Source organism: Rhodoflexus caldus, from assembly GCF_021206925.1.
Taxonomy (GTDB): Bacteria; Bacteroidota; Bacteroidia; order Cytophagales; family Thermoflexibacteraceae; genus Rhodoflexus; species Rhodoflexus caldus.
In genome coordinates, this window is sequence record NZ_JAJPRF010000005.1 from 57,672 (window position 1) to 115,342 (window position 57,671).

Consider the following 57,671-nt stretch of genomic DNA (forward strand, 5'->3'; position numbering starts at 1 on the left):
CACCCCAATATTGATAAACTCTACCGCATTACGCAGGAAATTAACCAAAGCGGTGTAGGTGAACATTCGGCCAGTGTGCCTTTTCCTTTGGGGCCTACTTTGGCTGCCGACTATCCGGAAAAAATAAAAACTTTTGTTCGCCTGTTCAATTTTCAATCTCCGTCACTTTCCGTCAGCTACGACGAACGTAAATTTAACGAACAGCGGTTTTTCTTTGCCGACAGCAGTTTTTTGCAGGTGTTCGGCTTCACCCTGTCGGAAGGAGATGCGGCAACCGCATTGCGTGAGTCTAACAGCGTAATTTTGACAGAGGCCGCCGCCCGCCGCTATTTCGGCAAAGAAAATGCGCTTGGGCGCAAACTACTGTTTCAGGGCAGCATCCCGCTGGAAGTTACGGGGGTTGTAGCCGAAAGCCCACGCCGTTCGCATATTGATTTTGACTTTATCGCTTCGTTTACCACCTTAGACCAGATGAGTGTGAGCTCATTCCGCGACAACTGGGTGTGGAATCCCTGCTGGACGTATGTGGTACTGCAACCCAATGTTAAGGAAAGTGATGCAGCCGCTTTGTTTGGCGATTTGATAGACAATTATTTCCCCGAAAGTATTGCCGCCAATGTCCGCCTACATCTGCAACCGGTATCGGCCATTCACCTGACCTCCAATCTGGACTATGAAATCAGTGCCAACGGAGATATTCGCTATGTCTATATTTTCGGAGGAATGGCTGTATTTATTCTGCTGATTTCGGTGATTAATTTTACCAACATCAGCACAGCCATGGCATCGGCACGTGTGCGTTCGGTCATGGTGATTAAAGCGATAGGGGCTTCCCGCAGTGAGCTGTTCTGGTTCTACCTGACCGAATCGGCAATTATCGGCGGCTTTGCCGTCATTGCAGGCTTTATTTTGGTAGAAATTATTTCTCCTTTTCTGACCGACCTTTCCGGCAATCCGTTGCAAGGCTCTGTTTTGAGCGAACAAAACATGCTCATCGGCATTTTGGGGGCAGGTATTCTGTCGGGTTTTTTGGCCGGTATCTATCCTGCCTATTACCTCTCGTCTTTTGAAATCGGCAACCTGTATCACGGACGCTTGCTCAAAGTGCGCAGCGGCAGGCGTTTCCGAAGCATATTGGTTGTTGTGCAGTTCAGTATTTCCCTTCTTCTTTTTATTACTACCATTGTGAGCAGCAGGCAGTTAGAGTTTTTGCGCAATGCCAAACTGGGCTTTGACCAAGAACAGATTGTGGTTGTGCCGGTTGCCAACAGCCGCATCGCACAGGTATTTCCCGAATTTAAGGAGAAGTTGTTGAATGCGCCTGCCATTGCTTCGGTAACTGCCATGGAAGAAGTATTGGGCAAAAGTTACCAAACGCACGAGTTCTACAACGAAGAAAAAGGCAGCAGTTTTTACCCTTCCATTATTGTCAGCCACGACTTTATCCGCACTTTCAACATTGAAATCATTGAAGGCCGCGATTTTATTTCGCGCAGCGGCAAGCCACAGGGCTACGACAGCGACTTTGGCGTGGTGGAGGATATGTTTGGTTACTTTGATGAAGATGAGCGGAATGCGGTCATCATCAACGAAGCGATGGTGGAATATATGGGCTGGGGAAGCCCGATAAACGCCATCGGCAAAACCCTGAGCCGCCGAACGGGCAATGAAAAAGTAATCGGCGTGGTAAAAAATTTCCACTTTTCATCGTTGCATAAGCACGTAGCCCCGTTTGTGATTGATTTGGCAGGTGAAAATATCAACCGAAACTACATCAAATATGTGGCGGTGAAAATCAAGCCCGACCAAATTAGTCAGGGTATAGAGGCCATCGGAACGGCATGGACGGCACTCAATCCTTTGCAGGCATTTGATTATTTTTTCCTCAAAGAAAAGTTAGACAAACTCTACATTAAGGAGCAACAGTTGAAGCAAATCAGCATTTGGTTTACTGCCATTGCCGTTCTGCTGGCCTGTATGGGACTTTTTGGTTTGTCCTCGTTTGTGGTGGAGCAGCAACGCCGCGAAATCGGCATCCGCAAAGCTATTGGCGCATATGATTACCAGTTGGTAGCTTATCTGGGTATGCGGTTCCTGTGGATGATTCTGTTGAGCATAGCTGTTACACTTCCCGTGAGCTACTTCCTGATGCGTCAATGGCTGTCTTCTTTCCCTTACCACATTGAACTTTCCCCCGACATCTTCCTGATATCGGGAGGTATCATTTTGATAGTCAGTGCAATAGCCATTGCTTACCACACCATTCGTGCGGCGCGGTTTACGCCGATGGAAACCATTGTACGGACGTGGTAAGGTTTAAATATCGCCCAACTGCGGACGGAGCAGCAATTCCTCTACAACGGTATAGCGGGAAAGTTGCCACGCACCTACAACGGCTTTGCCGATATCTGCGGCAGGCATAAAGCGCGATTCGGGCAAGTCCACACCTGCCCAACTGTCGGTAAGGGTTGCCCCCGGCAGAATAGCCGTTACACGCACGTTGTGAGGTTTCATTTCTTCGCGTAGCACTTTGGTCATGCCCAGCAGCGCAAATTTGGAGATGCAATAGCTGCCGCCGTTGGTATAAGGAATGATACTTGCCGTGGAGCAAATATTGAAAATATGGCCGTCCTTACGGGTCATCATGGCGGGCAACAGGGCACGCGTAAGATGGTAGGCACTGTAAAGGTTGGTTTCTATTTGCTGCTCCAATACGCCTTCTGCTTCATTGTGGATTTGCCCGGGCGTAAAAACGCCTGTATTATTAACCAATACATCAATAGGCTGTTGCAGGCTGTTGATAAAATCGGCAAAAGCTGCCACCGATGCCCGCTGCGAAAGGTCGGCAGCAAACGTATGTACCTGTACACCATATTGCTTGCCAATAGCATCGGCTGTTGCCTGCAAAGTAGCCTGATTGCGTGCACAGAGAATCAGCCGAAAGCCAATGGCGGCAAACTGCTCTGCAATGGCCTTGCCGATGCCTCGGCTGCTGCCTGTAATAACTGCGATGGGTTGCAACATTAGTTGAGTGGTTAAAAGTGATTCAGTAGTTAAGTAAGTGAGCAATTTAAAACGACCTTTCAAATTTATCGCAAAGCCCACTGAGTATTACGCAAAGAGCACTAAGTGTTTTTATGATAAATTTTTTCTTTGTGTACACTGCGGTTAAACCTTTGCGCACTCTGCGGTAAAAAAGAACGCGTTAATTGGCTCACCTGCTTACTTGCGCCAAGTAAACAATCGGGCTTATCTGCTGTTCATCAGGTCTTCTATTTCCTCGGCCAAAATCGGAATGTGTGCCATCAGGTCTATATTGCCGTTTTCGGTGATGAGGATGTCGTTTTCCAGACGGATACCGATGCCTTCTTCGGGGATATAAATGCCCGGCTCACAGGTAAATACCATACCCGGCTCAAATACGTGGTAGCGGCTGCCGTAGTCGTGTACATCCAGTCCCAAATGATGGGAAGTGCCGTGCATAAAGTACTTTTTGTACAGCGGATTGTCCGGGTCTTGTCTGGCGACTTCGTGTTTGTCCAACAGTCCAAGCCCAATTAGCTCTGACTCCATTACCTTACCTACTTCTTTGTGGTAATCTATCCAGTTATTACCTGTAACGAGCATAGCCTTGGCTTCCAGCATGACGCGATAAACCGCATTATAAATAGCTTTCTGGCGCTGGGTAAATTTGCCACTGACAGGAAGCACGCGTGTCAGGTCGGCGTTGTAGTTAGCATATTGCGCCGCCACATCCAGCAGTAGCACATCGCCTGCATGACACTGACGGTTGTTTTCTATGTAGTGGAGCACGCAGGCATTGACTCCCGAAGCAATAATGGGCGTGTAGGCAAAACCATTGGAGCGGTTGCGGATAAATTCATGAATAAGTTCGGCTTCAACTTCGTACTCCCAAACACCCGGGCGCACAAAACCCAGCAGGCGGCGGAAGCCTTTGGCCGTAATATCAATGGCCTTTTGTATTTGCTCCACCTCCCAAACAGACTTTACAGCCCGCAGGCGGTGCATAATGGGCTGCAAGCGCTCATATTTGTGCAAGGGGTATTTTTCCTTGCAGTAACGAATAAAACGGTCGTCGCGGGTTTGAACTTCGCTGCTGTTGCGCAGATGTTCGTTCGTATTCAGGTAGAGGTACTCTGCTTCAAAAACCAACCCGTTGAAAATATTGGCGAATTGGTGCGTCCAATAAACGGTTTGAATGCCCGACAGTTGGCGTGCTTCCTCTTTGGTGAGTTTATGCCCCTCCCAAATAGCAATGTGCTCGTTGGTTTCGCGCAGAAACAAAATTTCGCGGTGCTTTGCTTCCTTAGCATCGGGGAAGATAAGTAAAATGGTTTCTTCTTGGTCTATACCGCAGAGGTAGAACAAATCACTTTGTTGCTTAAAGCCCATTGTGCCGTCGGCATTGGTAGGCATAATATCATTGGCATTGAACACTGCCAGCCCGCCCGGTTTGAGGTGGCGACGGAATTTGTCACGATTATGAATAAACAAATCGGAGGGTATCGGTTCGTAACGCATAGTTTCGTTTGGGAAGATAAATGGGCAACAAGTCTATGCAATTTGGTACATTTGCACAAATAAATAGCTATGCCTACCATCTTTACACGCATCATCAACGGTGAAATACCTTGTCATAAAATTGCGGAAAATGAGCAATTTATTGCCTTTCTGGATATCCGCCCCGTAGCGGAAGGGCATACATTGGTTGTGCCTAAGAAAGAGATTGACTATATTTTTGACCACGACGACCAAACCTTGGCAGACATGATGGTTTTTGCCAAAACGGTTGCCAAAGCCATAGAAAAAGCTATCCCTTGCCTGCGCGTAGGTTTAGCTGTCATTGGTTTGGAAGTGCCTCATACCCATTTGCATTTGATTCCGCTGCATCAGGCGCACATTGATTTCCGCCACCCGATACAGCAAAGCCCCGAACAGTTGGCAGCAACTGCGCAAAAAATAGTAGCACAACTATGAAAAGCGATGAGCCGGATACTATTAAGCGCATCGTCATATTCGGGCCGGAATGTAGCGGTAAAACCACACTGGCACGCCAACTGGCAGCCCATTTCGGAACAAGTTGGTCGCCAGAATACACCAGACCGTACCTGACTTATAAAAACGATATTGAACATCGCTGGCAGCGCGGTTTCATCTCTGTGTATGACGATGTAGAGCCCATGGCCATCGGGCAAATAGCCGTTGAAGACCATGCAGTGGCTTGTGCTGCCAATGGGCTGGTTTTTCACGATACCAACCTGCTGACCAATCTGGTGTATGCAGAGTACTATTTCGGGCAAACTCCCGAATGGCTGCCGCTGATGGTAAACAACCGTGCTTACGACGGCTATCTGTTGATGGAGCCTAATTTGCCTTGGTATGCCGATGGCCTCCGTGACCGTCCGATGCAGCGCAATTTATTGCTTGAAATATTCAAAAATGCGCTCCATTTGCACGAATGCAAGTATGCGCAAATCTCCGCAACAGGTGAAGGCCGCCTGCAACAGGCACTCGAGGTACTTAGCCAATGGGGTATCAGCCCGCCAGCAAAGCCCTGAATTGCTCCCGATTGAATTGCCAAACATCGTCGGGCGGTTCGGGGCTGTAAAACGATGTCTGCCGAATGCGTTGCAGTAATATTTCCGCATCTACTCGCTGAAAATCAACAACTAAGGCCGCATTGTACGGATGAGCTACCGATTCCCACAAGGGATTGGCAGGCATCAGAAACGGCAAGCGGAAGGCCATGTATTCGTATATCTTCGTTGGCATACAGCGTTCGGTGCTGCGATTGGGTAGATAACTTATAACGGCCAAATCGGCATGGGGAAGCGCATCTATAATCAATTGATGGTTAAGCGGTTGAGTACTTACCTGCCATTCAATAAAAGGGCAGTCTGCTATCATTTTTTCCAGTTCCTGCCGATAGGTTGCGTCGCTGCATGAGCCGATGACCAACAGGGAAATTTTGTGATTGACCCGATGCATTTTTTTAGCCAGTTCAATGGCCAAATGTGTGCCATACGCCCGTGAAACCGTGCCTGTGTAAATCAGGCGAAGCCTGCCTTCTGGTAATAGCTTGTTTCCTTTGATAAACCTGACGGGTTTTGAAAACCCGTCAGGTTTTAATTTGCTTGAAGGCGGATGAAGAGGCGCAAATTTATTGGGCACAAAGTCGTAGTTATGCCGCACAAAAGGTAACTCGGCGGCATAGCTTTGCTCAGCCAGCCAATAGCGATTGATGCGTAAACTGCTCACCGTTTCAACCGTTCGGACGGCTGCCGCAAGCACGTGTTTGGTCAGCCCCCGGTAGTACCCCTGATGCAGAATATTAAGGCGATAGTTCTCCCGCACGTCATAAATCAGGCGGCAGTTGCGAAACAGGGAGTAGAAGACCGCAAAAGGCAGTAAATCAGGGCTTTGTACAATCAGTACATCGGGTTTGATTTGCCGCAATTGCCTGTAAAAAATAAGTGATGCCCGCAAGCGCTGCATGAAACGGCGCGGAAAAAAATCATACGGCAAAAAATGAATATTAGGTATTTTCGGCAAAGGGGAAAGGCTGGGCGCACCAACCATAAATACCTCAAAATCAGGAGCTAATGAAAGCGCAAACCGCTCGAAACCACGCACATCGTCCACGGGTTTCAGTAAAGAGGCTATCAGTACTTTACGGGGCATTGTATGAAAAAACCTGTCAGCTTTTCAAAACTGACAGGTTTCGGTGTATGATGGAATGATTAGTTCAAAACGGTTGCTACATCGTGGTAAGGCAAGCCCCAGTCGTCGGCTACGTTTTTGTAAACTACTTTCCCTTGTACCACATTCAGCCCCAGCATCAATTCGCGGTTGTCCAAACAAGCTTTTTTCCAGCCTTTGTCGGCCAGTTGGGTAACATAAGGCAGCGTAGCATTGGTCAGACCCAGCGTAGAAGTATAAGGCACCGCACCCGGCATGTTGGCTACGCAATAGTGTACCACATCGTCAATAATGTACGTAGGGTTTTCGTGGGTAGTGGCACGGGTAGTTTCAAAGCAACCACCTTGGTCTACCGCTACGTCCACCATTACCGTACCCGGACGCATCAGTTTCAGCATGTCGCGCGTGATGAGTTTTGGAGCTTTTGCCCCCGGAATCAGTACCGCACCAATAATCAGGTCGGTGTGAGGCAGTTCCTGCATGATGTTGTAACGGCTCGACATCATCGTGTTTACGTTGGCAGGCATAATATCGTCCAAAGCACGCAGGCGAGGCAGGCTTACGTCCATAATGGTAACATGTGCGCCCAAACCGGCCGCCATCTTAGCCGCCTGTGTACCTACAATGCCACCGCCCAGAATCAACACTTTGGCAGGTTTTACGCCGGGGATGCCGCCCAACAAAATGCCGCGTCCTTTAATCGGCTTCTCGAGGTATTTCGCACCTTGCTGAATAGACATGCGTCCGGCAACTTCCGACATAGGAATGAGCAATGGCAAACTGCGGTCGGCTTTTTCAACGGTTTCGTAGGCGCAGCAAACCGCACCGCTGCGAATCATGGCATGGGTCAGTTCTTCGGAAGAGGCAAAGTGAAAATATGTAAACAGCAACTGGTCTTTGCGAATCAGGTTGTATTCGGCTTCAATCGGTTCTTTTACCTTTACAATCATTTCGGCAATGCCGTACACTTCCTCAATGGTTGGCAAAATTTTGGCACCTGCCGCTACGTATTCTTCATCTTCAAAACCGCTGCCTATGCCGGCAGTGCTTTGTACGTACACCTGATGGCCGCGTTCGGTCAGTTCTGCCGTACCTGCGGGCGTAAGAGCTACACGGTTTTCGTTATTTTTGATTTCTTTTGGGACACCAATAATCATTTTGTTGCTTATTTGATTGAGGCAACAAAGGTACTAAACAGAACGAAGTTTTTATACCTGATTTCTTATGAGCTACAACCCTGCCAATGAAGCCCACTGGATTGAGCAATACCGCGCGTTTGCTGCGCTCTACGAAGTTGAAAAGTTTGACGAGTTGGTCAATCTGTACAACGTTTACGACCTCACCTGTTTCCTGCCTGCCAATCCCACGGCGGAAGACAAGCAAATCCTCAATCAACTCATTGGGGTTACGGCCGAATCGGGTTATATGGACTATCAACGCTCCAATAACACCTTTGAACTGATTATGCAGTGGCAAGAGCGGCGCGGCAACTACGACAGCCACGCAATTTCGTTCCATCGGTAAGCGGTTGAGCAAAACAAACGCATACATTATATATCTTTACAGCTATGATACCGGAAACCATTACTTCGCCTTTTCAGGTAGATGAAAAAGGCTACTACGGGCAATTTGGCGGGGCGTACATCCCCGAATTGCTTTATCCGAACATTGCGGAACTGGCAGAGAATTACCTCCGCTACATCCAATCGCCTGATTTTCAGGAAGAATTTAACAATTTACTGCGCGACTACGTGGGCAGACCGACCCCATTGTATTTTGCTTCGCGTCTGTCCGAAAAATACAATACTCGTGTCTATCTGAAACGAGAAGATTTGTGCCATACAGGTGCTCATAAGATTAACAATACCATCGGGCAAATTTTGCTGGCCAAACGATTGGGCAAACGCAAAATCGTAGCCGAAACGGGCGCAGGGCAGCACGGAGTAGCCACCGCCACCGTTTGCGCACTGATGGGGCTGGACTGCATCGTTTACATGGGTGCGGTTGATATTGAACGCCAAGCCCCCAACGTTGCCCGTATGCGTATGCTGGGTGCGGAAGTTCGGGCGGCCATGAGCGGCAGCCGCACACTGAAAGATGCTACCAACGAGGCTATGCGCCACTGGATTAACAACCCGACCGACACGCACTACATCATAGGTTCTGTTGTGGGGCCACACCCCTACCCTGACATGGTAGCGCGTTTTCAATCGGTTATCAGTACAGAAATCCGCAGGCAGTTGGCAGAAAAAACGGGCAGCGAATTGCCCGATTACGTACTGGCTTGTGTAGGCGGAGGCAGCAATGCCGCAGGTGCTTTCTATCATTTTATGGATGAACCTTCCGTAAAACTCATTGCGTTGGAAGCAGCAGGCAAAGGAGTAAACAGCGGCCATTCGGCTGCCACTACTGCCTTGGGCAAACCGGGTATTTTGCACGGCAGCAAGTCGCTGCTCATGCAAAGCCCTGACGGACAGGTAATTGAGCCTTATTCTATTTCCGCAGGTTTGGACTATCCGGGTATCGGGCCTCTCCACGCACACCTGTTTACAACAGGCAGAGCCACCTTCGTGCCCGTTACCGACGAAGAAGCAATGGAAGCAGGTTTGCTTTGCAGCCGATTGGAGGGCATTATTCCTGCCATTGAAACGGCACACGCCTTGGCTTATTTGGAAAAACTAAACGCCGCACCCGACGAAACGGTAATTATCTGCCTTTCGGGAAGAGGCGACAAAGACCTGCAAACCTACATCAACTGGTTTGGCGACAGATTAAAAAAATGACATTGCCCCCATCGGCAGCGTGCAAACACGCTTGCAATTCGGGATTGGTCATTGCAAACATTTCGGAAACTCTGCCGAGTATGCCTCATTGATATACTTGGGATATTATCACACAGCCCGATGCTTTCTGAACAGTATCGGGCTGTATTTTCCGTATGATTATACACAAACCTGAGAGGGCTTAGGGTTTCATCAGGTTTAAATGCTTGTTTTTCACCGATTTATGTCAAACATTTTTCGCAAAATAGTTGCGCTTTTGTATAAACCAATCAATTTTGTAAGCTGCAATAAGCCGTTATCCTAATCCTTATGCTATTAGAAGTTGCCTATCAATTGCCCCATAAGCACCTCATTGACTTTACCTTACACATACCAACAAAAGAGGCAGCGGTACTGCGCCTGCAATTACCCGCTTGGCGGCCGGGACGCTACGAGCTGCAAAATTTTGCCCGAAACATACAGCACATCTATGCGGTATCGGACTCGGGCAAACCGCTGAATCTAAAGCGAATTGCACGCAACACGTGGGAAGTGGCAACCGAAGGCGCAAAAGAGATAACGCTGCACTATAACTACTTTGCCAAACAGTTAGACGCAGGCGGCAGTTGGTTAGACGAGCGGCTGCTTTACATCAACTGGATTAACTGCACATTTTACGTTGAAGGGCGTATCAACGAGCCTTATGAAGTGCACCTGCACCTGCCCGAGGACTACCGCATCAGTTGCGGGATGGCAATGCCTGCACCGCACCGCTTGCACGCTGCCGATTTCTACGAATTGGTAGATTCTCCGTTGCTTGCTTCGGCACATTTGCAGCATCGCAGCTACTGCGTGGAAGGTTGCAACGCCGATTTCCACATTTGGCTGTACGGCGATTGCCTACCCAATTGGGATAAAATAATCACTGATTTTCAAGGATTTACAAGGCCACAAGTGGCGCTTTTCGGCGATTTCCCCGCATCGGATTTCCATTTTCAGTTCATTATTGCCCCTTGGCAGGTTTATCATGGCGTAGAGCACCGCAACTCTACCGTCATAGTGCTTGGCCCCGATGCCGATTTTGAGGAACAGTATTTTTATGACAATATTTTAGGCATTGCTTCGCACGAATTGTTCCACTTCTGGAATGTCATTCGCATTCGCCCGAAAGAACTGACCCCCTATGACCTGACAAAAGAAGTCTATTTTCCCACAGGCTTCGTGATAGAAGGGCTGACGACATTCTACGGCGATTGGATGCTCTACAAGGGCGGCGTATGGAGTTTTGAACGCTACTTGGAAGAACTCAATGCTCAATTGAAAAAATATGCCGGAAATTTCGGCAGAAAAACCATGTCGCTGACAGCTGCAAGCTATGACCTTTGGACAGACGGCTACTCGGCGGGCATTCCGCACCGCAAGGTGTCTATTTACAACGAAGGAGCGCTGGCGGCGATGCTATTGCACCTGTGGCTGCTGGACTGTACGCAGGGCGAGCGTTCGTTGCATGATGTGATGCAACTGCTCTGGAAACGCTACGGCACTAACAGCGGCGGCTACACGCTTGCCGACTATAAACAGTTGGTTGCAGAGGTGGCCTCCCGGCCAATGGATGATTATTTTGACCGATACATTGAAGGAACGGATGATATAGCCGAGGCCATCGGCCGATTGGCACACCGCATCTACTGCGAAGCGGAAACCGTACCTGCCACCCACAGTTGGGAACGACGCTTTGGTATGGAACTGCAAAAACAGGGCAACTATGTACTCATCACGCACATCATCCCCGGTTCACCTGCCGACAAGGTCGTTTCAGTAAAGGATAAAATCCTGTCTGTCAATGATTTAGTTATTCAAGATTTGGCAGAAACTGCCCTTATTATGGAGCACTTCCCGATGGTCAAACTGACGGTCAATCGCGATGAGCGCATCCATCAGGTCATGCTGGAAGCAGACGGAGCGCAATATTTTACGCGCACCAAATTGCGCCTGTTGCCTGCTTAAAGTTACCGGTTTATACAAAGGCCGCTCACAGGAAAGTTTCCTTTTCCGATGAGCGACCGATTGATAATTTCGTGTCGTGTTAAATCCGCAAATCTGCTTTATCAGCCTCCAATCCCCAACGAACTTTCAATACACACATGCAAATTCATTTTGGTAAATGAATCCGAAATACCTCGCTAGGCTTTTACTGCACAACTAACCTCACGGTCTGCACATCGCCTGATTTAAGCATGATTTGCACCAGATAAACACCGGTACTCATGTTGGCAGGCACGTAAGCGTCTTGCTCTACGGCGGCAGTTTGCGGAACACTCTGATAAATCAATTGCCCAAGCAGGTTGTACACTGCAATATGGCTGATTTTATTAACCGCCTCATTTACAAAGAAGCCATTGCCTTTGGTAAGCGGGTTAGGATATGCTTGCAACTCTTTCTGCCAATCATCAAACGTAACCACCACAATTTTTGAGTACTCAAAAGTGCCGTCTTTATCCACCATTTTCAGGCGATAATAATTGACGCGTGCAGGCTCTGTGTCTATCCACTCATAAGCAGCACCATTCTCACCTTTGCCATTGACTTTTGCCAGTTCAAAGAAGGTGTTGCCGTCGCGGCTCTTTTCCAGCACAAAATGATTGAACCCTTTTTCACTGACGGTTTGCCATTGCAACAGAGCGGATTTTTCCTGCTTGCGGGCGCTGAAATCTATTAACTCAACAGGCAACAGTGCCAAATTAGGCGATTGTCCGGTACCAAAATCCGAAAAGCCGGTCATGCCGCCACGGGCTGTATTATTAGGGTTATCATTCAAACAGAAACCGCCGCCAATCTGCCATGGGCTTGCGCCATTTGCCCGACGGACAATCGTAGCGCTGACGGTCGTGCCGGTGTTGCAAGTAATCCCAAAGTTGCTGTAATGGCGGTTGTAAAGCGTCATATTGTAATTACCCGAGGTATTAATCTGGTTGTTGGCAGCGTTGAACGCATTAATCGTCCAAAAACCATGATTGAGCATTTGGCAGTTAAAATTGGCATTACAAATCAACGGCAGCCCTGTCAAAGTAGGCGGCGTAAACGTATTGAAATAGGCCAGCAGGTTATCTACGCCCGATGTGGTTGTAAAGGTAACATTAGCCAACTGATATTGTTTTTCCAAACCGCAGACAGCGGTGCGGTGGTTGATAACATTGCCTGAACCTTCCTCAAAGTCGTAGTAAGCCACTAAGCCGGCAGGCGGATTGCAACGGTCTATGAGCTGGTTGCGCCCTGCATCTATCTCTGCCTGCGAGCGGGCAACATTCCAGATGCGCACTTCGTCCATCTGACCGTTCATGTAACCATTTCGCCAGCGTGCCAAAAAGTTTTCAACACCAATAACCGTATTCAGGTTTCGTGCACCTTGAACGGCCAACTGCCCGTTGATGTAAAAACGCACCGTAGCACCGTCGTAAGTAACCGCATAATGCGCCCATTCATTATTAATGATGAAAGGCGGATTGCTCACGTCAATATCGCTACCCCAGAGCTGTACGCGGAAATTCAAATTGGTACTGCTGCCATTATTTACCCGCAAAGAAAAATCTTGCAGGCTGGTACCGGTAGAACCTAAGGCAAACAGTCCCCGCTCACCGCTGAAGTCGCGAATACGTGCCCACATTTCCACAGTTCTTGGGGCATTACCCGCAATGGCGACCGCGGCAGGCAATTCAATGTACTGGTTGTGCGTAGGATTGAAATCGAGCACTGTGGTTGTGCCTATACCGGTGCTGTAATTGGCTGTCTGCCAAGTAGGTAGATTGCCATTGTTGCCGCGCAGTGTGCCTTGTTTGGCATTGACTATCGTTACGTTGCTCGTATTTCTCACCAAGCCGACAGGGAAATCATAGCTGCCCAACGAGTTGGTATAGCGGCGCAGTCGCCCGGCAACAAAACGTCGCGCAGCTTCATTGTATCCCTGTAAACCGTTAGAGGCTCTATTTTTGATGACCAATTCGCGCTGCCCTTGTGTGCGCACATAACCGTTTTGGAAAGTAAAAGTGGAGTTACTTTGCACAATCAGGTTGCCGCGACTGTTGGCACTGTCCAAAACTTGCAAATAAGCATCTGTTTGGAAAGTATGCGGCAATGGTGTGGTATTGTTCAGAACGACATTGGGAAGTTCGCCGGAAGCCTTGCCGACAAAAAATTCATAGTTCTGCGGCACTGTGCCGATAAACCGCACGGTAGCAGATGACACCGCATTAAAAGTTCCTTCGTGTCGGAAATGGCGGCAGATATTTAACGTACTGTTCGCATTCATCGTCATTTGGCTGGTAGCAAACAACGACAAATCGCGACAACTGAACGTAGCGTTATTTCCTATAACAGGCCAGTGTGAGCCCAATCGCCGCGACAGTGGCGGAATAATCACATCGTAATTGCAATCAGGCACGCCGCTCAGGCCGCACGGCACACTCCAATTGGCAGGGTCATTTACGTTGGTGTCTTTGCCGCCTTCCCAAACGTACTCAAATGTACCGATACAAATCGTATCGCGCAGTACGCAATCGTTGCCTTCCACTTCTACCCGATAACTGCCGCGTGTGAATACGGAAACCGTCAGGGTTTGGTTAGTACCAAGCACCGTAACATCATCAGGTATGCGGAACCACTTGTAAGTGATACCGTTAGGGCCTGCATCCAGCAAGATATTGGTACCAAAAGACACGTTGATATCGGCCCCGAGATTGACCGAGTTAAAACTTGAAAAATAACCGTAGCGCGTACCGCTTGATGCTCCGCCGTTGATAATGCCTACATGGAAAAGCCCGGAGGAGTTACTGATGGAGCCTGTTGCTCCGGCAGCAAGACTTGTCGTAGAAATATTGTCATAACGTGCCGCCACCCATCCGGGCAAATTGGGCAATGCCTGAAAATGCGCAGGGCTGATAGTCAGGAAGTTAGAGGTAAAATTTGCAATATGCGTATCCTTTACCAGAATAAAGACACCAAAAAAATCGGTAGTAGAGCGGGTAAAACGCACCGAGCGCGAACCTGTACAAGGCAAGGGAGGCACAAGCGCACCACCCGTTTCGCAACCAAAACCACCGAAATGGAATACATAAATAGGTTTATCGGCGACGATGGAAGCATGTATATGTGCATCGGTCAAGTTAATGATGGTAAATGCACCTGCTGTTGCCAAATTGACAACCGTAGCCGCAGCATCGGTTGTGCGCCGCCAAGTTACTTGCGTATTTGCTTGCGTGGCCATTACCACTACCCGCTCCGGATTATTAGAATAAGAGCTGCCGTTGAAACCTAAAAATGAGCGTACGATGCCATATTCTTTTCCTAAAATATTAACAGGCACTAATTGGTCGCCTGCCAAATCGTAACAACCGCCATCGGAAGTATTAATGGAATCGTGGAACATGGTAACAGCCACCGGTTTATCGGAGGTAATCTTTGTACCGGCCGGCATATTGGCAGCACCTGCCGAACCACCTGAGATAGGCCCCGCTACAGTTCCTGAATAACTCTCACCGCGGTTGAGTGTTACTGTATAAGGTACATTTAATGTTCTGCCACCTTCCAATGTTCGGGTAGGAGTAATGGTAACTACTGTGTTATCTTCGGTTGCCACTACAACAAAACCTGAGCGCCCCGGAGTCGCCAGCGCCTGATGATTCCACACATTTTGCAGAGGCAGATAAAACTCTCGCCCCAAAGCGTTTTTGCCTTTCAAAGCAAAAATATCGGGGTTATTGCTTCGGTTCACCTCATAGTAAGCGGAAATATTGGCCGTAGATTCTAAAAGAATACCTGTTTTGCGGGCTGTTACGGGCAACCCTCCCGCATCAAAGGGAGTTTCAATTTGCGCCAGCCATGGGGTCATATCTTGGCTGACAGTTGTGTTGGCAGGTACGTTTAAAACAAATGGCGTAAATGAAGGATTGGCCGGCATACTGACTGTTACCGTTGCGGCTGTATTGAAAGCTGTTACCCGAATAGTTATCGGGTCTTGCCCGTGTGTTACGGAAATATCAGGAGCAGCAAACCAAAAGGTACGGTCTATCTGAGCATACGTACTGAAGCCGCAAAACACAAATAAGCAAATCACAAGAACAGGAATGCGCAGAATATTTATCATACCAAGCCGTATTATTTTACAAAAATAACGGCAAGCATGGCGCAATTAGTTTTTTAAGGGCAGAAGACGATGCCGCAAAGAGGTATTATTTAAGCCGTTTAATCAGCTTATTGTCAATCATTTCATGGAGTTGGCTCAAAACGCTTGCAACAAGAATTGAACTTTTTCAATTTGTCCTTTCGGTTGTGCTCATTAGGTGCACTAATGATATGAAAGTTTGTATAATATAAAACAAAACAACACTAAAACTTACACAAACAAGTTTTTAGTGCTGTTTGCTTAATATTACTGATATTATCTTCTTCTTCTGCCACCAAAAGAACGTCGGCTGCTGCTTGATGAACTGCTGCCCGATTTGCGGCTGCTGCCAAAAATAGAGCCGGAAGAAGAGGAGCGCCCCGATGAACTGCTGCGCGTTACACGGCTGTTTACTTTGTCCTTGAAGGCCGTAGCACCGCCTGTGCGGTTGTAGAAGTCGGGATTGGCGCGCTGACCATGTGGAGAGTAAGTGCCGTAGGCAGGGCGACCGTCGGGCAATGCGCCGTAGTAAGGGCGACGGCCGTAGTAATTATCGCGATAGTCGTAGTAACTGTTGCGATTAATCATGCTGCCCACTAAACCAAACATACTGCTCATCATGGCATATTTGCCGTAAAATTCCCAAAAAGAGCTACCGTCGGAGGCGGTTCGCCACTGACCGTATTGCGGATTGCCTACATAGTTGGAATATCCCGGAGGGGCTACCACTTTACTTACTTTGCCGTCTATTTTGCTGGCAATCTCCATCCCCATGTTGTTTTCGTTTTCAAAGAAAAACTGTTCATCTACGGGGATCCAGTCAGTAATGCGCTCCTGTGGCACACTGTCTTTCATGGTGATTATCTTGTACTTGTGTTTGTACTCATCGCTGCCAATATTATCTTCCATTTCCATATCGTACAGGATAATGGTAAAATTCTTTTCCGAATCTAAGTCGCGGATGAGATTATCCAATGGCGATTTGACAAATTTGCGCTCGCTGCTGCCACAAGAGGCTAACCAAAGCAAGGCAACGGGAAGTATTAAAAGAATGCGTTTCATGTGCGTATGTTTGATTTACAGGCATCTGCCAAATGAGATACCTGCTTTTTAAACGTTTATAAGTGAAATAAAGTTTAGCGCGGCAAAATGTTGCTGACAGCATCTGCCGTTTCTATAATACCCACGGACAGTTCAAAATCCTGTGTATCCCACTGGTGGATAACCAACATGTGTTTGCCGCTATCATCCAAATAATCCCATTGTATCATCTCTACGGAATCTTCGTCTTGTGTGCTGCGGAAAAAGCCCGGATTTTCGCGCTCCAAGTAGAAGGTCATTCCTTCGAACTCAATGGAGGAAGGGGCAGTCTGATGCTCTTTAAAATACTGCGCCGCATCTCCCAACTTGCCGAAAGGCATCTTTTGCGTAAAAATGCAATACACTCGGTCGTCCTCCTCTATGCGCATATACAGCGTTTCGGAGCCGCTGACAATTTTATACTCATAAGTAAAAAAATTATCGCCCCAATCATACTCAAACTCATCTGTTACTTCCCATGTTTTGAGGTCATAGTCAAACAGGAAGCCAATGCGAAGGTCTGTAACCTTCATGTTGGTAGGGTCGTAGTGTGGTTTTGGCGGATTTTGGTCTTTCTTCTTAAACAGATTGAACATGGCTTTGACAGTAATAAAGTGATTCTGCTATGAAAACGGTACTTTTGCCGCTAAGTTACAATCATTGCGCATGAAGAAAATATTTTATCTGCCTATACTGCTGCTGTTATTGAGCAACTGTAAGCCCGATGCCGGTCCGGAAGGATTTGACGATGAAAGCTGGCGCAATGACCCGATGGGCTGCCAAAACAAACGCGCCGACCAAATAGATGATTTTCTGAAAATAGCTAAACCCTATCTGCTGGAAAAATCGCTGCGAGAAATGGAGGTTCGGCAACTGCTCGGCAAGGCAGATGCCATAGAAATAGCCGAACGCGGCATGAAATTTTACAAATACTACATTGACAAGGGCAGACAATGCGAAAACGACAGCAGCGGCAGACAAGGCCGATACATTCAAATTCGCTTTAACGCACTCAATAAAGTCAATGAAGTAGCCCTTATCACTCCTAACGCTTAACCGAAACACTGTAAATGCTCCCCATACAAGCCCTCACACCGGCCTCGTGGCCTGATTATGAACTGATAGACTGCGGTAATTTTGAGAAGCTGGAACGCTTCGGCAAGTACATTGTTGCAAGGCCTGAACCACAGGCAGTTTGGGACAAATCGCTGCCGGAACAGGAGTGGAACAAACTGGCAGGGGCATGGTTTCGCCGCGAGGAGGGCGACAAAGACCGCAACAGCGAACGAGGCAAATGGCATACTCGCCCGGGGCAACCCGATAAGTGGTGGATGCACTACCAACGCGGCAAGATGGATTTGCAGTTAAAGTTGTCACTCTCCTCGTTCAAACATGTAGGCATATTCCCCGAACAGGCCGTAAATTGGGATTATCTGACCGAGAAAATTCGGTCTATGAAAGTACCCCATCCGCGCCTGCTGAATCTGTTTGCCTACACCGGTGTGGCATCGCTGGCCGCGCGCCATGCAGGTGCAGAAGTTACTCATGTGGACTCCGTGAAACAGGTAATCACTTGGGCGCGCGAAAGCATGGAAGCCTCCCGATTAGACGGTATCCGCTGGATGGTAGAAGATGCCCCTAAGTTTGTAGCCCGCGAAATCAGGCGCGGCAACCGCTATCAGGGGCTGGTTTTAGACCCTCCTGCCTACGGAAGAGGCCCCAATGGCGAAAAGTGGGTACTCGAGGAACAAATTAACGAGCTTTTGAAGAATTGCGCCCAAATACTCGACCCCGACAATTATTTTTGTATCATCAATTTGTATTCCATCGGCTTTTCGCCTCTGATTGTGGAAAATCTGGTAAACGGCATTTTTGGCAAAGTAGCTCACATGGAAATCGGCGAATTGTACCTGCCCGACCGCTTTGGTAAACGCCTGCCGCTGGGCATCTTTTGTCGTTTTGCGAGTTATTAATCAAGCAAACTCATGCAGTGGTTTAGCGAATTTGGCCTTACGGAAATTGTTCTCATCATCAGCTTTTTGCTGCTCTACGGCTTGTACATTGTGCGCAGCTACGGGCTGGCAAAACAGTTGCAAACCCATGCACGCCGCGTTTGGATTAAGTTTATCTTGCGTGCGGTTTATTTCAGCCTGTTCATTGTCGCACTGCTGGGGCCTTCCTTTGGCGAACTGATTAGAAAAGAAGTCAAATCTGTTGGCAAGGATATTTACATCGCCGTAGATTTGTCCCTTTCCATGAACGCTACCGATATTCAACCTTCTCGCCTTTCCAAAGTCAAATTTGAACTCAAAAGGCTGGTAGATAACCTGACCAACGACCGAATCGGTTTGATTATTTTTTCGTCGGAAGCCTTTATTCAATGCCCGCTGACCTACGACAAAGGTGCTATTTACACTTGGATTGAATCGCTGAAAACCTCGTTGTTGCCCACCAGTGGCACCGATTTTGCCCAACCACTGGCAATGGCACATCGCAAACTGACCGACACAACCGAAGTGCAAAAGAAAATGCCACAGTCCAAAATGCTCATCCTCATCAGCGATGGCGAAGATTTTGGCGACGAAACCCAGCAAATGGTCAAAAAATTTGAACAAGACGAAATTCGCATTTTCACCGTAGGAGTAGGCACAAAGGAGGGCGGCAAAATTCCTTTCCGCGACAACAGCTTCAAGCGCGATGTATCAGGCCGTGAGGTAATCACGCAACTCAACTCCGAATCGCTGCAAAGCATTGCCGACCAAACCGGCGGACGTTATTTTGAAATCAATGCAAATACGGTTGAAACCAACCGGCTGATAGAAACCATCAACCAGATAGAAGGCGAACTGATGGACAAAAAACAGTTAGACGTTACTACCAACAACTACTTCTACTTTCTGTTTGTGGCAATCCTTCTGTTAGTGGCAGATATACTTTTCACCGTTAATATTCTCCGTATTTAACCCATACACTTATGAAAAAGCATCTTCTATATTGGCTCTCAGTATTTTACATGATAGCATCGGCCTGTACCGGACAAAATAAGACCGGTGGCGAATCGTTAGACGCTGTTGCTTTCCACCAAAAGATGAAAAGCACTGCCAACCCTGTTGTGCTGGATGTGCGCACCAAAGGAGAATTTGTCAAGGGACATCTGGCAAATGCCAACTGTATGGACTACAACGACGACAAGTTTCCCGATATGGTAGCCAATCTGGATAAAAATAAAACTTATTTTGTTTATTGCCTCTCGGGCGCAAGAAGCGCGGCTGCCGCTAACTACATGCGCAAGAACGGCTTTACGCAGGTGTATGACATGAAAGGAGGTATTTTGGCATGGCAGAAAAACAACCTGCCCGTAGAAATGCCCAAAGTTGCCGCACAGGACAAAATTTCTCAGCAAGAATACCAACGGCTGATTAACAGCCAAAAAGTTGTACTGGTTGATTTTTACGCGCCTTGGTGTGCACCTTGCAAACAAATGGAACCCATGCTGGACGAATTGGCAAAAAAACACAAAGGGCATGTTGAAATTGTCCGCATCAACATAGACGAAAACCGCCAATTGGCAAAATCATTGCAGGTAGAAGAAATTCCGGTACTGAAAGTTTTCAAAAACGGACAGCAAACTTGGCATCACAAAGGCTTGGCAAGTAAAGCCGAAGTTGAAAAGGCACTCTAAGCCATTTGGGGGCAACCTCAGTTATTAATGCTCAGCAACGAACCACTCAACGATGTGCGGTATCGCACCATTGGGAAGTTGGCAGGGCCGTTAATCGGGTTGCCCTCAAAATCAAACGCCGAGCGACAGCAGGGACAGCGTATAAAAAAACCCGTAGGTTCTACCTCCACCACCCCGCAAGGATTAGACGGGTGATGCGTACATACCCTGTCAAAGGCGATGAAAGCATTAGCCGCACGCCGATAGATAATCAAGCCGCGAACACCTCCTGTTTCGTACACAAATCCTCTGTCAAAGCGCAGCGCCTGATAAAACGTATTGTTCAGGTCTATCAGTTTTTGCACAAAAACATAAGGCACGGGGTCTGTAACTTGTTGTCTTTCACAGCCCAACAAGCCCATTATCAACAAGCAACCGATACAAACGGCTCCAATATTTTTCAACATTATTTGCAAAGCGTTACAGCTAAAAGGTACTATATTTGCTTCAATTGTTGCAAAAAATACGACCTTTTATGAAGCAAGGTTTCACGCTCGCCACAGGCGTTTTCCTGTTACTATTCGCAACTTCAAATGCTTTTGCGCAGTTTAGTGTCAGCATTGGTGGCGGAACAGCAAAATATTTCGGGAAAACAATCGGTATCTATCCGCAAGTAAACCCCAATACATTTCCTTTTATTTTTGGCGGTAAGTTGCGTGTTGGATACGGCTTCTTTGAACAAAACAGTATCAATCTGAGCTTTGGCTATTATGCACCTTCCTCGCCGTTAGACAACTACGGTAACTACACGCTTACCTCGCTCCGTGTGCAAAATATGGAACTGGAACTGAACTATCACCGCTATCTGTCAGGACGTTACAGTTTCCCCGAAGCAAAAACATATGCATTGGTAGGATTTAGTGCTGTTATGTCTAATCATAACGTAGATGGAGCAATTGAATTGGTTTCATCGGGCGAACGCAAATACTTTGAAAACCGCCGCATAGAAACAGGTCATGTAAACATCGGCTTGGGTGGTGAAGTACCCGTGCGTGGGGCTTTTCTTTTTTTGGAAGCCAAGGCAGCCATTCACATGAATGCCTTCCTTAATAAAACTACTATTTGGGAAACCAGCCTGATTAATTTCGGTGCTGCCACGGCAGGCGTTCGCTTCCTTGTGGGCGGCGGCCGAAGCCGTGCACCAAGAGGCCGTTAAATGCATCGTTTGCTTCATCTGCTTACTACTACATCCCATAAGCAACAGAAAATCCCCGATGATTCATGGAAAAATTGTCAGGGATTTTCGTTTTATCAAAATCCGATGCCTAATCGGAAGGCATTGGCTATTGGTTGGTCGCGTTGGAAAGCCATTACATAATCCACGCGCAGAATCTTAAAAATTTTCTCAATACCCAATGTCAGTTCGGCATACTGTTTCAGTTGCTCTGTGTAAAGTATGTGTAAACCTGCCACCTCCTGCCAGCGCAACTTTTTTAACAGCGGAATTTTATTAAACAGAAAGCCGTTGAAGTGGTGTTCGGCGTGTCCTTCAAAGAATGTTCCCAAAGTGCTGTATTGGTAATAAGGCAAGGCGCGAAAACTCCGCAGCGCCGATGGGTTAAAGATGGTTTGCGTGGTATTGAAATGCTTAAAATCCATGAACTGCAAACGGTTGGCATTCAGGAAAGTACCTACCGAAAAATCATATTCGGTGCTGCCCAGCATTCCCAGATTCAGTTCATCCTCTACCGAAAATCGCACATAGTCATAGTCCACATCTGCCATACCCTTCCTATAAGCCAGCGTAAATACAGGCCATTTAGAACCCAGAAAAACGCGGCGGTTAGGAAAACTGCGGTATTGGCTGCCGGGCTGATAACGCATCCTGAATCCTAAAACAAGTGCCTGATGGGCTTCAAATGCAGGGCTGTTGTTCAGTGGATTTTGCGGGTCATTGCCGGTATATTCACGGTCGGCGATGTCGCGCCGCCAAAATGTAGGCAGTGCCTCTGCATTCGTAAGCGGGCTGCGGCGCTCCCACTGAACAGATGCCAATAAGTTCAGTCCGCGGGCAACCTGCATACCGCTTTGTACAATCGCATAGGCTTTCTCGTACAGTTTCATGAAGTTCTGCTCTGTCCAAAGCGTGTAGCTGGTGTTGTGGGTAAACGGAATGGCATCGGGGTTGAACTGCACGGCTTTGTTACCTGCTTCTGCAAGAATATAAAGCCTGTTGATAGCGTTGAACCGATGTGACACGCCAAGTCCGCCGTAAGGCCGTTGCAGAGTAAATCCGTAATGCAAATTGCTGTAAACAGAGGTATTGCGTGTACGGGCACTGTCATAGCGATTCATTTGCAAGTTCAAATCTAATGCCCAGCCTTCCACGGTATTAAACTGAATGCCATTGATGGGAGCAGATATATCAAAATTGACCCTTTTAGATGATTTATTATACCGATAACCTGTCAGTATGTTAATAGGCTTAAATTTATTGCGAATTTCATCTACCGAATCCTTGTAAGGCACCGACTCTACTACCTGCCGAATGCTGTCTTTCAGCACATAGTCCGTGCGTTCCTCATCGGTCAGGGGAATGGGGCGAACCTGTGCCCAGTAGTTGGTATCGGCCATGTTAGCTTCTTTTTCTACCCGTATCAGTTCTCCTTTGAAAAAATTTTTGTCATAGGGTTGGTCTAATTTGTCCGATACGGACTGCGCAACCGATGTGCTGTCAGATTTATTAACAGGCGGTTTTTCCATTGTTTTGGCAGTTGCAACAGGCTGCCTGCTGCGGGCTTTTCGGGCTGGTGCTGTCTTAGCAAGGGCAGGCGTTTGTTTTTCCTGCACAACGGATGCAGTGGAGGTGTAGTACTTGGAAGGCAGGACATAAGAGGAAAACACACCCGTATAACTGCCCGCAAACTTGAGCTTAATACCTAATATTTCAATGCCGCCGCTTCCGTCTATTACCTGCGAACCAAGCATCCAGACTTGGTCGCTGACGGGTATGTACTGTTGGCGAATGCGCACGGTATCCACAAAGTCCACACCCGCGTCTTTGGTGATATAAAGGTCGGTGCTGTGAATGCGCCAAGTGCTGTCCTGTATGTAGATATAGCCACTGAACAACGGCGCGCCCTTTGCGCGAGGTATTACCTTTATTTTATTGATTGTCAAACCCTTATCTTTATACTCCCCGATGTACTGGAAGCGATAATGCACAAATGAGGTTGCGGCTATGGGCGATATGAAGTTGCGCTCGGCAAAACTCTCCATTGAGTTTTCATAAAAGTTGAATTTAAAGGCCATAGCACTGTTCCAACTGAATCCGCGATTATTGCCGCTGACTTTGGAGGAAAGCATGACTTCTTTTTGCTTGTTCGGAGCCTCAAAATAGTAGCGTGAAAGCGATTCTGAGAGGTAGATAATGCCCGAACGATTTTTATCTAACCCGGGAAGGATGACATCTTGCCCCAGAATTTTCTTGGGCGCATTCAAGATTCGCTGCAAGCCTTTGATATATACCTGACACTCAAATCTGTCCACCTGATTGAGATAAAACTTACGGTTGCGCTGCGCAGCGCGAATGATGGCATAGGCGGGGTCTTCATCTTTGCTGCTCACCTGTACTTCTTTCAGAACAACCGGCTGAGGCTTCATCTGTACGTCTAATGTCAGCGTTTGTCCTTTGCTTATGTCTATCTCGCGGGTTTCAGTCTGGTAGCCCAAGTAACGAAAGACGATACGCCTTTTACCTGAAGCTATTTCCAAGAAGTATTCCCCCTCGGCATTGGTGGTTGTACCATTAGATGTTCCTTCCTCAAAAACCGTCAGATACGGCATCGGTTGGTTTTGCTCGTCGGTAACGCGCCCGCGAACTTTTTGTGCCTGAACGGTAAACACCAGCAAGCAAGACAATATCGGCAATAGTAAGTTTTTCATGTATGCAACGGATGAAGTGTTGATAGTTGAAACTGATTATACCTCAAAGATGTTGCATTGCCGGCAAAGGTTGCTGCGTTGGTTATTGCAGTGTTGATAAATTTTTTGTTACAGGATATCCGTTCCCCATGATTATACACAAACCTGACATTCTCTAAGACTTTTCAGGTTTAAACAACTGCTTATCAGGAGTTTACACAAAAAATTTCGCAAACCTCTTGCGCTTTTGCATAAGCTAACTCACCTGTAATCAATCACGACCTCTTGCGAAGGGGGCGCATCGGTCGCAGAGAAATTTTGGGTAGCAACAATTGCATTGGCCCATCCGTCAAACTTGCCGGTATAAGCACCACAGCCGATGTATTGATAAGAACCATTGAGTATGTTACGACGGTGGCCGGGCGAATTCATCCAACCTAAAACAATTTTCTTTGCCTGATTGAGATAAGAATCCGCAATATGTGAACGATAGGAAATATTTTCTCCCGTATAGCTGTTACTTATACCTTCTGCCGCTATGCGTTTGCTGTACGTTTCCTTTCCTTGAACGGGGCTTGTATGCGAGAAAAAGTTAAGCCGTATCATATCTTTGGAATGTTCAAAAGCAGCTTTTTCAAGTGCAGCCGAATACTTTAAAGGTTTTTGCCGCTGCATATCGCGTTGCCAATTGGTTGCATAAAAGATGGCAGCATTGAGCAGCGCATAGTCAATATTTTTGCCATCAATCGGCTGATGCGCCATAGGCAATTGGGCAAAACTCTTGTAGTCGTGCTTGGCATACATTTCACGTGTCCATTTTGTCTGTACAGGTGCATGAGCCATCGTGATGAATCCTACTACAAGGCTGTAAACGATTGGATGCAGTTTTTTCATGGTTTCAACGTTTAGGATTTAGGCAAGGAACTTAAACGCATGACATAAGCGCAGATTTCACGAATGAATGCCGATGGGATGCTTTACGCAAAATCCGAGCTATCCGCATTCAACAGAAGAACGTCAAAATTTGCTTCCGCACTTTAATACCCTTTCGCCGAAAACGTTTCCAATTTTACTGCCAATTTCTGACGGGTACATCCAACATGCGCAGCACGCGGCGGTCGTGCCCGTAAACATCGCGGCGCAGGATGAGCAACTGCCGACGGTCGGGGAATGCAGTAAAGTAATGAATGTGCACCGGTTCGCGGCGGGGCAGCATTACGTTGCGCGTAGTGCCGGGGGCAAGCAGTTTGTCAAAGGCTGCTCTGTCCCATTGAACAGTGTCGCCCATGAGCAAGCCGGCCAAAATGAATGGGTTCCATACGCGAATACAGCCGTGGCTGAATGCACGCTCCTGAAACTGAAATTTGCTCAAATTGGGCGTATCGTGCAGATAGATAGCGTGCGGATTGACGCAGAAAAACTTGATTTTGCCCAATTGATTCCCTTCGCCGGGCGGCTGGTAGATGTGATAGCGCACTTTACCACTGCGCACGTCGCTCCAATTGACGGTAGAAGCATCTATGTGCTCACCTTTGCTATTGGCAATTTTGAAGCGATTGCGCGAGATGTAGTTGCTTTTTTTGGCCGCATCAACCGCCACTTCTTTGGTGATGATGCTTTGCGGTATGTTCCATACGGGGTTCAGTTCCAAATGCGAGATGTAGGTTTCAAACATGGGCGTTTGATTGACGCGTGTGCCTGCCGTAACGGGTGTGTCCCAAACAGCCTCGCCATTGCGGAAAAGGAACAGGCGAAAATCTGCCACATTGACCAAAATAAAATTCGGGGTCAGTGTGTCGGGTAGCCAGCGCATGCGCTCCATGTTCACGCGGATGGTGGCAATGCGCTGCTCTGCCGGAATGTTGAGTGCATTGCGCGTCATCGTATCTAAAATGCCCGTTTGTTTCAAGCCGTGCCTGTATTGCCATATTTTGAGTGCCTCGCTCAGCGAATCATCCAAAACCGTTGTATCCGAAGCATTGAGGTAAACTTTTTCGGCACGCAGCCGCTTGCGCAGGATACCAATGGCTTCATGACTTCCGCCTTTTTTGATGACTGTATCGCATTTAACAGGCTGAAAAACACCGGCAGCAGCCATTTGCCGATAAAAAGCCAATTGATTTTTCAAGAACACATAGTGCGGATGCCGACGCAGTTGGCGAAAGGTCTGTGCGGTGGAATCGGCCGCAACGTATTTTTCCAGTATCTCACCCTGATTTTTCCACACAAAATCGCGCGAAGGATAATTCCACAAAGTATGGAACATATGAGGTTTGAGTTTGCCTGCCAACAAATGTGAAGCATATTGCAACAGCCCTGTTGTCAGGTACAGTTCCATTGTTGCCAGAGTTTGCGGATTTTGGTACTCCTCGCGGGCAACCGTGCGTTTCAAGCTCAGAATCTCTTCTGTCAAATAATCTGTGGCTGCCAAACCGTTTTCATCGGCATTGAGCAGCACATTGGCCGCTTCTTCTATTTTGGCAGGCGTATTCCACAAGGTTTTAAAGTCGCGTTTCCGATAAAAATCTCTTAGGACACTGCCTTTTTGCAACAGCAGCGAATCTATTTGCCGATGTACAGACAAGGTACTGTCATGGCGGGAAAGCAATAATTGGAGGGCTTCCGCATACTCTGCCACTCGCGGTTGTTCGGGTTCTTCCGAGCTGAAAATTATGGCAGTTGCTTCCGACACTTCGGGCTGTTTTTCGCAGCCTGTGATTGTCCAGAGCAATGCACAATAGAGCCAGAAAAAATAGGTAGCGTTCATTGGCAGCAGTTTGTTAGTATTCCTATATACGGATTTTTGCCAATTTAGCTGTCTTTGAGAGGGTTTTTAGTGATAAAAGTCACTTTTGCCTTATAATTCATTTCATCAGGCAAATTCATCCCTTCCTGCCTATCTGCTTTAACAGCAATGAGTCATGGAGATATTTCTGCATCGGCATGATACAAAATTTTAATCAAAAAAATCAACAAAATCAGCAGCCAATCAAAGGAAAAACGACTTTTTAGATAAAAAATCCAAATGATTACCAATGGAAATCAACCAACAAAACAAAAGGGAATTTTTACTTTTTAAAAACCGCACTTGCGCGGTTTTTTTACTACAAGGACAATCAAAAAACTACACAGAAAAACAAGCGGATTTTCTGAAAAAATTTTTAAAAACCTACGTAACCTGCAAATTTAGGGTGTCGTATTGATACTCACAAATATTTCCTCATTTTTCTTTCGTTAAATTTTGTTAGGCTATGATTAAGCAATTATGGCGACTTTTTTTAGTCGCATGGATTTGTTTTATCTCGGCAGATGCAACAGCACAATCTGCAAGTGAATTATGGCTTAGCGGCGGATGGGGATTGCTCAATTCCGCGCAGTCTAACCGACAATATGTAAAGTCCGGCATCCAGTTTTCGGGTGGTTACAACCACTTTTTAGGCAAATCGCAAACTCCTTTCAGTCTGGGGCTGCAAACGCGCGTACAACACAGCATAGGCGGCAGAAGCGCAACAACCATTGAGCCGCTGTTTCAAGCTGCCGGTGTTGCAGGTTTATCGGCAGAACTGAATCAATCTTACAGCCAATCGCTCACGTTCTTAGGTGCCGGCCCGTTGGCACGGGTGCAAATAGGTAAATCGCTGCAATTGACTGCCGGCGTTGTGGGTGGATTGAACCTGTTCAAGCAAGATTCTTTTGCCATTGTGCAACGTTTTAACGTCGGGCAAGGCGGGGCATTAGTGCCTACCACGAAAGATGTATTGCGACAAAGCCCCGTAAGTTCATCGGCACTTGGATGGCTGCCAACTGCCCGCATCAACTGGATGCTTAACCAGCGGATAAGTTTGTGGGCAGAGGCTAACTACTTCCTGTCGGATTATAAGGCAAGGCAGCGCGAGCTTGTACCTTTGGGAACGCCTGATGCAAGCGGCGTGTATAAAATTGAGCAATTGACTCGCAGCAATGAATTTCGGACAACGGAACGCACTTTTTCGCTCAATCACATGCAGTTTAATGCAGGCTTGGGGATTCACATAGGCAAAGTAAAAACAGGTTCGCCCGATGCAAGCCCAAGCCAACAGCAACCTTCCCCTCGCCCTACCGAAACGGTCAAATCTGACAAAAAACCGACCAAAACCGATAAACCCAAACCCTCTGACCAAGCAAGCGGTGCACCTGCTTGGAATACCTACGAGCACCAGCCCCTGCCCGTCAGTGCTGACGTAATCGCCCAATCAGCCGTAGCGGATATACTCACCCCTCAACAACAGCAACAGCAGCAACAAAACGACTATCGCATTGTGTTGGTCGCTCCCTTGAAACAGCATTTTGAGGACATCCGCAACCTGAAAGAGTTCAGGTGGAAAATCGCAGGGCAACCCCGCACCAAACCCGATTACACGCTGGAAATCATTGCCGAGCAACAAATGCCCAACGGGCAAACCACTCCCACGGTGATTTACCGCAAAGAAGGATTAGGCGCTGCCGAGTCATGGCGCACCGATGAGAATTTTTACAGAGCCGTTGAAGCAGGCAAGCAACTGCAATTTACATGGCGCGTGATTGACAAGGCCAATAAGAAAGATTCGGAAACGGGTACTTTTTCTTTGAAATGCTGCCGTTTGGAACTTGACTTGCAAATAAACTCTGTTCGTTGTTTGGGCTTCCAGAACGGAAAGTTTCGCTATGAGATATGTTTTAACTCTATCTATAATGCGTTGTGTCCGCAAACTCCGCTTACTTTCAATCAGACAGGTTCAGGGTTATTTATTACGCAAACCAATGGTTCTCCCTTTGCTCCGGGCACTATCACCAATCAGACCCTTACGCCTGCCCTTACTCCGCAAGGGCCTCCTTATCCCAATACGAAAAACTATTGCCTGAGCTTTGACGCACCAACTTCCGTTACGGACGTACTGCTTACCTTCCAAGGCGATAACCTGTTAATGCCTCCTGCCATTTGCAGACCGGGTGTTCAAGACACCGTTAAATTGGAGGCTTGCCGATGCAAAGATTGCGACAACTTTAACGCCCAGTTTAACCTAACCGGTGTTTCGCAAACCTCTCCTTCCTCGCCGTTCAAGCTGACAGGCAATTTTGTAACCAATGCCAACGTGCGCCGCGTCAATATTACCGTTACGCACATGAGTTTTGTGGACGCACAGCAGTGCAGCAACGGCGTTACCAACCACCAAACAGCAGGCGTATTTATCAACAGCACGCCGTTCCTTTCTACGGTCAATAGTCAGGCTGTAACCCTATTGGAAGCCGCTCCGGCAAACGGCGCTGCCAAATCCTTAACGGCGCAATGGACTGTGCCGACCATGAACATCCCCGTTCAACTGCACTTGGGTTTACCTGTGCCCTTTGGCAATGTTTCTGCCGAGTGCTGCCCGATAAAGTACAAGGTTTGTTTCAAAGCAGAATTTTTCATTGACAACGGCACCGGCAATTTCTGCACCCGCTGCGTGCGTGAGTTCTGCGTGGAATTTTCCAACGTCTCATTCTAAACACTTAAACTAAGACTTGACCATGAAAAAGATATTATTTTTTGTTTGTTTCCTCTGTTTGTGCGCCATTCAGCCTATACAGGCGCAACAAGCCCAAATACCTTCTGCCGGTTTATCGCAAAACGGCTTTTCAAATATTACTCAGGCTTATTCGGGTGCGCCCTTCAATTTGGTTCTGACCAACTTAGGATGCAACTGCCCCAACCAAACGCTGACCATTACCTATAACAATGTAGTAGTTTTCCAAGGCAACAGTCTGCTGCCTCTCACCACACCCACCCCCGGCACCTTGCAGGTGGATTTTGCAGCGCTGCAAAACAGCAATAATTGCAATGGGGCTATGCAATATACGCTGCCGTTCATATTTCCGGCAGGCATTACCTGCGACGGCGCAAGCGCAACATTCAACATACAATACAGCGGTTGCGGCGTAAATCATACCCAAACGCTTGCAGTAAAAGCCCGCACGCTCAACCTGTGGAAGGCCTCTAAGGAACCGGTAGCGCCAACTGCCTGTGCCGGAGAAAACATCTTGTGGCGCGTGAAAATATTTAAAGATTTCACCAATGTATCCGCCATTAACGGCATCACGCCGAGCATCAGCAACAACATCGGGACTTACGACTTGGTATTAACCGATTTTGCAGACCAAATAACGACTACTTGTACAAACGTTACCAACAGTTTGGGTACTTTTTCCGCCGGTGTTAATGGTTATACGCCACCTGTTTATTTTAATCCTAACACACCCAATCCGCCTTTTATTCCGTTGCCTTCAAACAGCAGCCAATCTGTCAATCTTAACAGCCCTCAGACCATCACGGCAAACACAATATACATGTTCATTCGTACACAGGCTTTTACCTGCAACAACAGTTGTACGTTGAACAACTCCATCCAATTGAATGGCGTTTTGGGCAGCCTTAATAATCCCTGCGGCAACGTTACGCTGAATGCGCAAAGCCAGCAATCCGCACAGGTGAATTATTGCGGCTCTACATTAACCCAGCAAGGTGCTTTAACGAAATCCATACAATTTCAACCCTTTACCCAACTTTCCCCGGGTTGCAGCGGCAGGTATATTATCTCATTCACAAATACCGGCAATGTACCCATCACGCAACTGACCATTACCGACCCTTTCCCGACAGGTTTGACTTATATCAACCATGTCATTTCTCCTGCTAATGCGGGCGTGCTGAACACCGGTAGTTCGCCTTTTCAGTTCAACATGACGCAAAGCAGTTTAGCGCCCAACGCAAGCATCTTTATTGAAATCAATTTTCAGGTAAATACTGTGGTCAGCCCCGGCACGCTGATAACCAACTGTGCCACTGCCAATTTTAATGCAAACATTCCCATTAATCCGGGTAATGATTTTTGCGGCAATCCTGTGCAAACCGTTGTCAGCAATACTGCGCAGGGCTGTGTCCAATTCAACGTAAAACAACCTTCACCGCTTGTTTCTATTAAAAAATGCGTTACAGGGCCATCTGCCGTAGCTGTCGGAGGGCAACAAAGTTTTGCCATCTTCATTGCCAACAACGGCGACCAAGCCTTTAACGGTACGCTTACCGACCCGATAGCAGCACATAACCTAAGCAACATTCAAAACGTGCAGGTTTTTGCAGGCACCGTGCCAAATATTCAATCGGTGAATTATGGCAGTTGTGGTTTCCTCAACAGTCCGTCGGTGCAAAATCACCTGCAACCGTTAACTGCTCCTACCAACGGGTTTAGCGTTACCACGTCGGTAAGCAACACGGCACTGACTGCCAACCTGACCATACCGCCCAACTGCAACTTTATGCAGACCAACGTAGTGATGATTACGTTTACAGCTACGCAAATGCCCGCATCAATGGGTACCAATCTTGCTACGGTTACGCTTGGCGCAGGACAGACTATCAGTAGCCAAGTACCTTACAATATTTTGGCAATGGCGGCACTGAACGGCGAAAAACAAGTCAATTCGGGCATTAACCAAAGCAATTGGAGCAATTCGCAGATAGTGCCGGTAGGAGGAACGTTCCAGTATCGCATCAGAATTAGCAACGTAGGCAGTTTGCCGCTGTCCAAAATTCAGGTGCAGGACAACCTGCCAAGTTGCGTTCAATTGGCAAACCCTGCCAATATTACGGTGGTAGATGCTAACAACAACACGGTTGCAAGCGCATTGCCGGTCAGCTTCAGTGGAGGCGTGTTTGTACTGCCCGCGGGTTTCACCTTAAACCCCGGTCAGGATGTATTCTTGGTGTTCAACGCACAGCGCACGGCTGCCACGCCCGAACCTTGCGTAAACTGTGCAACAGTAAGTGCCGTTTCGCCGCTTTCTGCTAACCCGCTGACATGGAATACCGGCTGCGCTAATATTCTGCAACCTTTGGATTGCCAAAATGAAGCCTGCAAAGAACTGAAAGTGGAAATTAAACCCGGACTTGTGATGAGTAACGGTAATGTACAGCCGATGTTGTTACAACTGAGCTACCCTGTCCCGATTCAGGAACTTTCCATCCACGTGGACGATTTCTTTATCCAATACCTCCCCGGCGACTGCAAACCTGCCAATATTGGCAATGCCGTAGGGCATATGGCTACGGCAAGTTCTCCAATTGGCGGAGCAAACGGTTTGCTGCTACAACAGCCGCATCCGCCCATGAATACCAGCTTGACATGGATAGGCAACCCTACGTCGGTGAATACGGGCTTCGGTATTCTTAGCGGCATCCCGTTCAATCTTTCACTGCCCAATATCCTCAACCTGAAATGCTGCGAAGGCAGAATGAATATCTGCTTCACGGTGCGGATTAAAGACGTAAACTGCGTGGTTTGCGAAAAAAGGATATGCAGGGAGTTGAAATTTCCCAGTGCAGTCATCGTAACGCCATCGCCGTTGCCAAACATCAATCAAAAGCAATAACCTGCCTTCTTGGTAAAAAATGAACCTGACAGGCTTCAAGTCTGTCAGGTTTTTTTGTAGCCTGATTAAGCATCGCATTTCAGTTGCTTACAACTGTGCCAAATTGAAGCGCACTTGGAAACCAAAGGCAGTGTTTGTTCGGCGGAAAGAGTTGGAAACCAGCGGATTGTTAATCTGACGGTCAAAGTACAATTGCACGCTTACCTGCTGATTTACCACGTAGTTGATGGTAGGCCGCAGTTGCAAATTGTAGTTGCCCATGGTGGCAATACTTTCCTGCACCCCATCCTGAATACGTCTTTGCAGCGTGCGCGTATCGCGGATGGTAAACGACATGCGGAAGGTCAGGTCGTTTTTCAACACCGTATAGCCGCCGTTAATCTTAAACGGAATTTTCAGATTGGCTTTTGTGAAACCCACATCCACCGTAACATCATCGTTGCGCATTTCGCTGATTTGCGCATTGTTCAGCGTCAGTCCCAAAGTACGGCGTTTGTTGTAGTTCACCGTGATAGTCATATTCTTGGTCGTGCGCATTGTTACACCCAGCAACGGCGCAAAGTTTTCGTCAATCGTTACCTGATTCATCACGAAAATAGGCACAATGGCCTGTGTAACAGGGTCAATAATCGGGAATGGCAAGGCATGTTCGCGAATGTCTAACCGCAGAAAATCGGGGCCGTAGAGCAGCGAAGAAGTAAAGTTGCCCACGTTGTAGTCGTTTTTGTAGCTGTGCTTAATCTGAATCTGACGGAAATTTTGCTTGAAAAACGCCAATTGCGTCAGGCCGGTGTAAGTCAGTTGCCAGTTGGGCAACGGAATTTGCGGAAAAGCCGAAAGCGCCTGACTGTTGGCATCTCTGCCTGTGTAAGCGGCCAAAAATGCAGGAATCAGCACATCCTGCCCGTTTAAGTCAAAGTTGGCACCGGGTACTTCGGTTTCCATCCGACGGCGGATGATTTCCCGATTTTGGATAAAATTGTCAAATACGGGCGATTGGTTGGCCGAATTATCGCCGCGGAAGGCCGTGCGAAGCGTATTAAAACTGATGCTGTACTGCCCGTTGCGCATAGGAGACTGCGACTCATGCGCCCCCAGCGCAGTATTGAATCGGAATACTTCGCTGTAACTGCCGGTAGTAATTTTGCGCCAATCCATGCGCAGGTCAAAGTCTTTGACGGGTGAAATATTGGCAATAATTCCCAGATTGCTGTTGCGCCCCTGCATGAATGAGTTGTTCTGTAATGGGCTGACAGACAACGCATTGCTTTGTGCCAAGCGGTCTTTGATGCCGCTGTCCTGACTGCCGAATACGAAGCCCCAACCGGGATTATTAAAGTCCCTGTCCATACCCAAAAAGCGAGGCACGGTGAGCACGCCCGGAATCATGGTATTGCGGGTAACATCGTAGTTCAGTTGCACATTCTGAACAGAGGTTAGCAGGCGCGCGATGGTAGCAGGCGCACCTGTTGGTTTCAGAGGAACGGATTTCTTAGCGGCCTGTCGGGCTTCCACCGCGGCTATTTTGGCTTGCAAACGCTCAATTCGCGCATCAATTTTTGCCAGTTTCTTCTCCAATCGGGCAGAATCAATCGGCTTTACTTTGGCCGCCTGACGAATCTGGCGGATGCTGTCTTTCAGGCGCAGCGACTCCGAAGGGTTCATCTTGATTTTCCATGCCGCAATCTTATCGCGGTAGCGGCTGATGCGTTTGCCGTAACGCACCGAATCAAACTGTATTTCCAGAATTTTACCTTCGTAGCGGTCTATTTTGGCCTGATAGCGCTGTTGGCGCGGGGTAAGCGTGGTTGGCAATTGCCCTCCCATTGGCGTAATGCCGTTGCCGGTTGGCTCTGCGCCTGTCAATACGTTTTTGCGCTTATTGTTGCGTTCTATGCGTGCCTGCAAGCGGCGTTTTCTGGCTTCGCCCCATTGTTCTGCCTGCCCGCCCTGCTGATTCGGGCTCAACAGCGCCTTTAATACACGGCTTTTGTTGTAAAGTGTCCGCATATTCATCTGCCCTGCGACCCGCAGCCCGCTGTTGTTTTGCATGGCATTGCCCAAAGTATCGGCTATGCCCACTGCGCCGGCCGTCCATGTATAGCCTGCCTGATAGCGCGCATTGGCATTGAGCCAATCGGTAGCAGGAAACATTTTGAAAGGTACTTCGTACTGCACGCCTACGGTTTGCACATAGTTCTTCATCCGCCCTAAACGGAGGATGTTATTAATCACCGAATCGCGGCGGGTGATATTGCGACGCGGGTCAATCAATTCGTTGTTGATTTCGCCCACCGGTTCGTCTATAATACTGAAAGCCTGTGCGTTATAGTCCAGCCCCAGCGATTTTGTCAAACTCCAACGCACATTGTAAGCGCGATTGAAGGTAAATGCCTTTTCATACAGCGGCGCTATGCCAAGCGTATTGAGGTCAGAGTTGCGCAGTTGTGTTTTAATAAAGCGCCTGTCCACATCGCCTGTGATAGTAACACTGGCAGGCATGGGGTTAATGTTGAAATCTTTCAGGAATTTGAGGTAGGGTGCATCCAGAAATACCACATTCTTGAAAGGCTCTAACGGGGTGGCTGAGGTATTATTAAAGTTGTATTGCAAGCCGACTTTGGTAAACCGCTCAATGTATTCGGCTGTTCGGATGTTGGTATTGCGTGCGTCGGCAAAAGAGAAGTTCAGTGCCAGATTCTCCACATCCCACAAATGAGATTTTGCCCCTTGCTTTACTTTGTTCTTGCGCACGTTGGTAAAGTTCAGGCTGCGCCGAATCATGTCTTCCCGCACCAAGTTGCGCAAACCGATAGCCTCGGCACCGGGGCGCGTTTCCAAGGCAAGTTCCAGCGGCATATCGGGGTCTAATGGGTTGAAGTACGGTGTCATCAGGCGGCGCTCGTAGCTGGCAAACATGGGCAGGTTGAGGCCGATGCGCTCCAAACCAAACTTGTGTAACTGTATGGTAGAGGCCAAATCATACTCTAAGGAATGTTCGCGGGTGCGCTGCGAAATCTTATCCTGTATGCCGCCAAAGAACGGCGAAGAGTAGCGAACAGAGGCGTTTACCACCGCCAAGTCGGCAAGGGTAGCATTCAGGCGCGCCTGCGCTGCCCATCCCGAACGACGGTTGAAGCCCGCCACCCGCAACTCGTTCACCCAGATACAAGCCGACTGCGGCCTTCCATCCGTGGTTTCAGGGTTGCGAATACCAATCATGATGGTTTGCACGCTGCTCAAATCGGGGTTGCCCACAATAGTAACCTGAAAACGACCTATTTGGGTAATGTAAGGCAGCCGCAGCGAAAGCCCCAAGCGGTTGCGTTCGGCTTTGGCATTAATCAAATCCATTACCGCGATGTCTAAACTATTCTCCTCCGGCCAGATTCCTTCGGCAGTGGTGGTGCCGGGCGGCGTAACCTGCGAAGGCATTTGCACTTCGTAGTAGTTCTCGGTAAAGTCTGTACCAAAGCGGACAAATACGTTGATGTCGTTGTCATTCAGCGGTTTCAGGCGATTGAAAGGGCTTACATGTACGAACATCTTAATGCGTTCGTAGTTCACCATATCCACCACATAGTTTTTGTAAACGGCGCGGGCATCGCGGTCGGCAAGGTCGTCCACGCACAAACGCAGAGATTGCTCATTGCGGCGCGCCTGTGTGTTGCTTGCAAAATCCAAATCGCGAACGAAGCCCGGCGGCAGCACATAAGGCGTGCGCCCCGACTCTGTCTTTTCAGGGCCGTTTTCTTCGGCATTTACCGATGAAACGGTAAATATGGTTCGGGTAGGCTCGCGCGGCACTTGCAGGCCGGGTTGTTCCAAACTCTCCAAAAACGGCCGCCACTGTGCGCCTACCAACTGAAAGTGCGCCATACGCAATACCACAGGCTGCTCCCAGTCGGTCATGTAGGTGCGGATAAAGCGGATGGATTTAAAATCGTTGATATCGCCTACTTTGCGGGTAAAGTCGCGGATGGGGATGCGGAACAGATACCATGTAACGTCTTCATTACAGCTTGTGCGTGAGGAAGTTACGACCCTATCCACCACGTAAGGGTTATCGTCTAATCTGCCGGGGCGCAAGTCAATTTCGTATTCGTAATATGCGTCAATATCGTTCAGCGTATTGTCGCGGTTCAGGTCTTCATTATCGGGCAAAAAACTGTTGGATTGCGTACCTGCCCCCTCGGGAGAGTTGCCCTCCATACCATTGAAAAACTTGTAGCGGTCAAATACTTTCAAATCCTGTGCGGTAGCCTCATCGGAGAGGTAATAGTTAAAGTTATCACCCGAAGGGTCGCGCTCTATCTGCGCATAGGCTGCGCCGCTTACCCTGCCTCGCACCTGATTGAGATAGTTGCGGAAAAACTGACGCTCGCCTTCATCGTTCAGACCGTCCATACCGACATCCTGACGTGCCCGCGCCCCCGGTTCGGCAGCAAAAGCATTGGTCAGGTAAGGTTTGCGCGTAACTACGCCCCAGTCGGTACGCACTGTATCGCGGTCGGTGTCGTTGGTGGGTAGGCCGTTTTCAAAGCCGTGCCGCCCGTCGGGAATGTAGTCTTCCGAAATACTGCCCAAATTGAAGTACAGTTTGCCGCCCGTCGTATTATTGATACCCACATTCCGCCCGTTCACGTTGGTAATAATTTGGCCGTTTACGCCGCGTATGAAGGGGTCTAACAACCAAAACTCTATGTACTGGATGTTGATGTTGTCAAAGTCAATGTCGTAGGTAATGCCTTTGGTGATTGCGCCAAAGTTCTGCCGCGGATTAGGCAAGCGACCGTCAGGGGTCAGGTTGGGGTTGTAGTTATACATCCCCCGCTCTTCGGGATAAAATGCCAAATCCATGGTCAAGTCGGGGTTATTCAACATTTGCGGGTCTCGACCACGGAAAATCTCATCAAAAGCAATTGGGCGCACATAGTGGTTGCAGCGGTCTTGCTGGCTGATGTTGGAAGGTGGCGCCTGCCCTAATCCACGATTGAAAAATACGGTATTGTCCACCGTGTACCACGCCATTCGCGCCCTTTGGTAAGCATACTCCAACGGGTTGTTGCGACCTACGGGTCGGAATTGGTTAGGCGTACTGCCCAATGCCCAACTTTGCGGTTGTCGGCCTAACTCGTAAGGCACCTCAGCCCCTTCAAAATCATCTATATATGAAGTACCTCCATCTGTACCGATGAGTTGATTGGCTCCGGGGATAATCTGTGCAAAATCGCCGCTGAAAGCAATGGTAGAAGGCGCTTTGGTGCTTACCAACGGCAATTTATCCACCATGCGCGTCAGCCAGCGGCTTTCCTTGCGGTAGTTCAGCCCGAAGCCCCACAGGGTGTTGCGGGTAGGCTCGGCACCAATGCTGACACGTGAAATGTTCGGGCGCTCGTTCATGTGCATCAGTGTAGTATGCAAACGGAAATCTTTGCTGAAACGGTACTCCAAATCTGTACCTACCAAGTTGCGGGTTTGGAAGTTGAACAAATCCTGTCGCTCGTACTGGATGATAATTTCCTTGCCCGAACTGAGAATCCCCGTATTGGTAATGCGCACTGTACCCATCTGATAATCAACAGTATAATCCGTTCCTTCGGTGAGCATAGTGCCACCGGCACGAATTTGCACCGAATTGCGGGCGATGTTAATGCCGTTCAGGCGTATTTCGGAAGAACTTGCCGATTGGAAACTGCCTTTGAGGAAAAACTTGCTCTTGCTCGTGAGCAGTATCGCATCGGCACGTGTACCACGATACAACTCGTTAAATACGTACTTGTTAATGAGTTGCTGTTCCAATTGCGGAATAAACTGCCGCTCCAAATGTGAACCGAACGGCTCTAACACGGGAAAAATAATCCGTCCGTTGCGCGAATCTACCGTGATGCCTTCTATAAAATCAATGTTGCCGTCGGGTTGCGGGTCGTTGTTTTGGTTGAGCAGGTCTAAGCGCATGATTTGCGCCAGCGGAACGTCTTTCAAATTGGCACCTTCCTGCAAATTGGGGTTGTCAATCCCTGTGGCATCGTCGCGATAAATTACGCGCAACTGAAAATTGGTGCGCTCCAATTGCTGCGTTTGCAGGGAGTAAATATTTTTCATCATCAAATCCCAAGAGGGAATGTCCTTCCGAATGGTAGAAGGTTTGAGCATTTTCATGATGATGATATCGTTGTTGGGGCGATTCTGGTAGTTCTCGGTCAGCTCGCCCACCCGATAAACCTGACCATTGTAGGTATATTCAAAAGATACGGCCAAAATTTCATCGTTGCGCAGCGGTGTAATGAGTGAGATGTAACCCAGATTGGGATGCAACACAAACTCATTGGGCTGCAATCGGCGCGCACCGCGCAGCATTTCATAATCGGAGCCTTTAATCAGCCCGAAGGTCTGTTCCATAACGCCCGTCAGGCGGTCGGGGTCGCGAATGGCAGCATTGGCTTCTACATTGGCAAACAAGCGGTTGGCGGCATTGCTGGCAGGCCCCCGCCCTGTTGCCGGCGCAATATTGGGATTATTGGCGCGAAAAGGCTCTCCTTCGCCCAAATCCAGCAGAGCAACAATGTTTCGCAGCGTTTGTGTGTTGTTGTTGCGGTTGGTAACGTACACCTCCACGCGCGTTACTACCACTCCCGATGTGATAACAGGGATGGTACGCAACGATGGCTCGTAGTTATGACGGAAAAACTGCCCCAAGAAAAAGTGGCGGTTTTCGTCATACGAATCGGCGCGGATTTCAAAGGGGCGCACTTGTGCCCCACCCCGAATGCGCATGGACTCCACCGTTCCGCGTGACTGCGATGCGATGGCATTAATCCACAACTTGCCGAAGCGCAAGCGGGTTTTGAGGCCAAACAGGTTCTGCGCACCGGTAATCAGGCCATTGCTGACGGGCATACTGACGTTCCCTACTTTGACCTCTTGTATAATGTCTTCTTCCTGTGCGGTGTAGCCTGTCAGGAAGGTATTTTCAAACTGAAAAGAACTCTTGGTATCCCAGTTAAAATTCAGGTTGAGCTTGGTGCCTATTTTTCCGACCATGTTCAGTTGAATCTGCTGGTCAAAAAAAAGACCGCCGTTGCGCTGCTGCCGCAAAAGAATCTGCGGGTTCTCGATGCGCTGCCACTTGCCGCCCAAATCCAGCAAGATGGTTCCGTTGGGCTGGATGTCTAAGTTGCTGCCACCGAACAGCCTGTCGGCCAAAGGCGGCAGTTTAATCAGCGGAATCAGTCGCCCCGACTTTACGGGGTCTGTACCATCGGCAGCCCGCGAAAGCGTGCGGTAGTAATCGCGTGAAAGTTCCGTATTGCGTGCCCGCTCCACCTGCCCGAAGGGAGCGCGTGCAGGCGTGCGATAGTTGAAGTTGCCGATTTGCTGGCGCAGATTGTAAAACTGCCCGTCAGGGTCTAATTCTATCTTCGGATTAAAGGGTTTGCCCAACAGCGGCGAGGTGCGCTGGCGGTAGGGTGTGAAAAAACCGGAATAGCGACCCATTTCGCGGTCGGTCAGCGAAAAGGGGCGAGTGGCTGCTTTTCGGTCTATGCCGCTGCCCAAACGGGTCGTATCCGGCTCTTCCAAGTCGGTAGTATCCGGCGACAATGAAATATCAGCAGTCGGGTTGGCAGGTCTTGTCTGGGTAGGTCGGGTGGTTGGGTTGCGCCCCGGCTTCCCTTGCGCGCGGGCTTCTTCCATCCAGCCCAGCAAGCAAAAGAACAACAGGCAACAAAAACCTGCGACAGAACTATTTTTAAACATCATCCCTGATTATTGTACCAATCGGGTAAATTTGAGTCATAGGCGATTACACACAAGTTACAAAGTAAGCAAAAAAAGCATGGACTTTACAAATGTAAGAAGTTACCGACGGCATATAATTTAAATTACGATTCCAGCACCTGCCGCAACAGTTCGCCTGCTTTTTTGGGGTCTATCTTAACGGAGGAAGCCTTCATTACCTCACCCATAAACATGCCCAACAAATTTTTCTTGCCCTTTCTGTAAGCTGCTGCTTCGTTTGGAAATTTCGCCACAATTTCCCGAATGAATGGCAACAGCGTATCGGTGTTGCTTTCCTGCAATAAATTCAATCGGCGCGCGGTGGCCTCTGCTGCCGCTTCGGGCTGATTGACAAGGGCGGCAAAGAGTTCTTTGGAAGCTACCGAAAAGCTGAGCGCTCCCTGCTCGGTCAGTTCTACGGCATCGGCCAACTGACGAACGGTAAGCGGCATTTCGGCTGCTGTTTTTCCCGTTTCGTTCAGGTAGGATTTCACAGGCCCCATCAGCCAGTTGGAAACTGCCTTGTAGTGCTTGGTAAGTGCGCAAACCTGCTCAAAATACACGGCCATTTCGCGCTCATCGGTCAGCACGGCGGCATCGTACTCCGGCAATTGATATACTTGTTGGAACTTTTCCACCAGTTGCTCGGGCAACTCGGGCATCGCCGCACGAATGCGCATCAGGTCTTCATCGGTTACTACAAAAGGCGCTAAGTCCGGCTCCGGAAAATAGCGATAGTCGTTGAGTTCCTCTTTGGTGCGCATGGCAAAAGTACGCCCGCTGTTTACGTCGAACAGACGCGTTTCGGAAGTTACTTTTGCGCCGCTTTCCAACACTCCGACTTGGCGCACAAACTCGTACTCAATGGCACGCTGTACGTTACGCATCGAGTTCATGTTTTTTATCTCTACTTTTTGTCCCAGTTTCGTATCGCCCTTTTTGCGAACGGAAACGTTGGCATCGCAGCGCATAGAACCTTCTTCCATATTGCCGTCGCAAATGCCTAAGTAGCGCACAATACGGCGCACAACGGCCAGATAAGCGGCGGCCTCTTCCGGCTGCCGAATGTCGGGTTCGGTAACAATTTCAATCAACGGCGTTCCGGCACGGTTCAGGTCTATGAGCGTGTAATCGGCATCGGCAGGGTGGATAGACTTGCCTGCATCTTCTTCTAAGTGGATGCGATTCAGGCGGATGCGCTTTATCCAATAGTCTTTGCTGTTGCCTTTGCGGGCTTTTACATCCAAATAACCGCCTTTGCAGATGGGGGTTTTGTCTTGTGTGGTCTGGAAGCCTTTGGGCAGGTCGGGGTAAAAATAGTTTTTGCGGTCAAATATGTTGTAGCGTGAAATTTCGCAATGGCAGGCAAGCCCCATTTTAATGGCCATTTCTACCACTGCTTCGTTCAACATGGGCAAAGTGCCCGGATGCCCCAGCGTAATTACGCTCACGTTTGTATTGGGAGCATCGCCGAATCGGTTGGCATCTGCGGCAAAAATTTTACTCTGTGCGCTCAACTGCGCGTGCACTTCCAATCCGACAACTAATTCGTATTGGGATAAAATAGCTTCCGAAACTGTCTTCATAGTTTTTAACGCCTGCGAATTTAGGGAAAAGCGCGGATACTCCTCAGACAGATGCCGATTATTAGCCAAAACAATTCACATCAATAATGAAAAACATACACACGATAGCTTATCTGACAAAACATGCAATAATCGTGTTTGAAAGGCTTAAAAACAGGGCTTTTATTAACAAATAGCCATCAACAATTAATCAATCGGATTATAAAAACGGCAAATGTGCTGCAAATCATACAAGGTAATTGTCAAAGACTTTTGCAGCATACATACGGATTTACGTTTTTTGGTGTTATCCAATAAAATATATAACTATTCTAAGGCATATGAAAACTGCTCTACCGCTTACCGTCCTGCTGATTTTCTGTCGCTTGCTTCTATATGCCGAAGGTACGCCGCAAATGCGCCCTACATATAACGATGGTGGTTTCTTGCACCTGTTAGACCCTGCCACTACGAATAATTTTGCCGCCTACGGTGCTACCGATGAGCGCCGACTTTATTTCCGTATCAGAAGCACCAACGAACGGGTTTACTTCGGCTTTGGGCGCTATAAAACCACCAATATGGGAAGTGATGCCAATATTAGCCCCGTGAATGAGGTGCTGCCTTTGCCTACTGCCGCTGCCAATCCTCAACGCCAATTGCGTTTCCGCATTCTCAACCCTGCCGGAGTGGTTGTGTGGGCGGAGCAGCCCGTACCCGTAAACGGTCAGGGATTCATCGGCGCGGAAAATCTGGCTGCCTATAATCGTTGCGTGGCAGGTCCGGCACAGTTAGTAGGCGCGGGTGGCTACTATGCCTATGTTTTCACACCTGCTACTACAGGCGATTATCGCATTGAATTTGAAACTTACGATATAGCAACTAATACGGTGGTTACGCCCGCAGCCAACCGCAAGGCCTTGCTTCAACTCTTTGACCTAACCGTTGCCACAGGCGTAGGCGGTTATACGGTTACGACTCAAAATGCAACTACGGGCGCAGTTACCGCAGTAACGGGCAGTGCAACAGCTACGGCTCTTCCCGGTCGTTTGTGGTCGCGGGCATGGTGTCTGAACACGGGTGCAGGCAATGTTCCTTACAACGGTCGGGCTTACCCATATGCTGACGATGGTGTGGTAACAGAAATCAATTTTAACGGGATGCGCCCGTTCGGCTTTGTTGTCAGTTGCAACCGCGACGGTATTGCTACGCTCCCTGCCACACCTGCCAATAATTTCGTTGTCAATCGCCGTTCGCGCTGGGGATTGACTGCACCCGCAGCGCTACACACGCCGCTTTATCGCATTTTCTTACAAAATCCTGATATTAATGAGTTTCCCAATGGTACTATCGGGTGTTTATTTACCGCTTCGGTGAAACAATGCGACCAGAGTTCACCTTATTGTATCAATGTAACGGCACAGGCCAACGGAGAGGTGGAAGTTGTAATAGATTTGCATCCCGCAACACCTGACGGCATATTTACGCCCGGCACCCGCGACGTGCGCCTGACCACTCAATTTAACACCCCGGGAGCGCCGGAAACTAAATGTATTGCATGGGACGGTTTGGACGGTCTGGGCGTGCAAGTACCCAACGGTGATATTTCCGTTATCGTAAACTTTCAGGCGGGCAGAACTAACTTACCTATTTATGACATAGAAGACCACCCGAATGGTTTTATAGTTCGTTTGGTTCGCCCGCTCACCAATGCCTGCGGCAATCCCGTAACACCGCCACGCCTGTACTGGGACGATACCGACGGCACAACTAATATGCCGGCAGGTACATCACTTGATGGTCATCTCAATCTGGCAGGCTGTACTCCTTCGCCTGTCCCTCCTGCCTACCCTGCTGCCATTTCCGCAGGTACTATCGGCTGCCACCGGTTCACAGGCAGAGGCGCCAACGGTAACTCCGAAACCATCAATACATGGTGGTATGTGGCCGAAGACCGCCTGACGATTCCGTTTTTCAATGACAATTCGTTGTTTGATATTGGCGGACTTTTCCCGGGTGCAGACCCTTGCATATTTACCAATGGCGAATTTCTTGATGTAAATGTAGTTTACAGCGATGCTAAATTTTCATTACCTGTACTGTCATTTACTATGACCCCTACGCTGCCCGGTTATAGCTTTGCCAGCCCGATAACTAACAATCCGGTAGTTGCTAATGCCGCTGCCAATGCCGCCAACGGGCCGCAGGTAGTAAGCAATACATTACTGGGCGGAACACCGGCCAAACGACAAATTACCTTGCGCTACAAAGTCGTTACCGGTGGAGGCGCTGTGAACGATATGGGCTATAATCTGACGGTTTCTACCAATGCCTGCGGAAGCGCCCAGAACAGTACGGCAAGTATGCTTTGCAGCATATTGATGCCCGTAGAACTGGCAGAGTTCAGCGGCAGAAACACAGGCACTGCCAATATACTGACATGGACAACCGCATCAGAAAAGAACAACCAAGGATTTGGCATAGAACGCAGCGTGGACGGCATCAATTTTAGAGAAATTGCTTTTGTCGAGGGCATAGGCAACAGCAACCGCCTGCAGCGATACAGCTACGAAGACCGCTTGGAAGTACCGCAAACATTCTACTACCGCTTGCGTCAGGTAGATTATGACGGTACATTCACTTATTCCAAAATAATTGCCCTCACAGCAGATGCGGCAAACAGCAACTTCATAGAAGTTTACCACGACGGAAGCAGTGCCGATGTTGCCATTCGCACCCAATTTGAGAAGCAAGACAAGGCTACACTCACTATCTACTCGCTGACCGGTGCTGTTATCAGCCGTCAGGCATTAGAAATTCCCGTCGGCAACCATTTGCAACGCGTCGGCCTCCCGCAAGCAGCCAAAGGCGTTTATGTAGTGGAAATCAACACTTTGGGCGGCACGTGGAAACGTCATAAGATTGTGCACTAAAAGATTTTTCAAAAAAAATGCGGCAGGGTATTGCAAGATAAAATTAGCCGCCCTACCTTTGTGCCACAATTAAGGAACGCACCGTTCGTCTAGGGGTTAGGACGTATCCCTTTCACGGATAAAACACGGGTTCGATTCCCGTACGGTGTACGAAACCTTCCAAAGGCGCTGAAAAAATCAGCGCCTTTTTTGTTTTTTCCAAGTTCCGGTATGCCAATCTGATTTACACTTTTAGTTGCCGCTACGTCCTCCATCTGCCTTACAACGGCTGCAGACACCCTCTCCCGAAAAAATAAAAAAGCCCCGCGGAGTACACAGGGCGAAAATAACTGCGGCATATAGCCTTATTGTGATAAGAAATACAAAATTGGATTATTTTATACGTTTCTTGATTGATTGCTGAGCAAATGTAGTAAATTTCAAGCAATCAACCAAATAACTGTCAATCTTATGGGAAAAAAAATTTTAGGCTTAGACCTTGGGGAAAATTCTATCGGCTGGGCACTGGTAGAACACAACGCTGACGAATTAAATAACAACCCGCAAGGGCGAATCCTCGGCACAGGAACCATCATCCCAAAAGCCGGTGGCAAAGAAAACGACAATCCGGGCATTATTCGCCGACAAAAACGACAACTCAGGCGGCAGGTTTTTCGCACGCGCTTGCGCAAACTTCTGCTAATCAAGTTATTGATGGAGCATAAAATGTTTCCGCCTGTACCACACGAAGACTTGGTAGCACGACTGCAAGCACTGCAACTCGACGATGACCTGAGAGGCTTTTTCAGGATAGACCCTTACGAAAAACGTAAAGAGGCAGTAGAAGGGAAGAAATTGTCGCTATATGAACTGGGGCGTGTGTTCTACCACATGGCACAGCGAAGAGGCTACAAAGAAAACCGCTTGGCAGAATCGGACGCGGACGAAAGTGGCGCAATCTACACCGGCAACCCGAAAGACGACAAAAAGGGCATTGATGAAACCAGACAAGCCATGGGACAGCAAACACTGGGGCAATACTTGGCAGGGCTAAATCCGCACAAAGAGCGCCGACGCAATCGCTACACCCTGCGCAGCATGTACCTCAAAGAGTTTGACAGTATTTGGAAAAAGCAAAAAGCATACTACCCCGATTTACTGACCGATGAGCTAAAACACCGAATAGGCGATGAAAAAGAGGGCGTGTTGTTTTTCCAACGCAAACTCAAGTCGCAAAAAAGCCTTGTACGCAAATGTACCTTCGAGTTTGACTATGTGAAGGACAAAAACAAAAAAGAAAGCAAACGTTATTTGACCGTATGCCCCAAAAGTTCTCCGATTTTTGAGCAGTTCAGGATGTACCAGTTCATCAATAGTATTGAAATGAACGGTATCAAACTGATTGACTGCCCGGGCGGAGAACTTTATCGGCAAAAATTAGTAGCCCTGTTCAACCAGAAAGAAGAACTGACATTTAAAGATATCAAAAAACTGATAAAATCGCCGGATGCTGCGTTTAATTACCCTGATGACAAAATTATCCCCGGTAACAAAACCATTGCACGCTTGCGAAAGCTGTTTAACTATTCGGAAAAAGAATATGTTGAAAAATTGAGCGAAGCAGAAAAAGCTCAATGGAAAAAACTGCCGCAACCGGAAATAGACCGACGCTTAAACATTTGGGAACACCTCAGCCCCGAAGAGCAGATGAAACGTTGGCACGTGTTTTATTCGTTCGACAATACGGATAAAATTATAGAACATGCCCAAAAACACGGCTGGAACTTACCTGATGAAAGGCTGGCACTCATTAAAAAAGTACGGCTTGAACAAGGCTATGCCAATTTGAGCCATAGAGCCATCGGCTTTATCATGCCTTATTTGCAAAAAGGGTATATCTACTCCGAAGCCGTTTTGCTGGGCAGCATACAGCGCGTATTCAAGAAAGATTGGCAGGAATTTGCACCCGAAGAAAAGAGCAAAATTGAACAGCAGACTGTGGCCATCATCAGGCAAAACAGTAGCGAAGGAAAAAGCATTGACCGCATCAAAACATGGCTCAAAACAACGTACAGCCGTACCGACCGCGATTTGGAACGCCTCTACCACCACAGCGACTTGGAAAACCCGCCCGGGGATGCATCGGAACTTGGCTTCCCGCCTGCCGTGCGTAACCCTACGGTGCAAAAGGTGCTGGGAGCGCTCCGCAAATTAGTAAACAGTATCATGGCTACTTATGGCCGCCCCGACCGAATTGTGATTGAGCTGGCACGCGAAATGAACCTTTCGGAACGCGAAAAACAGGAAATGGAACGCACCATCAACAGGAACGAGCGCATCAACAATGAGGCGAAGCGATTGCTGGCCGAAAAAGGGCTGCCGCCTACGATAGACAACATCCAAAAGTGGATTTTATGGGAAGAATGTCGGAAAGTATGCCCTTATACAGGCAAAAAAATTTCTTTTGAAGACTTGTTTGTTAATGCGCGCTTTCAGGTAGAACACATTGTGCCGCGCAGCATTTCCTTAGACAACAGCATGGCTAACAAAACCCTTTGCGAAGCGAGTGAAAACCTCAAAAAAGGTCAGCAAACACCTTATCAGTTTTACGGCAGCAACCCGCAAAAATGGGAGGAAATCAAAACGCGCCTTTGGCAAATGGTAAAACGCAGCGGAACGGAAGAACCACAGCAAAACAAATCCGTCATCCCCGATTCGTTCCCTTACAGCAAATTGAAGCGGTTCTTGTCGGAGCAAGCACCTGCGCCCGAAGGATTTATCAGCCGCCAACTCAACGATACGCGCTACATAGCCAAAGAAGCTAAAAACTACTTGGCGCAAATCTGTAAGGCCGAGAATATCATAGTTGCCCAAGGAGGAGCCACTGCCCTATTGAAGCACTACTGGGGGCTGGAAAACATAGAAGGTGTCATGCAGACTGTCATACCGCTCTACCACGAAGACATCAGTAAGTTCAATCTGAAAAATGAACAGGAGTATCTGGCCGCTTTGGATGCCAAAGACCGACCGGTACAAATGTATGAATGGAGCACTAATGCAGAGATCAACAAAAGCAACCGCGAAGCCCTCAAAAAGCAAGGACGGGTCGTTCAGGGACTCGTGCAGCTTCATCCGGCAGGCCGTCAGGGGCAACTGTTGGCAGGTAAGAACCGCGCCGACCACCGCCACCACGCCTTAGATGCTATTACGCTTGCCTGTATGCAAAAAAGCCACCTGCAAAAAATTGCCACCCTCATAGGCGAAGGGCGAAAGTTTAAAGAAATCAAAGAAAAAAACCTTTTCCCGTTGCCTTGGCGTACCTTCCGCGCTGATGTGCGTGCGGCGCTATGCGAACTGCTCACCGTTCATCCGCAGCCACAACAAAAAGTTGTTGCCGACAACAAAAAGCACATAGAAAAGAACGGGAAGAAATACCTTGCCCAAGGCATGACGGCAAAAGGAGCATTGCATGAGGAAAGCTATTACGGCTTCCATAAAAACAAAAAAACCGGTGAAGGAGAGTACCGCAAACGCAAACCCTTGGAAAGCATCACCACGATGAAGCAGGTACATAAAATCGTAGATGAGGGCGTGCGCCAACAAGTTATCCGTCGTTTGCAGGAAATAGGCATTGACACAAATAATCCCAAAACCGATTTTAGCAAAGCCAAAAACGTATTTTTTGAGTCGGATGCCGAAGGCAGAAAAATTCCCAAGGTTTTTATGCCTAACAAAAACGGCGAACCTGTACCTGTTAAGAAAGTGCGTGTAGCTGAAAATTTGGGTACGGCAGTCCCACTGCCCGGCAAAGTAAACCGTTGGGTAAAACCGGGCGGTAACTACGGCGTAGCCATCTACCGTGATGCACAAGGCAAATACCATGAGCGGGTAGTTACCTTCTGGGAAGCCGTTGAGCGACAAAAGCAGCAAATAGATGTTTTTCCCACAGTTAACTCCCAAGGCCATCACTTAATATTAACCTTACAAAAGAATGAACTTTTTTTATTAGGACTTCATCCGGATGAAATAGAGTGGAATAATCCTTCGCTGCTTTCTGCACATTTATACAGAGTGCAAAAACTTACCGCTGGGGATTATTACTTCCGCCTTCACAAAGCCGCAACAGTCGACATAGTGCACGAAGGAAAATATATTAAGAGTCTTAATAGCTTCTTCACAGAGCAGCACCCCATCAAAGTTCGCTTAGATGCGCTGGGCAATATTGTGCGGGTTTAACCCATTTTACATGGCGGTTGCCTCAAAAGCAGCCGCCATTTTTACATCCTTCTCTCTCCTTACCTCCATGCCTGATACCTATGTTAAAGAAAATCCTGTCTTTCTCTCGTGCCTATCACCTCAGCACACGCAACGGCCAATTGCTTTTTACCGACAAAGAGCAACAACACACACAGCAACGCCCCATAGAAGACATCGGCTGTATTGTTATTGAACATCCGCAAATAACAATTACTGCCGGACTTTTGCAGTTGCTGGCTGCACATAACGTAGCCGTTTTATTCTGTGACGAAAAACACATGCCGGCTTCCATGCTCTACCATTTTGATACGCACTACGTACAAACAGAAAGGCTGAGGCAACAATTGGCAGCATCCGAACCGCTCTGCAAACAGTTATGGCAGCAAACCGTAAAAAGTAAGATTATCAATCAGGCCGCTGTTTTGGAACTTACCACCCGTTTGCCACAAGCCATTGCACGCCTGCGCAAAATGACAAGCAACATCCGCAGCGGCGACCCCGATAACTATGAGGCACAAGCAGCGCAACACTACTGGCCGGCACTAATGGGTGAAAATTTCAGGCGCGACCCGGAAGGACTGCCGCCCAACCCGGGATTAAACTACGGCTATGCCATCCTGCGAGCTGCCGCTGCCCGCGCTTTGGCAGCCACTGGCTTATTGCCTGCCGTAGGCATTCACCACCGCAACCGCTACAATGCTTTTTGTTTGGCCGATGACCTGATGGAGCCTTTTCGCCCGTGGGTAGACCGAACCGTTTGGCTCATGCGCGAACAACGCGCCGATTATCACGTACTCAATCCTGCCAACAAACAAGAACTGCTCGGCATCTTGTATCAAGATGCCTGTTTTGGCAATGAAACCAGCCCCTTGATGGTGGCCATCGGCCGCTGTGCACAAAACCTTGCACGTGCTTTTGCCGAAGGCGGCAAAGTACGCTTGCAATATCCTACCCTGCCGGGAGTAAGTGCCAAACGCTCCCGCATGACCGATGCCGGTGCGGACGATGCCGAAAACGTAGCCTGACCATGAATGTCAAACTGCAAGAACGCCTAAACGGCTATCGCACCATGTGGCTTTTTGTATTTTTTGACCTGCCCGTTGAAACCAAGAAACAACGGAAGGCTGCAACAGATTTTCGCAAAAAACTGCTGAAAGACGGCTTTTCCATGATGCAGTACTCGGTATATATCAGGCACTGCGCCAGCCACGAAAGTGCCGATATGCACACCCTGCGGGTGGAAAAAATGGTACCGCCCCAAGGCATGGTAAGCATCTTGCGAATTACCGACAGGCAGTTCGGTAACATCCGAAACTTTTGGGGCACTTCTGCACAGCCGCCACCGCCCAGCCCACCACAACTCGAGTTGTTCTGACAGCGAAAAAAAACGGGCAAAACCTCATAAAAGGCGAGGTATTGTCCGTTTTTTTAAGCCCCTATTACAAGATAAGCATTTGACAATCAGCAAAATGTATCAAGTAATAAGTTAGTCAATCCAATTTTGCAATCAAACCACAACCGGCTCGCTGAAAACGGTTATTTCGCCCGCAAGTTAGTCAATCCAATTTTGCAATCAAACCACAACCACAAGGCATAGCTTTTAAATAGAAGACCAAAGTTAGTCAATCCAATTTTGCAATCAAACCACAACCCAGAATCAGTTCCTGAATGCCAAAGCGCAAAGTTAGTCAATCCAATTTTGCAATCAAACCACAACCAAACTGCTTGAGCTGTACGAGTCAGACAAAGTTAGTCAATCCAATTTTGCAATCAAACCACAACTACACACTCCTGCGCCGCAGGCAACAAACAAGTTAGTCAATCCAATTTTGCAATCAAACCACAACTAGGCTTTCGTACCGCTCATTTTCGCAGCTAAGTTAGTCAATCCAATTTTGCAATCAAACCACAACAACGGGTTCGCCTACGCGGTAACTGTCGCAAGTTAGTCAATCCAATTTTGCAATCAAACCACAACGTAATTGTCCAAGTGGCGATATAGACACGCAAGTTAGTCAATCCAATTTTGCAATCAAACCACAACTGAATGCATCTTCGGTCATACCGACTTGCGAAGTTAGTCAATCCAATTTTGCAATCAAACCACAACAAAACCAAGTATCAACAAGGCAGCGTAGAGAAGTTAGTCAATCCAATTTTGCAATCAAACCACAACCCTGTATCTGCTTTTCAAGCGCAATGACCTAAGTTAGTCAATCCAATTTTGCAATCAAACCACAACTGTCGAAGAGTTTACCAAAGAAGGTGTGTAAAGTTAGTCAATCCAATTTTGCAATCAAACCACAACCACGTAGTGATTTGCGGCTGAAAGTGGTGTAAAGTTAGTCAATCCAATTTTGCAATCAAACCACAACTACGCGATTGGCGTTCCTCAGTCGCTGATTAAGTTAGTCAATCCAATTTTGCAATCAAACCACAACCGGTGCTTGGGATGCCTCTGGCGGTCTCGTAAGTTAGTCAATCCAATTTTGCAATCAAACCACAACTCGCTTCGGCTGCTTCAGAAATATTAGTTAAGTTAGTCAATCCAATTTTGCAATCAAACCACAACCGTTACCGGCAACCGTCGTACAACGTACGGAAGTTAGTCAATCCAATTTTGCAATCAAACCACAACTGTTTAGAATGCCACCGACACGTTGCTTGTAAGTTAGTCAATCCAATTTTGCAATCAAACCACAACCGTGGCCTTCAATTTCAGAGAAGGCTTTATAAGTTAGTCAATCCAATTTTGCAATCAAACCACAACGCAGTGGCACGTCTTGATATGGACGGACGGAAGTTAGTCAATCCAATTTTGCAATCAAACCACAACTTGTGATAGCCTACTGTGAAGTAATTGTGAAAGTTAGTCAATCCAATTTTGCAATCAAACCACAACGTTGTACCAATCCCTAAGCGCCGCATCAACAAGTTAGTCAATCCAATTTTGCAATCAAACCACAACTTGGTGGTCGGGCAAGCTGCGGCGGTGCGCAAGTTAGTCAATCCAATTTTGCAATCAAACCACAACGACTTAGATAAAGTACTCATTTCGCCGCGAAGTTAGTCAATCCAATTTTGCAATCAAACCACAACTAGCATTTCGCCAGTAGGAAGTAGTAAACAAGTTAGTCAATCCAATTTTGCAATCAAACCACAACTGATTCTCGTAGTCGCAGCTACGCGCAGATAAGTTAGTCAATCCAATTTTGCAATCAAACCACAACAGGCACTTTTTTCGGCTTTTCTTTGGGCGGAAGTTAGTCAATCCAATTTTGCAATCAAACCACAACGCGCACGTTAAGCAAATACCACAGGGTAACAAGTTAGTCAATCCAATTTTGCAATCAAACCACAACCGCCTTCCAAGCCGTTTACACTTTTGTCTTAAGTTAGTCAATCCAATTTTGCAATCAAACCACAACCCATACAACGGATGGGATAATGTCCGCATTAAGTTAGTCAATCCAATTTTGCAATCAAACCACAACACTACTGCCCTGCCAAGCGCGTTGTCCCACAAGTTAGTCAATCCAATTTTGCAATCAAACCACAACCTTTGCCATGAGACCCGTAGAAATGGAAGAAGTTAGTCAATCCAATTTTGCAATCAAACCACAACTGAATGCGAAACATTGAGCAAAACCGCCTAAGTTAGTCAATCCAATTTTGCAATCAAACCACAACATCTGGGAAGTACTCTGTTTCTATTCCCAGAAGTTAGTCAATCCAATTTTGCAATCAAACCACAACTGCGCTCAGGCTTGGAGTATTTCCTGATGAAGTTAGTCAATCCAATTTTGCAATCAAACCACAACGATGACTTTTAACCCCGTTTCAAAACTCAGAAGTTAGTCAATCCAATTTTGCAATCAAACCACAACTGGCTACACGTTGGAGGACACCGTTCGGGAAGTTAGTCAATCCAATTTTGCAATCAAACCACAACCGAAACTTCACGAAACGAATCAAAGAAATAAAGTTAGTCAATCCAATTTTGCAATCAAACCACAACTTGTGCTTCAATCTCTTTGAGGCGCAACTAAGTTAGTCAATCCAATTTTGCAATCAAACCACAACACGTGCCTGTCGCATATCGCGCCGTTCGGCAAGTTAGTCAATCCAATTTTGCAATCAAACCACAACTTGTACCGCGCTCAAATTTCTCGCCTTTCCAAGTTAGTCAATCCAATTTTGCAATCAAACCACAACTACACATTGGATAACTAAACTATGCAACTAAGTTAGTCAATCCAATTTTGCAATCAAACCACAACCAACTTGTCTTCCAACGGCGTAATGTTAATAAGTTAGTCAATCCAATTTTGCAATCAAACCACAACATGAATTGCCCATCAGCAATTCCAGATTATAAGTTAGTCAATCCAATTTTGCAATCAAACCACAACATCTCCGATGTGCTGCGCCGCTACCTGTCTAAGTTAGTCAATCCAATTTTGCAATCAAACCACAACATCCCACACTTGCAAAAGGCGGCGGCGCACAAGTTAGTCAATCCAATTTTGCAATCAAACCACAACTAAGTCGATTTGGTATTGAAGAGGCAACCCAAGTTAGTCAATCCAATTTTGCAATCAAACCACAACCTGCGGGGCACGTTTGTGCGCACGGCAGCCGAAGTTAGTCAATCCAATTTTGCAATCAAACCACAACTGTTGGCATTGTTGGCGGGTGCCCGATGCAAGTTAGTCAATCCAATTTTGCAATCAAACCACAACAGCGTAAAATAAACCGCTTCATCGGGCTGAAAGTTAGTCAATCCAATTTTGCAATCAAACCACAACTGGATAGCAGCCAATTCGGCTTGGTCAATAAAGTTAGTCAATCCAATTTTGCAATCAAACCACAACCTGCCGTGCTTTCTGATTTGTTTCTTTACAAAGTTAGTCAATCCAATTTTGCAATCAAACCACAACTCTTCGCGCTCTTCCTGTACTTTTTGCAGCAAGTTAGTCAATCCAATTTTGCAATCAAACCACAACCTCTAATATTTCGTATAACTGGTGTCTGTCAAGTTAGTCAATCCAATTTTGCAATCAAACCACAACAAGTTCCACAGCACATTTACATCAACCAATAAGTTAGTCAATCCAATTTTGCAATCAAACCACAACATATCCCGTTCTGGGCTTTCTGTCAGTTCAAAGTTAGTCAATCCAATTTTGCAATCAAACCACAACCGTAATCAGCGTGAAAAGCTGGTGGCTGAAAAGTTAGTCAATCCAATTTTGCAATCAAACCACAACGTAAGATGATGCAACGGCTGAAAGACTAATAAGTTAGTCAATCCAATTTTGCAATCAAACCACAACTCCGCACCGATTTCAACAAGTCTTGTAAACAAGTTAGTCAATCCAATTTTGCAATCAAACCACAACTGTTAAGCAGTTCAATAAGTTGGAAATAGTAAGTTAGTCAATCCAATTTTGCAATCAAACCACAACTCTTCGCGCTCTTCCTGTACTTTTTGCAGCAAGTTAGTCAATCCAATTTTGCAATCAAACCACAACTACTTTCTCTATTTGCGTACTCGGATAGGCAAGTTAGTCAATCCAATTTTGCAATCAAACCACAACTGTTGGCATTGTTGGCGGGTGCCCGATGCAAGTTAGTCAATCCAATTTTGCAATCAAACCACAACTGTACTGCAAACCAATATTGCGGACTCCTCAAGTTAGTCAATCCAATTTTGCAATCAAACCACAACGCTTTGCCGCAACTGCGCTTCAAGGGATGAAGTTAGTCAATCCAATTTTGCAATCAAACCACAACAACTTCTTTTTCTTGTTATATTAGTAATGAAGTTAGTCAATCCAATTTTGCAATCAAACCACAACTGGCAGTCAGCCACTTGCACAGGTGCGCGAAAGTTAGTCAATCCAATTTTGCAATCAAACCACAACCTTTGTTTGCCTCTCGTCGGCGTTGTGTGCAAGTTAGTCAATCCAATTTTGCAATCAAACCACAACATCGCAAGTAAAAGTACAAGCCGATTACAAAAGTTAGTCAATCCAATTTTGCAATCAAACCACAACTTCCATTTGCTCGACGGGTCTGGCCGCCAAAGTTAGTCAATCCAATTTTGCAATCAAACCACAACTCGCAATTTTAATTTAAGCTGCTGAATCTAAGTTAGTCAATCCAATTTTGCAATCAAACCACAACTAAGGTTCATATTCCTTGTGTCTGCCTTCTAAGTTAGTCAATCCAATTTTGCAATCAAACCACAACTGCTGTCGAGGCTATTGAAATCAATATCTAAAGTTAGTCAATCCAATTTTGCAATCAAACCACAACTTCCGATGGCGTAGGAAGTTTACCAAAATCAAGTTAGTCAATCCAATTTTGCAATCAAACCACAACCGGGTGCATGGGCTGATGATGAGCGGACTAAAGTTAGTCAATCCAATTTTGCAATCAAACCACAACCGTAAATCAGCAACCTGTTCGCGAAGCAAAAGTTAGTCAATCCAATTTTGCAATCAAACCACAACGCCTCGCGGCGTTCGCCTGAAATTGAGTCAAGTTAGTCAATCCAATTTTGCAATCAAACCACAACTGCTTGTTGGTTGTGAATTTAGTAACCGTTAAGTTAGTCAATCCAATTTTGCAATCAAACCACAACAGACTAAGCCCTACATCGTTGGTTTGGCTGAAGTTAGTCAATCCAATTTTGCAATCAAACCACAACTTGATTTCGTCGTTAAAACGCTTCCGCGTAAGTTAGTCAATCCAATTTTGCAATCAAACCACAACTGGAGTTGCAGCATGATGTGGATATTGTGCAAGTTAGTCAATCCAATTTTGCAATCAAACCACAACTCATTACATCGCGGCGGTCGCCGTAGTGGGAAGTTAGTCAATCCAATTTTGCAATCAAACCACAACAAAAAGAAGAAAGCACACATTAATCGGTGCTTTCTTCGGATAAATTGCTCAGATAATTTATTCTTGGAAGAACCAACAATTAGCGCGTAACTTTCTGATTAGCAAAAGATTGCTCTTTGATGCAGCCATTTTCAAACTCTACTAACACTTTCAGGTTGAATGTAAACTCTTCATTGCAGCCCTGTACTTTGGGCGGCAAGTAAAACATGGCATTCCAGAGTTTATCGCCTTTTCCGGTAGCTGAAAAGTCGCGCCCGCCCGGGTAAAGCAGTTGTGCACTGCTCGTGCTAATCCATTTATAATCGGCAGGTGTTTTTTGGAAGTGCTCATGCGTCAAAGGAATTAAAATCCAGTCTAACACCTTATCGGGTTGGCCGGGGCACTTGATAATTCTTTTGACATTGCTAACCTCATAAGTGATACCTCTTACTTTGTCACTGCCCGGCCCGGTTTGTAATCCGGCCGTAAAGCTGACGGTTTGTTCATTCCGCAATGAGGCTAAAGCATCTGTTACTACAGAAGCTATGACAGGTGCAAACGATACAGTCTGATTGCAATTTACAGCGGCACAAGGAGTCAGATTGAAGTTGCTGACAGCACGGCAAACCTCATTTTGTCCGTTGGTAGGTGCTAATCGCAAAGCGAGCGAAGGAGCAACGGCAGCCTCATCGTAGATAAACGATATGTTGGCTTGGTTGTTCTGTAGCGGTACTTGGCTTACGCTGATTGTTCCACCGCTCATGGAAGCGATATTAACAGCAACAAGTGGAGGCGTAGTGGTCGGAGGATTTACTTTAAAAGTAAATGAAATCGTAAACTTACGATTAGGAGCAGATTGTGTACAAACAGACTGAAAGTTTTCCACAATGTAACATGGTGTAGTAACTTGCGAGTAGAGGGGAGCAACAACCAACAACAGGCAGCAGATGAGAACAATCTGCCACCCTCGCATTTGTTTGAGAGTACTCATAGGCGTGTATTAGGTTGATAATCAGATAAATCGGCACAAGATATATGCCAAAATCAGCCCCATACTGCCGCCGGATACTGTCGGGACATCGTTCATACACAGCCTATTATACAAGTTGCTTGCCCTGCAATATCCGAATCGATAACGGAGTTTACATATAATTGCAGGTAGCGCCCTCCACTCACACATTATCGGTTGATTATTTTGCAAAAAACCTGACAGGCCTTTGAGACCTCTCAGGTTTTTGTATAAAAAAGAGAATTAAAGCCGTCTGATTGTTTTTTCTTGAAAGAGAAAGCAAATTTCTTGTCCCCCTGTTCAAACAGATGTCGGCCTATTCTATTGGCCGCTCTTTTTCGCGGAAACTGATGCCCATTGCGGAAAGTTCTGCCAGCACGGGCTCATACACGCTGCGCACAACGGGAATTTGTACGCCTTTTAACGACAATTGATTGTGTAACAACAGTTTAGCCCCAATACCTAAGGGCAACCCTACTGTTTTTGCCATGGCTGTATGATGGCTGTCGTCGCCGTAAACTATCAAA

At 47.4% G+C, this 57,671-nt stretch carries 32 protein-coding genes, 1 tRNA gene and 1 CRISPR repeat array (2 of these 34 cut by a window edge); of the genes, 18 read left to right on the forward strand and 15 right to left on the reverse strand.

Translation table 11 applies throughout. From position 1 onward, the window contains the following. A protein-coding gene (locus NDK19_RS07900; RefSeq protein ID WP_250631330.1) for an ABC transporter permease crosses the window boundary here: on the forward strand, positions 1–2,313 show its 3' portion. The gene continues 111 nt to the left of window position 1, outside the view; 2,313 of the gene's 2,424 nt are visible here — the last part of the coding sequence; its start codon lies off the left edge, out of view; the stop codon is at positions 2,311–2,313. Positions 2,314–2,316: 3 nt separating this feature from the next. Here NDK19_RS07900 and NDK19_RS07905 read toward each other — a convergent pair whose 3' ends face one another. Together NDK19_RS07905 and NDK19_RS07910 are read right to left on the reverse strand one after the other, a co-directional pair. Beyond that, the gene (locus tag NDK19_RS07905; protein WP_250631477.1) at positions 2,317–3,021 is read right to left on the reverse strand and encodes an SDR family oxidoreductase; all 705 of its coding nucleotides are present in this window, start codon (positions 3,019–3,021) and stop codon (positions 2,317–2,319) included. Positions 3,022–3,249: 228 nt separating this feature from the next. Continuing rightward, complete coding sequence (locus NDK19_RS07910) at positions 3,250–4,542, reverse strand: aminopeptidase P family protein (protein ID WP_250631331.1); 1,293 nt, start codon at positions 4,540–4,542, stop codon at positions 3,250–3,252. Positions 4,543–4,611: 69 nt separating this feature from the next. Here NDK19_RS07910 and NDK19_RS07915 point away from each other — a divergent pair, with 69 nt between their 5' ends. Both NDK19_RS07915 and NDK19_RS07920 read left to right on the forward strand, forming a co-directional pair. Beyond that, complete coding sequence (locus tag NDK19_RS07915) at positions 4,612–4,998, forward strand: HIT family protein (protein WP_250631332.1); 387 nt, start codon at positions 4,612–4,614, stop codon at positions 4,996–4,998. Then, the gene (locus tag NDK19_RS07920; protein ID WP_250631333.1) at positions 4,995–5,579 is read left to right on the forward strand and encodes an AAA family ATPase; all 585 of its coding nucleotides are present in this window, start codon (positions 4,995–4,997) and stop codon (positions 5,577–5,579) included. The genes NDK19_RS07915 and NDK19_RS07920 overlap by 4 nt, the downstream gene beginning before the upstream one ends. Here the strand turns inward: NDK19_RS07920 and NDK19_RS07925 are convergent. Together NDK19_RS07925 and ald are read right to left on the reverse strand one after the other, a co-directional pair. After that, positions 5,557–6,702, reverse strand: a complete 1,146-nt coding sequence (locus NDK19_RS07925; RefSeq protein ID WP_250631334.1) for a glycosyltransferase — start codon at positions 6,700–6,702, stop codon at positions 5,557–5,559. The two genes, NDK19_RS07920 and NDK19_RS07925, sit on opposite strands and share 23 nt — an antisense overlap. Before the next feature lie 59 nt (positions 6,703–6,761). Then, positions 6,762–7,877 carry an alanine dehydrogenase gene (ald, locus tag NDK19_RS07930; RefSeq protein ID WP_250631335.1) on the reverse strand — a complete coding sequence of 372 codons (1,116 nt, stop codon included), beginning with the start codon at positions 7,875–7,877 and terminating at the stop codon, positions 6,762–6,764. Positions 7,878–7,944: 67 nt separating this feature from the next. Between ald and NDK19_RS07935 the strand changes: the two genes are divergently transcribed. The 3 genes from NDK19_RS07935 (at position 7,945) to NDK19_RS07945 (ending at position 11,489) form a co-directional block, all read left to right on the forward strand. Then, the gene (locus NDK19_RS07935; protein ID WP_250631336.1) at positions 7,945–8,244 is read left to right on the forward strand and encodes a hypothetical protein; all 300 of its coding nucleotides are present in this window, start codon (positions 7,945–7,947) and stop codon (positions 8,242–8,244) included. A gap of 44 nt (positions 8,245–8,288) precedes the next feature. Beyond that, entirely contained in the window at positions 8,289–9,503 is a 1,215-nt protein-coding gene (gene trpB / locus NDK19_RS07940) for a tryptophan synthase subunit beta (RefSeq protein ID WP_250631337.1), read from the forward strand. A gap of 309 nt (positions 9,504–9,812) precedes the next feature. Next, on the forward strand, positions 9,813–11,489 hold the full coding sequence (locus NDK19_RS07945; protein WP_250631338.1) for a M61 family metallopeptidase: 1,677 nt from the start codon (positions 9,813–9,815) through the stop codon (positions 11,487–11,489). 184 nt (positions 11,490–11,673) lie between these two features. On the opposite strand, the gene NDK19_RS07950 is transcribed toward NDK19_RS07945, so the two are convergent. From NDK19_RS07950 to NDK19_RS07960, 3 genes are all read right to left on the reverse strand, one after another. Then, complete coding sequence (locus tag NDK19_RS07950; protein WP_250631339.1) at positions 11,674–15,621, reverse strand: LamG-like jellyroll fold domain-containing protein; 3,948 nt, start codon at positions 15,619–15,621, stop codon at positions 11,674–11,676. A gap of 294 nt (positions 15,622–15,915) precedes the next feature. Continuing rightward, complete coding sequence (locus NDK19_RS07955) at positions 15,916–16,701, reverse strand: hypothetical protein (protein ID WP_250631340.1); 786 nt, start codon at positions 16,699–16,701, stop codon at positions 15,916–15,918. 74 nt (positions 16,702–16,775) lie between these two features. Continuing rightward, the gene (locus NDK19_RS07960) at positions 16,776–17,315 is read right to left on the reverse strand and encodes a DUF4178 domain-containing protein (protein ID WP_250631341.1); all 540 of its coding nucleotides are present in this window, start codon (positions 17,313–17,315) and stop codon (positions 16,776–16,778) included. 70 nt (positions 17,316–17,385) lie between these two features. On the opposite strand from NDK19_RS07960, the gene NDK19_RS07965 reads away from it, so the two are divergent. Genes NDK19_RS07965 through NDK19_RS07980 form a run of 4 tightly spaced genes read left to right on the forward strand, consistent with a single transcriptional unit; the run spans position 17,386 to position 20,401 of the window. Further along, positions 17,386–17,775: a hypothetical protein gene (locus NDK19_RS07965; RefSeq protein WP_250631342.1), complete on the forward strand. Its 390-nt coding sequence runs from the start codon at positions 17,386–17,388 to the stop codon at positions 17,773–17,775. 14 nt (positions 17,776–17,789) lie between these two features. After that, a complete protein-coding gene (locus tag NDK19_RS07970; protein ID WP_250631343.1) occupies positions 17,790–18,692 on the forward strand; it encodes a class I SAM-dependent methyltransferase in 903 nt (300 codons plus the stop codon). Between the two features lie 12 nt (positions 18,693–18,704). Next, positions 18,705–19,682 carry a vWA domain-containing protein gene (locus NDK19_RS07975; protein WP_250631344.1) on the forward strand — a complete coding sequence of 326 codons (978 nt, stop codon included), beginning with the start codon at positions 18,705–18,707 and terminating at the stop codon, positions 19,680–19,682. A gap of 11 nt (positions 19,683–19,693) precedes the next feature. Further along, complete coding sequence (locus tag NDK19_RS07980; protein WP_250631345.1) at positions 19,694–20,401, forward strand: thioredoxin domain-containing protein; 708 nt, start codon at positions 19,694–19,696, stop codon at positions 20,399–20,401. A gap of 17 nt (positions 20,402–20,418) precedes the next feature. Here the strand turns inward: NDK19_RS07980 and NDK19_RS07985 are convergent, their stop codons facing one another. Continuing rightward, positions 20,419–20,847, reverse strand: a complete 429-nt coding sequence (locus NDK19_RS07985) for a Rieske 2Fe-2S domain-containing protein (RefSeq protein ID WP_250631346.1) — start codon at positions 20,845–20,847, stop codon at positions 20,419–20,421. Between the two features lie 68 nt (positions 20,848–20,915). Between NDK19_RS07985 and NDK19_RS07990 the strand changes: the two genes are divergently transcribed. Then, the gene (locus NDK19_RS07990) at positions 20,916–21,596 is read left to right on the forward strand and encodes a hypothetical protein (RefSeq protein ID WP_250631347.1); all 681 of its coding nucleotides are present in this window, start codon (positions 20,916–20,918) and stop codon (positions 21,594–21,596) included. 95 nt (positions 21,597–21,691) lie between these two features. On the opposite strand, the gene NDK19_RS07995 is transcribed toward NDK19_RS07990, so the two are convergent. From NDK19_RS07995 to NDK19_RS08005, 3 genes are all read right to left on the reverse strand, one after another. Beyond that, positions 21,692–24,325, reverse strand: a complete 2,634-nt coding sequence (locus NDK19_RS07995) for a DUF5686 and carboxypeptidase regulatory-like domain-containing protein (RefSeq protein ID WP_250631348.1) — start codon at positions 24,323–24,325, stop codon at positions 21,692–21,694. 240 nt (positions 24,326–24,565) lie between these two features. After that, positions 24,566–25,198 carry a CAP domain-containing protein gene (locus NDK19_RS08000; RefSeq protein WP_250631349.1) on the reverse strand — a complete coding sequence of 211 codons (633 nt, stop codon included), beginning with the start codon at positions 25,196–25,198 and terminating at the stop codon, positions 24,566–24,568. 175 nt (positions 25,199–25,373) lie between these two features. Beyond that, positions 25,374–27,071: a L,D-transpeptidase family protein gene (locus NDK19_RS08005; RefSeq protein WP_250631350.1), complete on the reverse strand. Its 1,698-nt coding sequence runs from the start codon at positions 27,069–27,071 to the stop codon at positions 25,374–25,376. A gap of 484 nt (positions 27,072–27,555) precedes the next feature. Here NDK19_RS08005 and NDK19_RS08010 point away from each other — a divergent pair, with 484 nt between their 5' ends. Both NDK19_RS08010 and NDK19_RS08015 read left to right on the forward strand, forming a co-directional pair. Further along, positions 27,556–29,811 (forward strand): hypothetical protein, encoded by a 2,256-nt coding sequence (locus NDK19_RS08010; RefSeq protein WP_250631351.1) that lies wholly within the window; start codon positions 27,556–27,558, stop codon positions 29,809–29,811. 22 nt (positions 29,812–29,833) lie between these two features. Continuing rightward, positions 29,834–32,731, forward strand: a complete 2,898-nt coding sequence (locus NDK19_RS08015; RefSeq protein ID WP_250631352.1) for a DUF11 domain-containing protein — start codon at positions 29,834–29,836, stop codon at positions 32,729–32,731. An 87-nt stretch (positions 32,732–32,818) separates the two neighbouring features. Here the strand turns inward: NDK19_RS08015 and sov are convergent, their stop codons facing one another. Further along, the gene (gene sov / locus NDK19_RS08020) at positions 32,819–40,426 is read right to left on the reverse strand and encodes a T9SS outer membrane translocon Sov/SprA (protein WP_250631353.1); all 7,608 of its coding nucleotides are present in this window, start codon (positions 40,424–40,426) and stop codon (positions 32,819–32,821) included. A gap of 188 nt (positions 40,427–40,614) precedes the next feature. Next, positions 40,615–42,096 carry an Asp-tRNA(Asn)/Glu-tRNA(Gln) amidotransferase subunit GatB gene (gatB, locus tag NDK19_RS08025; protein WP_250631354.1) on the reverse strand — a complete coding sequence of 494 codons (1,482 nt, stop codon included), beginning with the start codon at positions 42,094–42,096 and terminating at the stop codon, positions 40,615–40,617. A gap of 320 nt (positions 42,097–42,416) precedes the next feature. Here gatB and NDK19_RS08030 point away from each other — a divergent pair, with 320 nt between their 5' ends. The 5 genes from NDK19_RS08030 to cas2 all read left to right on the forward strand — a co-directional run bounded on the left by NDK19_RS08030 (position 42,417) and on the right by cas2 (position 50,619). Then, on the forward strand, positions 42,417–45,008 hold the full coding sequence (locus NDK19_RS08030; protein WP_250631355.1) for a T9SS type A sorting domain-containing protein: 2,592 nt from the start codon (positions 42,417–42,419) through the stop codon (positions 45,006–45,008). Positions 45,009–45,086: 78 nt separating this feature from the next. Continuing rightward, a tRNA-Glu gene (locus NDK19_RS08035) sits at positions 45,087–45,158 on the forward strand. A 300-nt stretch (positions 45,159–45,458) separates the two neighbouring features. Continuing rightward, positions 45,459–49,223 carry a type II CRISPR RNA-guided endonuclease Cas9 gene (gene cas9 / locus NDK19_RS08040; RefSeq protein ID WP_250631356.1) on the forward strand — a complete coding sequence of 1,255 codons (3,765 nt, stop codon included), beginning with the start codon at positions 45,459–45,461 and terminating at the stop codon, positions 49,221–49,223. An 80-nt stretch (positions 49,224–49,303) separates the two neighbouring features. Next, positions 49,304–50,269, forward strand: coding sequence for a type II CRISPR-associated endonuclease Cas1 (cas1, locus tag NDK19_RS08045; protein WP_250631357.1), 966 nt, complete (start codon positions 49,304–49,306; stop codon positions 50,267–50,269). A 2-nt stretch (positions 50,270–50,271) separates the two neighbouring features. Next, a complete protein-coding gene (cas2, locus tag NDK19_RS08050; protein ID WP_250631358.1) occupies positions 50,272–50,619 on the forward strand; it encodes a CRISPR-associated endonuclease Cas2 in 348 nt (115 codons plus the stop codon). Between the two features lie 108 nt (positions 50,620–50,727). Then, a CRISPR array of direct repeats spans positions 50,728–56,156; the repeat unit is 36 nt; unit sequence AAGTTAGTCAATCCAATTTTGCAATCAAACCACAAC. A 79-nt stretch (positions 56,157–56,235) separates the two neighbouring features. Here cas2 and NDK19_RS08055 read toward each other — a convergent pair. Next, positions 56,236–57,126 (reverse strand): hypothetical protein, encoded by an 891-nt coding sequence (locus NDK19_RS08055; RefSeq protein ID WP_250631359.1) that lies wholly within the window; start codon positions 57,124–57,126, stop codon positions 56,236–56,238. Between the two features lie 334 nt (positions 57,127–57,460). After that, positions 57,461–57,671: the 3' portion of a saccharopine dehydrogenase C-terminal domain-containing protein gene (locus NDK19_RS08060; RefSeq protein WP_250631360.1), read on the reverse strand. It continues 1,139 nt past the right edge of the window; 211 of the gene's 1,350 nt are visible here — the last part of the coding sequence; the start codon falls outside the window, past its right edge; it ends in the stop codon at positions 57,461–57,463.

Bases quoted from the DNA above. Each gene is read 5' to 3' on its own strand.
- NDK19_RS07975 (WP_250631344.1), top strand. From the start codon at position 18,705: ATGCAGTGGTTTAGCGAATTTGGCCTTACGGAAATTGTTCTCATCATC.
- NDK19_RS07925 (WP_250631334.1), bottom strand. From the start codon at position 6,702: ATGCCCCGTAAAGTACTGATAGCCTCTTTACTGAAACCCGTGGACGAT.
- ald (WP_250631335.1), bottom strand. From the start codon at position 7,877: ATGATTATTGGTGTCCCAAAAGAAATCAAAAATAACGAAAACCGTGTA.
- trpB (WP_250631337.1), top strand. From the start codon at position 8,289: ATGATACCGGAAACCATTACTTCGCCTTTTCAGGTAGATGAAAAAGGC.
- NDK19_RS08005 (WP_250631350.1), bottom strand. From the start codon at position 27,071: ATGAACGCTACCTATTTTTTCTGGCTCTATTGTGCATTGCTCTGGACA.
- NDK19_RS08010 (WP_250631351.1), top strand. From the start codon at position 27,556: ATGATTAAGCAATTATGGCGACTTTTTTTAGTCGCATGGATTTGTTTT.
- cas2 (WP_250631358.1), top strand. From the start codon at position 50,272: ATGAATGTCAAACTGCAAGAACGCCTAAACGGCTATCGCACCATGTGG.
- NDK19_RS07990 (WP_250631347.1), top strand. From the start codon at position 20,916: ATGAAGCAAGGTTTCACGCTCGCCACAGGCGTTTTCCTGTTACTATTC.
- cas9 (WP_250631356.1), top strand. From the start codon at position 45,459: ATGGGAAAAAAAATTTTAGGCTTAGACCTTGGGGAAAATTCTATCGGC.
- NDK19_RS07955 (WP_250631340.1), bottom strand. From the start codon at position 16,701: ATGAAACGCATTCTTTTAATACTTCCCGTTGCCTTGCTTTGGTTAGCC.
- NDK19_RS07915 (WP_250631332.1), top strand. From the start codon at position 4,612: ATGCCTACCATCTTTACACGCATCATCAACGGTGAAATACCTTGTCAT.
- NDK19_RS07985 (WP_250631346.1), bottom strand. From the start codon at position 20,847: ATGTTGAAAAATATTGGAGCCGTTTGTATCGGTTGCTTGTTGATAATG.
- gatB (WP_250631354.1), bottom strand. From the start codon at position 42,096: ATGAAGACAGTTTCGGAAGCTATTTTATCCCAATACGAATTAGTTGTC.
- NDK19_RS08055 (WP_250631359.1), bottom strand. From the start codon at position 57,126: ATGAGTACTCTCAAACAAATGCGAGGGTGGCAGATTGTTCTCATCTGC.
- cas1 (WP_250631357.1), top strand. From the start codon at position 49,304: ATGTTAAAGAAAATCCTGTCTTTCTCTCGTGCCTATCACCTCAGCACA.
- NDK19_RS07910 (WP_250631331.1), bottom strand. From the start codon at position 4,542: ATGCGTTACGAACCGATACCCTCCGATTTGTTTATTCATAATCGTGAC.
- NDK19_RS07945 (WP_250631338.1), top strand. From the start codon at position 9,813: ATGCTATTAGAAGTTGCCTATCAATTGCCCCATAAGCACCTCATTGAC.
- NDK19_RS07980 (WP_250631345.1), top strand. From the start codon at position 19,694: ATGAAAAAGCATCTTCTATATTGGCTCTCAGTATTTTACATGATAGCA.
- NDK19_RS07920 (WP_250631333.1), top strand. From the start codon at position 4,995: ATGAAAAGCGATGAGCCGGATACTATTAAGCGCATCGTCATATTCGGG.
- NDK19_RS07965 (WP_250631342.1), top strand. From the start codon at position 17,386: ATGAAGAAAATATTTTATCTGCCTATACTGCTGCTGTTATTGAGCAAC.
- NDK19_RS08030 (WP_250631355.1), top strand. From the start codon at position 42,417: ATGAAAACTGCTCTACCGCTTACCGTCCTGCTGATTTTCTGTCGCTTG.
- sov (WP_250631353.1), bottom strand. From the start codon at position 40,426: ATGGAAGAAGCCCGCGCGCAAGGGAAGCCGGGGCGCAACCCAACCACC.
- NDK19_RS07950 (WP_250631339.1), bottom strand. From the start codon at position 15,621: ATGATAAATATTCTGCGCATTCCTGTTCTTGTGATTTGCTTATTTGTG.
- NDK19_RS07995 (WP_250631348.1), bottom strand. From the start codon at position 24,325: ATGAAAAACTTACTATTGCCGATATTGTCTTGCTTGCTGGTGTTTACC.
- NDK19_RS08015 (WP_250631352.1), top strand. From the start codon at position 29,834: ATGAAAAAGATATTATTTTTTGTTTGTTTCCTCTGTTTGTGCGCCATT.
- NDK19_RS07935 (WP_250631336.1), top strand. From the start codon at position 7,945: ATGAGCTACAACCCTGCCAATGAAGCCCACTGGATTGAGCAATACCGC.
- NDK19_RS08000 (WP_250631349.1), bottom strand. From the start codon at position 25,198: ATGAAAAAACTGCATCCAATCGTTTACAGCCTTGTAGTAGGATTCATC.
- NDK19_RS07970 (WP_250631343.1), top strand. From the start codon at position 17,790: ATGCTCCCCATACAAGCCCTCACACCGGCCTCGTGGCCTGATTATGAA.
- NDK19_RS07960 (WP_250631341.1), bottom strand. From the start codon at position 17,315: ATGTTCAATCTGTTTAAGAAGAAAGACCAAAATCCGCCAAAACCACAC.